This window comes from Janthinobacterium sp. 78 (genome assembly GCF_003096775.1).
GTDB lineage: Bacteria > Pseudomonadota > Gammaproteobacteria > Burkholderiales > Burkholderiaceae_D > Janthinobacterium > Janthinobacterium tructae.
This window is the reverse complement of sequence record NZ_QENT01000001.1, coordinates 5,155,852-5,213,052: the sequence shown is the minus strand read 5'-3', so window position 1 is coordinate 5,213,052 and position 57,201 is coordinate 5,155,852. Positions and strand designations below refer to the sequence as shown.

The window sequence follows — 57,201 nt, the reverse complement described above, 5'->3', positions numbered from 1 at the left end:
AACACATACACGGTCATGCCGCTGGCGTTGACCAGCATGCCGTTGGCGGGCATGACGTCGGCGGCGAAAGCCAGCGGGGCGGACAACAGGGCGGCGAGGGTGGCGATAGTGGTAAGGCGCATGATGGTCTCCTTGAGGTTTTGGGGGCTTGCAAGGGATAGACGCATGCTACTCGCCGTTTATTCCCGCACAGGCAAAATATTTTTTGCCGGCGCATGCAGGCTGGCCCACAGGTGGGCGGCCGCCATGGTGCGGTGCGGCGCATACTGGCGCAGCCACTGCTCCGTGCGCGCCATGTCCGGTTTGCTCTCTTCTCCGAGCAGCTTTTGCAAGGCGGCGCGGATGGCCACGTCGCCGTGCAGCGAGCAGTCGGCATAGCCATAGCCGCGCAGCAGCGCGTAGTTGACGGTCCACGGGCCGATGCCCTTCACGGCCAGCAGCGCCTGCGACATGGCCGCCACCTCGCCGGAGGGGGGCAGCTCCAGCGACAATGCTCCCTCGTCGATCAGGCGCGCCAGGCGCAGCACGGTATCCGCCTTGGCGCGCGAGAATTTGCGGCTGGTCAAATCCTCGACGGACAGGCGCGTCACGTCACGCGCCTCCGGGTAGCACCATAAGCCGCTGCCGTGCCGGCGTCCCGCCTGCAGAATAAACGTGCGGCGCAGGGAAATGGCGAACGGCAGGTTGATCTGCTGGCCGATGATGGCCCAGGTCAGCGCCTCGAAGGGGCTGGCCGATTGCACGATGCGCAAGCCCGGATTGAGGCGGATCAAAGGCGCCAGCAGCGGGTCGGCGGCGGCCAGTTGCGCGAATGGCTGCGGGTCGATGCGCAGGCCGAGGATGTTGAGCAAGGCGCCGTGCAGCGGCGTTTGCATTTCGGCGACGGTATTGTCATTGCCGTCGATCTCGGCGCGGCAGATGGCCGCAGCGTCCGTGAACGCCACATCCAGCACGACGGCGCTGCCACGCAGCAGGATGCCCTTGCGCAGCCCCGTCGGCGTGACTTGCTCCGCCACGGCTTCGCCGTCGCGGCTGTGGAAGGCGATGACATCGTCGCGGCGGTAGCCGGCGGGCAGGGGCAGGGTCCAGTGCAGCAGGGTCATGGTGGCCAAAAATCAGGGAAGGTAGCAGGGGCGCGCCGCTGGCGCATCTTGTTTCTTGCTTTCAGGCTTCAGCGCACGCAGAGGTCCGGGTTGGGCGGCGTCAAGGCGGCCGCGTGCTGGATCTGCAGCGCGTCGGGCACGCCATTTTTGACGGCCGTCAGTTCGGCCAGGATGGAAATGGCGATTTCGGCCGGCGTCTTGCTGCCGATGTACAGGCCGATGGGGCCGTGCAGGCGCGCCAACTGTTCGGCGCTGACGTCGAACTGCAGCAACCGCTCGCGGCGCTTGGCGTTATTCGCGCGCGAACCGATGGCGCCGACATAAAAAGCCGGGGATTTCAACGCTTCCATCAGTGCCAGGTCATCGAGCTTGGGATCGTGCGTGAGGGCGACGACGGCGCTGCGGCTGTCGAGCTTTAAATCCAGTACGAGGTCGTCGGGCATGGCGTGCAGCAGGGGCACGCCCGGCACGTTCCAGCCGCCCCGGTATTCTTCGCGCGGGTCGCAGACGATGACGTGGTAATCCATGGCCGTGGCGATTTGCGCCACGAAGCGCGACAGCTGGCTGGCGCCGATGATCAGCAGGCGCCAGCGCGGGCCGTGCTGGGTGGTGAGCACGGCGTTTTGCAGGGCCAGCACGGCGCCCGGCACGGCGGTGCGCAGGGTGACGGCGCCGCTGCGCAAGTCGAGCTGGCGTTCGACCAGTTCATGCGCTTCCAGGCGCGCCAGCAGTTCGGCCACGCGGCTGTCCGCATGCAGCGGTTCGATGGCCAGTTCGATGGTGCCGCCGCAGGGCAGGCCGAAGCGGTGTGCCTCGTCCGCGCTGATGCCGTAGCTGACGATTTCGGGCTGCGTGCGCACGATGCCGTGTGTGCGGACGGTGTCGATCAGGTCATCTTCGATACAGCCGCCGGATACGGAACCGACCACCGTGCCATCGTCGCAGATGGCCAGCGTGGCGCCCACGGGGCGGGGGCTGGAACCCCAGGTCTTGATGACGGTGACGAGTTCGCAGCGGTGGCCGGCAGCGAGCCAGGCGGCGCTGGTTTTCAGAACTTCAAGGTCGATGCTGTCCATGGGGTGCGCGAGTGATGCCGCATGTTTGCGGCAAAGTATGGAAAAGTATTCAAGATTGTGGATATACTACCTGCTCCACCACCCTGCGGAGAATTTTCATGTCCAATGAAGTCAAGACGCAAGAAGAGGGTATTCCCAAGTTCGGCAAGCTGCTCATCGTCCTGTTTCTGGCCGTGGTGTTCTGCGGTGCCCTGACCTGGATCATGGGCACCTACTTCCCGAATTTCCCCGGCGCCTGAGCAACCCCGGTTTTGTCAGGCGCCTTTGGTATTTAGGGCTTCAGCGGCTTCTTGGCAGCCTGCTTGGCGCGCACGTCGGTGACGGCGCGGTTGATGGCCGCCATGCGTGAGTTGGTACCCGGATGCAGGGCCGTGTAGCCGTTGGCGACTGTCGCCGGCACTTGCGTGGCCAGGCGCTGCCAGAAGCGGGCGGCGTTGTCGACGTTGTAGCCGGCGCGCGCCAGCAGGTAGATGGCCAGGGTATCGGCTTGTACGTCGAGTTCCTGCGGCATGGCCTTGATGCCGGCGGCGCCCGTCAGCATCGATACGTCGGGCTGCACGGCGCCCAGGCTGTCGATGATGCTGCCGGCCGTACCGGCCGTGCGCTGGCTGCGCGCGTGATCGAGGATGTTGTGCGCAATTTCGCGGGCGATCACGAAGGCGATGCCTTCGTCGTTTTGCGCCGCATTGAGCATGCCGCGCGTGAGCATGATGCGCGCGCCGTCCGAATACGCGTTGATATTGTCCGCATTGCCCAGGGCGACGCGGAAGGCGCAGGCGCGCGTGACGGGAATTTTCAGGTCCTGCGGCTGGCCGTCGCGGGCGATGGTCATGTTCAGGCTGGCGCTCTTCGAGGCCAGCGGGCCGACGATGGCGGCGAACGGGCCTTCCGCCTTGGGACCGGCCGGCAGCGGCTTGCCTTCCGCAGCCAGCAAGCCGTCGCCCTTGCGCAAGCCGGCGCGCGCGGCACCGCTGCCAGGCAGCACGCCCGAGACCTGCATCTGTTCGCCATAGCCGAGGGCTGCCTGCGCCGCATCGGCATAGATGCCAGGGTAGGAATACTTGTTCTGCGCCGTGAAGCCCAGCAGGTTGCGTGCATACGTCTTGCACAGGTCCGCATTGTTGATCAGCAGGGGGGCCGAGACTTTCGACAGGCGGTCCTGCAGCGCCACCATCTTCACCAGCTCTTCCTGCGCTGCCTTTTGCTGCGCCGTCGGCGCGGGCGCATCGGGCGCCGGCACGACGTTGAACGGGCCGCTGACAGTCGTCGTCGGCGTGGTGCAGGCAGAGAGAAGGGCAACGCAGGCCACCAGCAGTGGCGAGGCCAGATGGCGCAGCGAAGTCGGGGCTGAGATCAGATGGCGGAAACCTGGCATAAGAAATTCCTTAATGTTTTCCGGTGCTGCCGAAACCGCCAACACCGCGTTCGCTGTCGCCGAATTCCTCGACGACGTTAAAGCCCACTTGCAGCACCGGCACGATAATCAGCTGCGCCAGGCGTTCCATGGGATTGAGCGTGAAAGCGCTCTGGCCCCGGTTCCAGGTCGATACCATCAGCTGGCCCTGGTAATCGGAATCGATCAAGCCTACCAGATTCCCCAGGACGATGCCGTTTTTATGGCCCATGCCGCTGCGCGGCAAAATCATGGCCGCATACGACGGGTCGCCGATGTGGATGGCCAGGCCGGTGGGAATGAGCACCGTCTGGCCCGCTTCGATGGTGATGGCTTCGTCGATACAGGCGCGCAAATCGAGGCCGGCGCTGCCCGGGGTGGCGTAGGCCGGCAGCAGTTCTTGCATGCGGGCGTCGAGGATCTTGATGTCGATATTTTTCATTAATTTAGAACGTAAGGGGTTACTTGAGGAGCGAGTTTTTTGCCAGCCGCTTCGAGATTTCCGAAATCAGCTGGCGCGCCAGGTTCAGTTTCGAGGCGCGCGGCAGCACGGTATGGCCTTCTTCATCGAACAGGATGATGGTGTTGTCGTCCTGGCCAAACGTGTTGTGGCCGATATTGCCGACCAGCAGAGGAATACCTTTTTTTTCGCGCTTGGTCGAGCCGAATTCCACCAGGTTTTCCGATTCGGCGGCAAAGCCGACGCAGTAGGGATAGCCAGCCAGGTTGGTGCGTGCCGCCACGGTGGCGAGGATGTCGGGATTTTGCACGAACTGCAGTTCGGGCACGGAGCCGTCGGCCTGCTTTTTCATCTTCTGGTCGCTGGCGTTGGCGACTCGCCAGTCGGCCACGGCGGCCACGGCGACGAAGACATGCTGGCCGTCGACGTGGGCCAGTACCGCATCGTGCATCTGCTGCGCGCTTTGCACGTCGATGCGGCGCACGCCGAAGGGCGCGTCGAGGGCCGTGGGGCCGGAAATGAGCAGCACCTCGGCGCCCGCTTCGCGCGCCGCGCGCGCCACCGCATAGCCCATCTTGCCCGAAGACAGATTGGTGATGCCGCGTACGGGGTCGATGGCTTCAAAAGTAGGACCGGCCGTGACCAGCACGCGCCTGCCCGCCAGGACTTTCGGCTGGAAGGCGGCGATCAGCTCTATCAACAGCTGTTCCGGTTCCAGCATGCGGCCCAGGCCAACTTCACCGCATGCCTGTTCGCCGGCGGCAGGGCCGAACAGCTTGATGCCGTCGTCGCGCAGCTGCTGCACATTGCGCTGCGTGGCGGGGTTCTGCCACATTTCCACGTTCATGGCCGGCGCCACCAGCAGGGGCAGGTGGGTCGGGCGGGCCAGGCACAGGGTCGACAGCAGGTCGTCGCACACGCCGTGCGCGAGTTTACGCATGAAGTCGGCCGAACACGGCGCGATCAGGATGGCATCCGCATGGCGCGTCAAATCGATATGCGCCATGTTGTTATCGATGCGCGCATCCCACTGGCTGGTGTGCACGGGGTGGCCGGACAGGGCCTGCATCGTCACGGCCGTGATGAAGTGGCTGGCCGCATCCGTCATCACCACCTGCACCGAGGCGCCAGACTTGGTCAGGGCGCGGCACAGTTCCGCCGCCTTGTAGCAGGCGACGCCGCCCGAGAGTCCCAGGACGATTTTTTTGCCGGACAATTCCATGCCGTTCTCCTGCGTGTTTATTTGTTTACCCGGCGCAGCTCATCGATGATGAACAGGGCCGCGCCGATGCAGATGGCGCTGTCGGCGATGTTGAAGGCGGGGAAGTGGCCCCAGCTTTTCCAGTGGAAGTCGAGGAAGTCGACCACGTGGCCGTACATCAGGCGGTCGATGGCGTTGCCCAGCGCTCCGCCCAGGATCAGTGCCAGGGCCCAGCAGAACATGCGCTGGCCGGCGTGCTTTTTCAGCAAATAAATGATGTAGACGGCTGCCACGAGGGCGATGGCGGTGAAGAAATAGCGCTGCCAGCCGCCCTGGTCGGACAGGAAGCTGAACGCGGCGCCCTTGTTATACGCGAGCACCAGGTTGAAATACGAGGTGATGACCATTTCCTGCGCATAGCGGAAGGTCTTCAGGATCGTGATCTTGGTGATCTGGTCGAACAGGATGACGATGGCGGCAATGCCCAGCCAGGGAACCAGCGACGCTGAGGAGGACGATTTCGATGAAAAACGGTTTTTAGTGGCCATATTTTTCCAGGGAAGATAAAGCCGCCGCCTGGTGGCAGGCGGCGGTTGGACTCATAACATACAACGACGGGCAAAATCGTAGCGAGCGGCAGCGAGTTGTGGCCGAGACGCGCAGCTGTACTTTAGTACAGCGAGCATCGCAGGCCGCAAATCGCGACGCGCAGTAGATTTTGACGACGTTGTTTAGGCGAAGCGGCGTTTCTCGCCCGCACCAAACAGATTGCTGACGCAGCGGCCGCACAGCGTAGCATGCGCGGCGTCCGTGCCCACGTCGCTACGGTAGTGCCAGCAGCGCTCGCACTTCGGCGCCGTCGACGCGGCCACGACCACTTCCTCTGCCGCTTCGTCGGCTACTTCGGCCACGCTGGCCTGCGAGGTGATGAAGACGAATTTCAAGTCCTCGCCCAGGGTGGTTAACAGCTTGTACTTCATCGGCGCGGCCTTGATCGTCAGTTCCGCCTGCAACGACGAGCCGATGGCGCCCGAGGTGCGCAAGTCTTCCAGCTGTTTTGTGACGTCCGTGCGCACGGCGCGCAGGGCCGTGTATTTCTCCAGCAGGTCGGCCGCATCCGACACTTGCGGCAGCTGCCACCAGGTTTGCGTGAAGATGGTTTCATCGCTGGCGGCATACGCTTCCGCGCCGGCGAAGACGGCCCATGCTTCTTCGGCCGTGAACGACAGGGCCGGGGCCATCAGGCGCAGCAGGCTTTGCGTGATATGCCACAGGGCCGTTTGCGCCGAACGGCGCGCGTGCGACGTCAAACCGGAGGTGTACAAACGGTCTTTCAGGATATCCAGGTAGAAGCCGCCCAGGTCTTCCGAGCAGTACGTCTGCAGCTTCGACACCACCGGCTGGAATTCGTAGCGCGCGTAGTTGTTTTCGATCTGCTGCTGCAGCGAGGCCATGTTGGCCAGCGCATAGCGGTCGATTTCGAACATTTCCGCCACCGGCACGGCATCCGTGGCCGGATTGAAGTCCGAGGTATTGGCCAGCAGGAAGCGCAGGGTGTTGCGGATGCGGCGGTACGCTTCCGTCACGCGTTTCAGGATCTCGTCGGAGATCGACAGCTCGCCCGTGTAGTCGGTCGAGGCGATCCACAGGCGCAGGATGTCGGCGCCCAGGGTGTCCGAGATCTTTTGCGGCGCCAGGGTGTTGCCCAGCGATTTGGACATCTTCTTGCCTTCGCCGTCGACCGTGAAGCCGTGCGTCAGCAGGGCTTTATACGGCGGACGGCCGTTCAGCATCGACGACACCAGCAGCGACGAGTGGAACCAGCCGCGATGCTGGTCCGAGCCTTCCAGGTACAGGTCGGCCGGGAATTGCAGCTGCGTCGAGTGCGAGCCATGGCCTTGCGGGCCGCCCAATACCGTCTGGTGCGTGGCGCCGGAATCGAACCATACGTCGAGCGTGTCCTTGTTCTTGGCGTAGATGGCCGCTTCGTCGCCGATCAGGTCTTTCAAGTCCAGCGCCTGCCATGCCTCGATGCCGTCTTTTTCGATCAGCTTGGCCACTTGCTCCAGCAGTTCCGGCGTGCGCGGATGCAGGTCGCCCGTTTCCTTGTGCACGATGAAAGCCATCGGCACGCCCCACTGGCGCTGGCGCGACAGGGTCCAGTCAGGACGGTTGGCGATCATGCCGTGCAGGCGCGCCTGGCCCCAGTCCGGGAAGAACTCGGTCTCGGCGATGCCTTTCAAGGCCGTCTCGCGCAGGGTCGGGCCGCCGTCTTTCGGCGTCACATCCATGCCGGCGAACCACTGCGAGGTGGCGCGGTAGATGACAGGCTTTTTATGACGCCAGCAGTGCATGTAGCTGTGGTCGAACATCTTGACTTCGAACAGGGCGCCCGCTTCTTTCAGGGCGGCGCAGATCGGCTTGGACGCGTCCCAGATGCTCATGCCGCCGAACAGGGGCAAGGTCGAAACGTAATTGCCGTCGCCCATGACGGGCTTGATGATGTCGTCGTCCTTCATGCCGTGCGCCTTGCACGAGATAAAATCGTCCACGCCATACGCGGGCGCCGAGTGCACCACGCCCGTGCCGCTTTCGGCGGTCACGTAGTCGGCCAGGTACATCGGCGACAGGCGGTCGTAGAAAGCATCCGATGCGTGCAGCGGATGGCGGAAGCTGATGCCTTCCAGCGCGGCGCCGTCGCAGGTGGCGATCGTCGTGCCATCGAGCTTGTAGCGCGCCAGGCAGGATTCGACCAGGTCTTGCGCCAGGATCAGCAGCAAAGGCTGGCCGTCGCGCGAGGTTTCGACCAGCGCGTATTTCAATTCAGGATGGACGTTCAGTGCCTGGTTCGACGGGATGGTCCAAGGCGTGGTGGTCCAGATGACGACGAAGCCGTTCTCGGTCGGCAGTGTCGGCAGATTGAAGGCTTTGGCCAGCTTGTCGAATTGGGCGAACTTGAAGCCGACATCGATGGCCGGGTCGCGTTTGTTTTCGTATTCGATTTCAGCTTCCGCCAGCGCCGACTGGCAATCAAAACACCAGTTGACCGGTTTCAGGCCACGGTAGACATAGCCTTTTTCCAGCAGCTTGCCCAGCGCGCGCAACTCGTCGGCTTCATTGCCGTGGGCCATGGTCAGGTACGGGTTATCCCACTCGCCCAGCACGCCCAGGCGAATAAAATCCTTCTTCTGGCGCTCGACCTGCACGTTGGCGTAGGCGCGGGCCTTTTCCAGCACCTCGGCCGTCGGCAAGTTCTTGCCGTGCAGTTTTTCGATCTGGATCTCGATCGGCATGCCGTGGCAATCCCAGCCCGGTACATATGGCGCGTCGAAGCCTGCCAGCGAGCGCGATTTGACGACCATGTCTTTGAGGATCTTGTTGACGGCGTGGCCCAGGTGGATGTCGCCATTCGCGTACGGCGGACCGTCATGCAGGATGAATTTAGGACGGCCGGCTGCTGCCTTGCGCACGCGCTCGTAAATCTTCTTGTCTTGCCATTGCTGTACCCATTGCGGTTCGCGCTTGGCCATGTCGCCGCGCATCGGGAACGGGGTTTCCGTCATGTTGACCGGATATTTGCTTTCAGGCTTCTTGTTCTGCTTGGGCGTGGCTGGCTTGTTTTGATCGGACATAATCTTCTTTAATGGTATGGAGTCTATTTTTGTAGCGGGTTTGCGGCGGCAGGCGCCGCCAGGCGGCGGAGTTGGCCGGCGTCAAATTCGGTCGGTAGCGGTAATGGCGCCGCTGCGTTGCTCAAAATAGGCGCGTGCCTGGTTCGAGTCGCGCTCGATGGCGGCCGTCAGGGTGGGCAAGTCGTCATACTTTTCTTCGTCGCGCAGCTTTTGCAAAAACTCCACGCGTACCAGCTTGCCGTAGCAGGATTGATTGAAATTAAACAGATGCACTTCCAGCAAGACGCGGCCGCTGTCGTCGACGGTAGGGCGCACGCCCAGGCTGGCCACGGCCGGCAGCGCTTGCGACGCCAGGCCGTGCACTTGCACGATGAAGATGCCGGACAGGGCGGGGCGGTGCGCCACGCGCAGGTTCAGGGTGGGAAAACCCAGGGTGCGGCCCAGCTTCTGGCCGTGGATCACATGACCGGAAATGGCGTACGGGTGGCCCAGCAACTGCGTGGCCAGCGGGAAATCGCCGGCGGCCAGGGCCAGGCGCACGGCGGACGACGAGATGCGCGTGCTGCCATTCATGACGGTAGGCAATGTTTCTACGTGGAAACCATGTTCGCGGCCCGCTTCCTGCAGCATGGCGACGTCGCCGGCGCGCCGGGCGCCGTAGCAGAAATCGTCGCCGACCATCAGCCATTTCACGTGCAAGCCGTCGACGAGGACTTTTTGCGTGAATTCCTGCGGCGTCAAGGCGGCGAATTGCGCGCTGAAGTGCTCGACGACGACTCTGTCGATGCCGGCGTCGTCCAGCGATTGCAGCTTGTCGCGCAGGTTGGCGATGCGCTGCGGCGCCTTCGACAGGTCGCCCGCGCGCTGCGCGAAGAATTCGCGCGGGTGCGGTTCGAACGTCATCACGGCCGCTTCAATGCCGAGTTCGGTCGCCGCGCCGCGCACGCGCGCCAGCAAGGCTTGATGGCCGATGTGGACACCGTCAAAATTGCCGATGGTCAGAGCGCAAGGCGCTCGTGCCTGGGCATTGGGAAGTCCGCGGAATACCTTCATAGGAATCTGATGAAAACTGTGCCAAAAGGGGGATTATACGGACTGTTTCAGGGATGCACACCCGGCAGGGCTGGCGCAGGGCGAATTTCACTGCTGAAATAACAAAAAGCGTCGCCGGCGGGTGTGCTGGCAACGCTTTAATATGGATACACTACACTCTCAACGTCGAAGCCAGGCGTAGCGAGCGGCAGTGATTTGTGGCCGAGAAGCGCAACCGTACGCTAGTACGGTGAGCATCACAGGCCGCAAAGCGCGACGCGCAGTAGCCTGGGTTCGATGTCAATTACTTGTTCATTAAGGTCCAGTAACGGGCCAGGTCAGCCGCGCCATCCGTGCCCTTGACGGCCTTGAACGCCGTCGTGGCATTGGACTTCTTGCCGGCGTGCATGTAGGCGATGCCCAGATGCAGCTTGGCTTCTTCCGCGTACTTGGCGGTGCCCAGTTTCACGGCATCATTCATCAAGCCCAGGCCCTTGTCGGCCTGGCCATCGTAGACCAGGGCGAAGCCCAGCTTGCTCAAGCTGTCGGCGTCCTTGTTCTTGACGTATTCCGCTTCCGACTTGGCGGCGCCGGCTTTCAGGTCGGCCTGGGTTTTCAGGGCCAGGTCTTTCAGGCGCTGGTGACGCGGTGCGTCGGCGCCGGTGCCCAGCACGCCTTTTTTGTAGCCCTGCTCGATGATGCTCAATGCTTCACCTGGATTGCCTGCTTGCAAGGCCAGCTGGCTGATCTCCATGTATTCGGACGGCTTGGTGAACAGGCCGTTGGCCAGGCGCAGGCGCTGGACATCCAGGCTCAGGCGTTGCGAGAAGCCAGGTTTGCCCGAAACGCGGTTCAGCAGGTCGGCCCAGTAGCTGGTTTTCGGATAGGCCGAGGCCAGTTTTTCCAGGGTGGCTACATAGCCGGCCTTGTCGTTTTGCTTCAACTGGATGTTGGCCAGCATTTGCAGGCTCGCTTCCGAGTTGCCGCCGCGCGATTGCAGTTCTTTCGCCGCTTCGGCGTAGTTGCCGCTGACGTAGTAGGTCTGGATCAGCAGTTCGCGCATCTGTGGATCTTCGCGGTCTTTCAGCGAGCGTTTGATCCAGGTGATGGTGTTCGGCCAGTCCTTGGCGCGGTAGTACATGCCTGCCAGCGCTTGCGTGAATTTGGGGGCTTCGGCGGCGCTCAGGCGGCCGGAATTGATGACGGCTTCGAAAGCCTTGATGGCGGTGCCGTTATCGCCGGCGGCAGCAGCGGCCGAGGCGCGTACGCGCTCGATCTGGTAGCTTTCAAAGGCGGTCTTGCCGCCGACGCTGTCAGCTTCGCGCAGCTTGGCCAGCGCTTCCTTGTTTTTGCCGCTGCTAGCGAGTTTTTGCGCTTCTTGCAGTGGCTTGCCCACTTCGGCACGCACGGTGTCCGCGGCGTATGCCAGCGAGCCCAGGCCGATTACGGGAGTTGCTGCGGTAAAACCGATAGCGGCCATGACGAGGCCGAGATGAGCGAGACGAAACTTGGACATAAGAAAGTCTTTCAGTAAAAAGCGAATAGGCAGGAAGTCCTGCCTATTCGGATGTAAAGAGAACCTGATTGCTGCAGCTTACTGGAATTGCTCGTTGCCGACCAGACCGATTTTGGTCACGCCCAGACGCTGCGCCGACGCCATCACACCGGCGACGACTTTGTATTCCACCAGCTTGTTCGGACGCAGATGCACTTCCGGCTGGTCTGCTTGCGCAGCAACGTTGCTCAGCTTGGCTTCCAGCGAAGCGCGGTCAGGAACGACCTGATTGTCCCACAAGATCGTACCGTCAAAATCGACATCGATCGTGACGACCACTGGTTCGGTTGTCGGTGGCGGCGGGGTGCCGACCGGCATGTTCAAGTTCACCGAGTGGTTTTGCTTAGGAATCGTGATGATCAACATGATAATCAGCACCAGCATCACGTCGATGAGGGGCGTCATGTTCAGTTCCATCATTGGTTCCGGATCCGCGCCTGGAGCGCTTCCCGAACCGACATTCATACTCATAGTGTTTCCTTTAAGAAGTCCAACGAAGCACCGGGCGAAACTGCCGCCCGGCAAGCTTCCTTCAGCGGCGCCCCTGTGTTGCCGGGGCGCCGCTGTCAGTCGCTATCAGCTCTTGTCAGGTGGTTCGGTGATGAAGCCGACCTTCTGGATCCCGGCACGTTGGGTCGTGTAAATAACCCGGCCGATCGATTCGTAGCGTGTTTCTTGGTCGCCACGAACGTGTACTTCCGGCTGCGGTACTTTCACTGCTTCAACTTTAAGATAATCGAACAGCTCGTTCGTGTCTTTCAGTCTGGTCTGGCCCAGGTAAATCTCGCCGTCCTTGTTAACAACGATGTTAACGTTTTGCGGCTTGGTTTGCAGGGCCTGGTTCGTCTCAATCGGCAGATCGATTTTCTGCAGCTTGAGGACAACCGGACTCGTAATCAAGAAAATGATCAGCAAAACCAACATGATGTCGACAAGCGGCGTCGTGTTGATTTCTGACATTACCTGATCTTGTTCTCCGCTGTCGGAGCCGACGGACATCGACATGACTTATCCGATCTTTTTAGCGCCGGCAGCACGGCCAGCTTCGCTGGTCGACATGGCGCCGGAGATCAGTACCGAGTGAACGTCGGCGCTGAACGAGCGGATGTCTTCCATTGCGGTTTTATTACGACGCACCAGCCAGTTGTAACCCAGAACGGCAGGAACAGCGACCAGCAGACCGAAAGCGGTCATGATCAGTGCTTCACCAACTGGACCTGCCACTTTGTCGATCGATGCGTTACCGGTCATGCCGATAGCGGTCAGTGCGTTGTAAATACCCCAAACGGTACCGAACAGACCGATAAACGGTGCGGTCGAACCAACGGTTGCCAGGAACGACAGGCCATCTTGCAGACGCGATTGGACTTTGTCCGAAGCGCGCTGGATCGACATCGTCACCCAGGTCGACAGATCGATTTGTTCCAGCAGGGCGCCGTCATGGTGTGCGGTTGCCTTGGTGCCCGATTCAGCGATGAAGCGGAATGGCGAACCTTCTTCCAGGGTTGCCGAACCAGCAGCGATCGAAGGTGCTTTCCAGAATTTGGCAGCGGCTTCTTTAGCTTGCTTGAAGATCTTCATTTGATCGATCAGCTTGGTGATGATGATGTACCAGGTACCGATCGACATGATGACCATGATGATCAGGGTGGCGCGTGGCACGAAGCCGCCGTCCCACACTGCTTGCAGGCCGAACGGGTTGTGCACTTCTTCGGTTTTGGCTGGAGCTGCTGCGTCAGCGGCTGGAGCTGCTGCGTCTGCTGCTGGAGCAGCGGCATCTGCTGCAACTGGTGCTGGTGCAGCGTCTGCCGCAGGAGCCGAAGCGGCAGCCGATGCTGGCGCGTCAGCGAATGCCGGAGCTGCTACCAGAGCGGTAGTGGCGGTAACGGACAACAGAACCGCGGCAAAAAATGCGGACAAACGGGTATTCTTAAACATGCTTCCTCCAAAATTAAAAATAACAGATCGCTGAACGTAATGACAACGAAATCATGGTGTGAGACAGGGGATAACTGTCTCGGGTGTTAATCCAGCGACCAAACGTATTGCATTTGCTGCCAGCCTTGTTCCGGCTTGCCGTCAACTGTTGCCGGCTTAAATGTACAGCGGCTGATACCTTGCACTGCAGCTTTGTCCAGGTCTCTGAAGCCGCTGGACTTCACGATCTTCGAATCAGCGACCTTGCCGTCCACACCGATCAGGAACGACAGTGTCACCACACCGGTTTCCTCATTGCGCTGCGACGACTTTGGATAAGCCGGTTTTTCGCAGACACTGAAGTCAACCACGGCCGGTGTACGCACCGATTTGGCTGGTCCAGGAGTTGGCGCAGGCTGTGCAGGCGGCGCTGGCGGTGCCAATACATTCGTCGCTGGCTTCACGGCAGTCGTATTTGCAATCACGTTCTGCTGTGGTGGCGGCTGCTGCACGTTCACCTCGACTGGCGGAATGAATGGCGGCGGTGGCGCTTTCATTTCTGGCGGCGGTGGTGGCGGTGGAAGATCCTTCGGTGGAGGCGGTTTGACTTCCTCGATAATCTTGGTTTCAACCGGTTCCATCATTTTGGTGACCAACCGCTTGCCCAAGCCCGTCACGATCCCGTAAGCCGCGAGAACGTGCAGCAGGACAACGATAGTGATGCCTGTGTAGTTCTTGGGACTTTTCTCGTTCGAAAAATTCATGCCTGCTTTCTCCAAATACCATCTCTTGTCTTGCAACTGAACCCCAAAATGACGACACAAAGCTCCAGCCGTATCCGGGACGTCGCCGAATTATACATACGAATTCTTTATTTTACACAGATTTTTAACGCCTAAAACCGGTTAAATTTTTGGCGCTTTTGCGCCCTGAAAACGTACTTGCTTATGTCATCTTTGCACGCTTTCGGACATAAAAAAAGGCGGTCTTATCGGTTTTTTACAGCCGTTCTGGGCGACTACTGCTAAGTTCTCCGATGTGCCCATATGACGGAATTATATTTCGTGATAATCAATATGGAAACCGCTAAATTTGGAGAAAAATATTTCTCCTAGGAAATATTTTGCCTCTGAACCAGACCACTTCGCCATACGCGCGCACCAATCGGGTGCGAAAGGAACTTCACCCAGGTCAAAAAAGACGCTCCTGGCGGCCGTTTCGACGTCGCCAGGCCATACTGAATTCCTATGGCGGCATAGGATGCGCTTATGTTCTTGCTAAAATGGTTGCCAAGAAGGCTACTTATGGCCTTGCCGGCGCATCGTCGCGCCGGTTGCGCTTCTCGCGCCGGCAATTCAGGGTGCCCAGGACGACACCCTGCGGATCGACCGTATCGAGGTGCACATCGAAGCCCCACAGCCGTGCCACGTGTTTGAGCACTTCGACTGCCTGCTGGTTCAGCGGGCGGCGCTGGAATTGCGTGTGGCGCAGGGTCAATGCACGGTCGTCGCGCGTATTCACGGACCAGACCTGGATGTTCGGCTCGCGGTTGCCCAGGTTGTACTGCTCGGCCAGCTGCTGGCGCACGTAGCGGTAGCCGGCATCGTCGTGGATGGCGGAAATGGCCAGTTTTTCATTCTTGTCGTCGTCGAGGACGGCAAAGAAATGGAATTCGCGGATCAGCCGCGGCGACAGATACTGGGCGATGAAGCTTTCATCCTTGAAATTGCGCATGGCAAAGTCCAGGCTCTTGCGCCAGTCGCTGCCGGCAATGTCGGGGAACCAGGCGCGGTCTTCGTCCGTCGGATGCTCGCAGATGCGGCGGATGTCGCTCATCATGGCAAAACCCAGCGCATACGGGTTGATGCCGCTGTAATACGGGCTGTCGATGGGCGGCTGGTAGACCACGTTGGTATGGCTTTTCAGGAATTCCATCATGAAGCCGTCGCCCACCACGCCTTCGTCATACAGCTGGTTCAATATCGTGTAGTGCCAGAAGGTGGCCCAGCCTTCGTTCATGACCTGGGTTTGCCGCTGCGGATAGAAATACTGGGAAATCTTGCGCACGATGCGCACCATCTCGCGCTGCCACGGTTCCAGCAGCGGCGCGTACTTCTCTATAAAGTACAGCAGGTTTTCCTCGGCTTCGGGCGGGAAGCGGGGGGCGGCCTTGCGCTGCTCATCCTCGTCCTCGTCCTCCTCGCGCCGGGGCAGGGTACGCCACAGCTGGTTGATCTGCGACTGCACATACGCTTCGCGCTCTTTCTGGCGCGCATATTCCTTCTCCATCGACAGTTTCGCCGGGCGCTTGTAGCGGTCCACGCCATAGTTCTGGATGGCGTGGCACGAGTCGAGCAGCAATTCCACCGCATCGACGCCATGGCGCTGCTCGCATTCGGCGATGTAATTCTTGGCAAACACCATATAGTCGATGATGGCGTCCGCATCCGTCCAGGCGCGGAACAGATAGTTGCCCTTGAAGAAGGAGTTGTGGCCGTAGGCCGCATGCGCGATCACCAGCGACTGCATGGTCAGGCTGTTTTCCTCCATTAAATAGGCGATGCACGGGTTCGAGTTGATGACGATCTCGTAGGCCAGGCCCATCTGGCCCCGTTTGTAGCTTTTCTCGGTGGAAAGAAAATGCTTGCCGAACGACCAGTGGTTGTACGAGACAGGCATGCCGACCGAGGTGTAGGCATCCATCATCTGCTCGGCCGTGATGATTTCCAGCTGGTTCGGATAGGTGTCCAGGCCGAACTGCTTCGCCACTCTGCGGATTTCCTCGTGGATTTGCTCGATCAGTTCGAACGTCCATTCCGACTGCTCGGGCAGGGCGTTCGGGTGGCGCAGGCGCACGAACGGTTCGCCCGGAGTGTTGCTGGCGCGGTCAAAGGCTGCACTCATCATTTCACCTGTTTCTTGAACAGTTCGCGGAAGACCGGGTAGATATCGGCCGGCGTGACGATCTTTTGCATGGCGAAATGGGCGTGATGGTCGAGCACGCCCGCATATTGCTCCCACAGGTTTTGCTGCGGGCCGTCGGTGATCTCGACATAGGTGTAGTACTGCACCTTGGGCAGGATGGTGTTGATCAGCAACTGGCGGCACAGCACGGAATCGTTGTCCCAGTTATCGCCGTCGGACGCCTGCGCCACATAGCTGTTCCATTGCCCGGCGCCATAGCGTTCGTCGATGATGGTATTGAGCAAGTTCAGCGCGGACGACACCACGGTGCCGCCCGACTCGCGCGAATTGAAGAATTCATGCTCGTCCACTTCCGCCGCCGCCGTATGGTGGCGGATGAAGACCACCTCGATCTTGTCGTAGGCGCGCTTGAGGAACAGATACAAGAGGATGAAGAAGCGCTTGGCCGTGTCCTTGCGCGATTCGTCCATGGAGCCGGAGACGTCCATGATGCAAAACATGACGGCTTGCGTCATCGGTTTGGGCACCTTGATGCGATTGCTGTAGCGCAAGTCGAACGGGTCGATGAAGGGGATCGCCAGCAGGCGCGTGTGCAGGTGGTGGATCACGCGGCGCAGTTCCAGCACCAGCGCGTCGTCCTCGGCGGCGCCGTCGAGCAGCAGGGCGGCCAGGTCTTCCTCGGCCTGCGCCAGCTGCTTGCGGGCGCCGCCGCCGACGGCGATGCGCCGGCCCAGCGCACCGCGCAGGGAACGCAGCACATGGATGTTCGATGGCGTGCCCGACATATTGTAGCCGGCGCGCTGGTTCTTGAATTCGGTCGTGGCCGTCAGCTGGGTTTTCACCATGTGCGGCAATTCCAGGTCCTCGAAGAAATAGTTCATGAATTCTTCGCGCGACAATTCGAAGATGAAGTCGTCCTCCGTCGTCTCGTCGCTATTGCCCGCCTTGCCCCGCCCGCCGCCACCGCCGCCTTTCGGCCGGGCGATCTGGTCGCCTTTCAGGTATTCCTTGTTGCCGGGATTGACCACTTCCCATACGCCCCCATGCGCGTGGCCGAACGACGGTTCGCCCACGTCCTTGACGGGGATGCTGACCTTTTCGCCATTCTCGACGTCCGTGATCGAGCGCCCCTTGATGGCGCGCCCCACGGCATCCTTGATCTGGCCCTTGTAACGCCGCAGGAAACGCTCGCGGTTGACGGCGGATTTATTCTTGCTTTGCAAGCGCCTGTCGATGAGGTATGTCAAAGGGTGCCTCCTTGCCTCTCGTCTTGCGCGCCCCGCCAGTCGCCGGGCGGGAGCACGCCTCCGCTGTCCGCGCTAGGATGACTTGCGTACGCGCAAGTACCATTCGCATAACAGGCGTACCTGCTTGGCCGTATAGCCTTTTTCCACCATGCGGGCGACGAAGTCGGCGTGCTTGTTGGCATCGTCGGCGCTGGCCTTGGCATTGAAGGAAATCACGGGCAGCAATTCCTCCGTATTCGAGAACATCTTCTTTTCGATCACGGTGCGGAACTTTTCATAGCTGGTCCAGGCGGGATTCTTGCCGCCGTTCGAGGCCCGCGCGCGCAGCCCGAAGTTCACGATTTCGTTGCGGAAATCCTTCGGATTGGAAATGCCCGCCGGCTTCTCGATCTTTTCCAGTTCATTGTTCAGCGATTCGCGATCAAAACTTTCGCCCGTGTCCGGATCGCGGTATTCCTGGTCCTGTATCCAGAAATCGGCAAACGTCACGTAGCGGTCGAAAATGTTCTGGCCGTATTCCGAATAGCTTTCCAGGTACGCCGTCTGGATCTCCTTGCCGATGAATTCCACATAGCGTTGCGCCAGGTGCTCTTTAATATAGGAGAAGTAGCGCTGTTCGAGTTCCGGCGCGAACTGCTCGCGCTCGACCTGCTGTTCCAGTACATATAGTAGATGCACGGGATTGGCGGCCACTTCGGAATTGTCAAAGTTGAACACTTTCGACAGGATCTTGAAGGCAAAGCGCGTCGACAGGCCGTTCATGCCTTCGTCCACGCCCGCGTAATCGACGTATTCGTGCATGGATTTGGCTTTCGGGTCCGTATCCTTGAGGTTTTCGCCATCGTAGACGAGCATCTTCGAGAAAATGCTGGAGTTTTCCGGGTCTTTCAGGCGTGACAGGATGGCGAACTGCGCCATCATGCGCAGGGTGCCGGGCGCGCACGGGGCCTTGAAGAGCGAGGAATTGGCCACCAGCTTGTCGTAGATCTTGATTTCATCGGTCACGCGCAGGCAGTACGGCACCTTGACGATATAGATACGGTCAAGGAAGGCCTCGTTGTTGCGGTTGTTTTTAAACGTCTTCCATTCCGACTCGTTCGAGTGGGCCAGGATGATGCCGTCGAACGGAATCGCGCCAAAACCTTCCGTGCCCTTGTAATTGCCTTCCTGCGTGGCCGTCAGCAGCGGATGCAGCACCTTGATCGGTGCCTTGAACATTTCCACGAATTCCATCAAGCCCTGGTTGGCCAGGCACAGGCCGCCCGAATAGCTGTAGGCGTCCGGGTCGTCCTGCGCATAGTCTTCCAGCTTGCGGATGTCGACCTTGCCCACCAGCGAGGAAATATCCTGGTTGTTTTCATCGCCCGGCTCCGTTTTCGAGATGGCGATCTGTTTCAGCACGGAAGGATAGCGCTTGACGACGCGGAACTGGTTGATGTCGCCATTGTATTCATGCAGGCGTTTCACGGCCCACGGGCTGGGGATGTTGCGCAGGTAGCGGCGCGGGATGCCGTAATCCTCTTCCAGGATGGTGCCGTCTTCCTGCTCGTTGAACAGGCCCAGCGGCGATTCGTTGACGGGCGAGCCTTTCAGACAATAGAAGGGCACGTGTTCCATCAGCGACTTGAGTTTTTCCGCAATCGACGACTTGCCGCCGCCGACAGGCCCCAGCAGATACAGGATCTGCTTGCGTTCTTCCAGGCCTTGCGCGGCGTGGCGGAAATACGAGACGACTTGCTCGATGACTTCCTCGGTGCCGTAGAACTCGCGGAAGGCGGGATAGATCTTGATGACCTTGTTGGCGAAGATGCGCGACAATCGCGTGTCGTTGCGCGTGTCGACCAGCTGTGGCTCGCCGATGGCGGCCAGCATGCGTTCGGGCGCGCTGGCATACGTCAGCTTGTCCTTCTTGCACAGGGCCAGGTATTCGGTGAGCGACATTTCCTCTTCGCGGGTGCGCTCGTAGCGTGCTGCATAGTTATCAAAAATGGTCATGTCAATGTCCTTTAATGTAAACCTGAACTGCCAGTCACCATGGCCGCCCGCCTGGCACTCGCCTGGGCTCGCCGTCTGAACTTTTCCTGTACCGCGTACCGATTTTTATTGTTGTTTCAAGCCCGGCTGTCTTTGCGAGTCCGGATTGCCCGGACCAAAAAACTGGCGCTTGATGCCGTACGCTGACGTGGCCAGCCGGCTTTTTTTCACTGTTGATAGCGCTTGTTGCACCTACCATTACCCCATGAAATTTATTATTGCTCTAAAGGATCAGGAAGTCAAAAGATATGTCAGCATATCCTTAATACTTGTTTGTAAATTGTTGATTTAATTGGATAAATCATCAAATTTTTCATCGATTTCAATGAACCTTTTTGTCCCTTTTAAACCATCATACGACAATTCGCCAGCGCGTGCCGGTGCCGGCCATGGCGCTGCTGTCGCCGGCGCCCCGGCGGCCGCTCGCCGGTGCGGCCGGCCATCTTGCGCTAAGATGCCTGCATGTCTGATGGCCCTGCGCGCCGCGCGTGCGCGTGCGCGAGCCAGCATTGTTATCGTCACCCTATGAGGAACCCCCATGATGAACCCCCAATTGCGCGCGATCGTCCGCGGCATGCCGAAGGCCGAGTTGCATATCCATATCGAAGGCTCGCTGGAGCCAGAACTGATTTTCGCACTGGCCGAGCGCAATGGCGTGCCGCTGGGCTATGAATCGGTAGAACACTTGCGCAGCGCCTATGCTTTTACGGATTTACAGTCTTTTCTCGACATTTATTACGCTGGCGCAAGCGTCCTTCTGAAAGAGCAGGATTTCTATGACATGACGCAAGCCTATCTGCGCCGCGCCGAAGCCGATAACGTGCTGCACACGGAAATCTTCTTCGACCCGCAAACGCACACGGCGCGCGGCGTGCCGATTGCCGACGTGATCAACGGCATTCACCGCGCCTGCCAGGACAGCCCCGTCAGCGCGGCCCTGATCCTGTGTTTCCTGCGCCACCTGAGCGAGGAAGAAGCGTTCGAGACCCTGGAAGACGCGCTGCCGCACCGCGACAAATTCATCGGCATCGGCCTCGATTCCTCGGAAGTGGGCAACCCGCCCGAGAAATTTTCGCGCGTGTTTGCGCGTTGCCGCGAGCTGGGCCTGCACCTGGTGGCCCATGCGGGCGAGGAAGGTCCGCCAGCCTACATCCGCACGGCGCTCGACGACTTGAAAGTCGAACGCATCGACCATGGCGTGCGCTGCCTGGAAGACGCGGACCTGACGGCCCGCCTGGCGCGCGAACAGATCGCGCTGACCGTCTGCCCCTTGTCGAACACCAAGCTGCGCGTCTTCGACCAGATGCATGACCATAATCTGGTGCAATTGCTCGACGCCGGCCTGCTCGTGACGGTCAATTCCGACGACCCCGCGTATTTCGGCGGCTACATGAACGATAACTTCGACGCCATCTTCGACGCGCTGCCACTGGGCCTGTCCCACGCGCAGCGCCTGGCGCGCAACGGTTTTATTGCCGCCTTCCTGCCGCAGGCGCAAAAAGACGCGTTCCTCGCTACCGTCGATGCGTATTTCGCCCAGCACGCGGCCGCCCACGGCGCCGCGCAGTAAACCTGAATAAAGACCCGCCGCCCATGTTCCGCCTCTCCCTGAAAATGACCGGCCGCGACTGGCGCGCCGGGCAACTGCGTTTCCTGCTCGTCGCCCTGATCGTCGCCGTGGCGGCCCTGTCGGCCGTGGGCTTCTTCGTCGACCGTTTGCGCGCGGGCCTGAACCGCGACGCGCACCAGCTGCTGGGGGCCGACCTGGTCATCAGCGCCGACCAGCCCGTCAATGCGGCGTGGCGCGCCGAAGCGCAGAAGCGCGGATTCATCCTGGCCGATACGGTGACCTTTCCCAGCATGGCGCAGGCGGGAGAAGGTGAGCAGTCGCTGTCGCAGCTGGCGTCCATCAAGGCCGTCTCGCCCGGCTACCCGCAGCGGGGCAAGCTGAAAATCACCACCAAACTGAACGAAGCGCAGGATGCCGTGGGCCAGCCGACCAGCCAGGTACCGGCGCCGGGCACCGTGTGGGTCGACGCGGCGATTTTGTCCAGCCTGAACGCGAAACTGGGCGATACCTTGACCCTGGGCGACAAGGCATTTACCGTCACGCAACTGATCGCCAGCGAGCCGGACCGGGGCGCTTCCTTTTTGAACTTCGCTCCCCGCGTGATGTTGCCCTTGAGCGACCTGGCCGCCACGGCGCTGGTGCAGAACGGTTCGCGCGTGTCGTACCGGCTGCTGCTGTCGGCACCGCCCGCCAAGGCGGCCGAGCTTGCGCAATATCAAGCCTGGCTGGAAAGCCAGATCAAGACGCAGGCCATCAAGGGCGTGCGCATCGAATCGCTGGAATCGGGCAGTCCGCAGATGCAATCGACCCTGGACCGCGCCGACCGTTTTCTCTCGCTCGTCGGCCTGCTGTCGGCCATGCTGGCGGCCGTCGCCGTGGCCATGGCGGCGCGCCGCTTCATGCTGCGCCACCTGGATGCCTGCGCCATGCTGCGCTGCCTGGGCTTGACGCAAAACCAGGTCACGGCCATGTACGTGATCGAATTTTTACTGGTGGGCCTGGTGGGCAGCCTGATCGGCGTGATGGTGGGTTTCGGCGGCCATCTGGTGCTGCTGGAGCTGCTGGGCAAACTGGTGCAGAGCGACTTGCCGCCCGTCTCCCTGCTGCCCGCGCTGCAGGGCGTGGCCACCGGCATGCTGCTGTTGCTGGGCTTTGCCTTGCCGCCGATTTTGCAGTTGCGCAATGTTCCCCATAACCGCGTGATTCGCCGCGAGCAGGAGCCGCCGCAGGCGCTGGCTCTGGCCACCTATGGCCTGGGCATCGCCGCCTTCGTCGTGCTGCTGCTGTGGCAGGCGGGCGACGTGAAACTGGCGCTGCTGACGGCGGCCGGTTTCCTCGGCGGCTTCGCCCTGTTCGGCCTGGCCGGCTGGCTCGGCATCAAATCGCTGAAAACCCTGCGCGGCGCCTTCAATCACCAGGGCTGGCGCTTCGCCGTCACGTCCTTGCAGCGCCGTCCGGGCGCCACCGTGATCCAGGTGGTGTCGCTGGCGCTGGGCCTGATGGCCCTGCTGCTGCTGACGGTGGTGCGCGGCGACTTGATGGTGGCCTGGCGCAACGCCACGCCGCCGGACGCGCCGAACCGCTTCATGATCAATATCCTGCCGGAACAGAAAGACCCCATCGCCGCGCGCCTGGCGCAAGCCGGCGTGGCCAACGCACCTTTGTATCCGATGATACGCGGGCGCCTGGTGGCCGTGAACGGCAACGCCATCACGGAAACCACCTACGAGGATGACCGCGCCAAGGGCCTGGCCGAGCGCGAATTCAACCTGTCGACGATGGCCACGATGCAGGAAGAAAACAAGCTGGTGGCCGGCAAGTGGTTCGCCAATGCGCCCGGTGCACCAGCCGAGGCGTCGGTGGAGGAGGGCATCGCCAAGACCTTGAAATTGAAATTGGGCGACAAGCTGCGCTTCGACATCGCCGGCCAGCCCGTGGAGGCGGCGATCACGAGTTTGCGCAAGCTGGAATGGGGTTCGATGCGCGTCAACTTCTTTGTCATCATCAACCCGGCCGCCATGGCGGACACGCCGCAGACGTGGATCACGGCGTTCCACCTGCCGCCTGCGCAGGCGGACCTGGGTAACGCCTTGCTGCGCGACTATCCGAATTTGACGGTGGTCGACGTGGGTGGCGTGCTGAAGCAGATCCAGGGCGTGCTGGACCAGGTGGTCACGGCCGTCGAATTCCTCTTCGCGTTTACGCTGGCCTCGGGCTTGCTGGTGCTGTATGCGGCGCTGATGGGGTCGCAGGACGAGCGCACGCGCGAAGCGGGCCTGCTGCGCGCGCTGGGCGCCACGCGGCGCCAACTGGCGCAGGCACAGCTGATCGAATTCTCGCTCGTCGGCGCGTTGGCCGGCTTGCTGGCGGCCACGGGTGCGGCGGCCATGGGCTGGGCCCTGGCCACGTACCAGTTCAAGTTCGCCTGGAGCTTCGCACCGGGCGTGTGGGCGTTCGGCCTGCTGGCCGGCGCCCTGTGTGCCATCGCCGGCGGCTGGCTGGGCTTGCGCAATGTCTTGAAGCATCCGCCGCTGCAAACGCTACGGGAAGGCTAAGTTACCAACTACGCGCTGATGCTGTCGCCCGCGCCCGCGCGCAAAAATTGCGCATAGGACATGACTGGCTGCCCCAGTTGGTGCGCCGGCACGTCGAACAGGGCCCAGAAATACGTCACGCGGCCCAGGCAGATGGTGGGTGCGGCGCAGTAGCGGAACCAGTTTTCGCCGATGTGCGCCGCATACATGCCGTCGCTGTCGGCGTCGGAAAAGTACGGGATCACGCGCATTTCCAGCAGGGCAAGCAGCAGGGATTGCGGTGCGTCGCTGTCGCGCGCCATTTCATATTGCGTGTGCAGGCTGCGCTCGGTCTCGATGATCATCAGCCTGGCATGGCCGTCGCGCGTGAAGAACAGGATGCCGCAGGGATTGGGAAAGATGTAGAACTCGACGAAGCCATGGCGCTGGCACAGCTCGTACACGACGGCGGCCATGGCTTCGTCTTGCAGGAAAGCATAGTCGTGCAGCAATAGCAAGTCGCGCACGGTGTCCGATTGCTGCAGGAAGAATTCGCGTTGCAGGGCAACGATTTCCAGTTCCAGGATGTCGAGCGCATCGTCGTCGCTCTTCTTGATGTAGCGGTCGATCAAGCCCCGGTTGAAGGCCGTCACGGCTACTTTTTCATCGGCCGCCCCTGTAAATAAAATCTTCTTGCACGGCAAGTCGCGCACGGCCTGGCAAAATTCCAGGCCATTCATCTGCGGCATCGAATAATCGACCACCAGCACGGAGGGCACGGCAAAGCGCTGCGCCTGGCCGCTGATGCGCCAGATGCGTTCGAGGTCGAGCGCCACGTTGCGCTGGTCGGGCGGCAAGTTTTGCGTGTCGAAATTGACGTGCAGCGGTGTCTCGCCCAGTTGCGTGCTGTGGCGCAGCCAGTGCAAGGCGCTGCTGGTGTCGTGGAAAGTCTTGCGCGCCAGGCCGGGATCGAGCTGGAATGCCAGGCTTTTCAGGAAGGAATCGCTGTCGTCGATCAATACGGTCAGGGTCGGATGGGTGTAGACGGGCAGTTGCATGCGTCACCTCGCGCGGTGGATGGATGGAAAACGGGTGTGCGTGGGCACGGGCAGGGGCTGGGGAAATTCCAGCACGAAAATGGCATAGGCGCCTTCGCGCGCCACGCAGCGGATGCGCGCCTGCCAGGCTTGCATGATTTGCCGGCACAGGGCCAGGCCGATGCCGCTGCCGTTGTGCGCAGGATACGAATAGAAGCGGTCGAAGATCAGCGGCAGGCGGTTGGCCGCGATGCCGCAGCCCGTGTCGATGAACAGCAGGCGCGGCACGGGATGGGCGCCATCGATGATGATGCGCACGCGGCCCTTGCCGGCGCGGTGGATGCTTTTCAAGGCATTGCGCAGCAGGTTCAGCAGGATCACCACGCACAGTTCCGACTGGCCGGGAAACGTGAAATCGGCGCGTACCTCGACCTTGACGATCTCGCGCTGGGCCGTGCTGGTAAATGGATAGCGGCGCAGCACGGCCGCCACGCTGTCGTGCATGACCACCGCTTCGTTGGCTTCGAGCTTGCGATTGACGGCGCTGGCGCTGAGCAGGAACAAATCGATCATGTGGTGCATGTGGCGCACTTCGAACTGGATGCGCGCCAGCGCTTCCAGGCTGGCCGCGTCAGGCGGCTGGTCTTGCAGCTTGCGCTGCAGTCCGCGCACGTTCGCCTCGACGCTGACGAGGGGCGTGCGCAATTCGTGCGCCACGCTGCCCAGTCCGGCTGCCAGCCCGGCCAGTTTCTCTTGTGCGCCCACATGGCGCCCCACCTTGACCACCGACAGCACGGCAATCGTGAACCAGTGCACGGGCAATTGCTGCAAGACGTCGCCGCTGAGCAAAAAGGCGGGATCACCAAACACGGCAAACGCCAGGCAGGCCAGCAGGGTGCCGCTCAGGTAGGCCAGCACGGCGATGCGCGTATCGAAATGAAACAGCACGATCAGCGCCACCAGCAGTGAATGCATCCACAGCGCCGAGGCGTGGTTCATCAGGAACATGTACGTGAAGAAAAACGGCAGTTCGAAGGTCAGCCCCAGGAACAGGTACACGCTGAACCAGGTATTACTGAAGCGGTCGGGCCACAGCGCGGGCAGGAACAGCAGTGCCGCCACGCTGCGCAGCAGCGGCGATTCGTATTCTTGCGGAAAAAAATAATGCCACAGCGCGTAGTACAGGGGCATGCCCAGCGCGCCGATGACGGCCAGGGTGCGCACCTGCGCGCGCCGCACGGGTGTGTGTTCGATGGCGTCGTGGAAATGCAGGAAAGGCTGGAGCAGCTTGCCTTGCCACCGTTTTCCGGAAGGGGACTGCACGTGCATCATGATCAGGGGACGTGTTCGTTGAGGCGTGTCAATGCAACATGATCGGCGGGTTCCTTCCTTATCAGCAGAATATCGGCATAACTGTTGAGCTGTATCAAACTCTTGCCGGATGGCTCGCGCATGTTGGACGCGGTAGTTCCCCCCGCAACCAATCAGGAGTGCCCTATGTCACACGCCATTTTCCCCCTGTCGTCCCCTGCCATCCATGCCGAACAACAGATGCCTGCCTTCGTGCGCGCACGCATGGATGAACATTACGTCGAACGCATCGAGAAGCTGCTCGGTGGCGAACACCTGCATGAATGGCAAGCCATGCCCGCGCGTGCGGTCATGCTGGCAGGTAATGATTACCTGAACATCGCCGGCGAGACCGTGCTGCTGGCGGCCCAGGCGCGCGTCTTGCAAGGCGGCGGCGCCATGCTGATGTCGTCCGTGTTCCTGCAGGAAGGCAGCCGCCAGCACCGGCTCGAACAAAAATTTGCGGACTATCTCGGCAGCGAAGCCTGTGTGCTGGCGCAGTCGGGCTGGGCCGCCAACGTGGGTTTGCTGCAAAGCCTGGCCGGGCCCGGCATCCCCGTCTACCTGGACATGCAGGCGCACGCCTCGCTGTGGGAAGGGGTGCAATCGGCGCAAGCCGTGCCCGTGGCCTTCCTGCATAACGATGGCGCCCACCTGCAGCGCCAGCTCGACAAGCATGGCCCCGGCATCATCGTCGTCGATGCGCTGTACAGCACGAATGGCAGCGTGGCGCCGCTGCTGGAAATGGTGGAAATCGCCGAGCGCAGCGGCAGCATGCTGATCGTCGACGAGTCGCACTCGCTGGGCACGCACGGCCCGCAGGGCGCGGGCCTGGTGGCCGAGCTGGGCCTGGCCGGGCGCGTGCATTTCCGCACGGCGTCGCTGGCCAAGGCGTTTGCGGGGCGCGCGGGGCTGATCACCTGTTCGGCCCGCTTCAAGGGCTATTTCCTGTCCGCCTCGCGGCCCGCCATCTTCAGCTCCTGCCTGCTGGAACACGAGCTGGCGTGGTTCGATGCGGCGCTCGATTTCATCCGCGCCGCCGATGCCCGCCGCGCCGCCTTGCGCCGCCACAGCGTGCAGCTGCGCCAGGGTCTGGCTGAGCTTGGCTACAACGTCAGCGACGGCACCGAGCAAATCATCGCGCTGGAAGCGGGCACTGAACCCGACACCCTGATCCTGCGCAAGGCGCTGGAGCGGCACGGCATCTACGGCGCCGTGTTCTGTGCGCCGGCCACGCCGAAGAACCGCTCGCTGGTGCGCCTGACCCTGAATGCGGGCTTGCGCGAAGACGAGTGCGCCAGAGTGCTGGCCGCCTGCGCCGCCATCCGCGACGAGACGGGCATGGCGCGCTGGCCGTCGACGCGGCGTTTGCGCAAGCTGGCGCTGGTGTAAGGAGCGGGCGTCAGCCGTTGCCGGGCTGGCTGCCGGCGATGCCGGCCAGCAGCAGGGACAGCGGTGCCAGCTGCTCCGCGCTGGCGCTGCCCAGCAATTCCTGGCCCAGCGCCTGCGCCGTCGCATCGGCGTGGATCAGCAGGGCTTGCCCCGCCGCGGTGATGACGGCATAGCCGACGCGGGCATCGCGCGCATCGGCCTGGCGCGCCACCAGGCCGATTTTTTCCAGCGGCATCAGCGAGCGCGTGATGCCGGACGCCGTCAGCGCCAGGCGCTCGGCCAGGTCGATGCGGCGCAGGCGGCCACCGGGCGCACGCTGCAAGTGGTACAGCAATTGATAATCGCCAAAGCTCAGGCCGTGCAGATTGCCCAGGATGCTGTCGAAGCGGCGCACGATGAGTGCCTGGGCACGCGCCAGGCGCAGGCAAAAGTCCAGCGCACCGGCGCCGTCCAGCAGCGGGGAAGTGTGATCGGTCATGGTTTTCTTTATGTTGGCTGCGCAGTGCTTGAGTGCGCAAGTGTAAAGCAATATTGCTCAATACAGTGGCTGCCCCTGTTCCAGCCACTGTGCGCGGTGCAGCGCCAGCAGGGCATCGAGTTCGGCCTCGGCATCGAAGGCGGGATCGCCCGATGCCTTGACGCTGTCGATGATATCGAAGCGGAAGGCTGCCGCGCCATCGCGCCGCCAATCCGCCTGCAAGCGGGCGTTGCGGTGCGTGCCCAGGTTCAGCTCGAAGCGGTGGCGGTTCAGCACGCCAGGGGCGTTGCGGCTGCGTTCGAGCAGGGCGTATCCGCTGGGCAGGTGGCGCAGGGCGATGATGCCCAATGCTGGCGCTTGTTGCCGGTAGGCCGCTTTCAGGGCCGTTTGTCGTGTTTTATCCATGCTGGAACTTTCTCAAGGTGATGATACGGAAGGGCTGCCCGCGATGCGCGCAATGTCGCTCCACAGGGCAGCCGCTACGGCGGCCGCCAGCAGCAAGGCGCCGCCGGCGCAGAACAGTTCGCCCACGCTCAGGTGGCGCAGCAGCGCGCCCGTGGCCGCCGCCGAGAGGGGTGCCAGGCCCAGGAAGATGCCCATGAACACGGCCATCGCCCGGCCCAGCATGGCGGGCGCCACGCGCCGCTGTATCCACGTAAAGATGGCCACCTGCACATAGCCGCCCAGCAGCCCAGTCACGGCCAGCAAGGCCGCGCCTTGCCAGGCGGTTTCGATTTGCCCCAGCGCCATCAACAGCATGGCGACAATGGCGTCAACGGCCAGCAGGGTGGCGCCGAAACGCAGGCGCAGCCAGGCGTCACCCAGGCTGGACGCCAGCATGCCGGCCAGGGTGCCGGCGCCGTGCGCGCCCATCAGCAGTCCTAGCGCCGCGGCACCGTGCAGGCGCTCGCTGGCCAGCACGGGCAAGGCCACTTGCAGCGGGCCCATGACGAAGAAGGCCACCACCGCCCAGTAGACATAGCAGCTGCGCAAGGCAACGTCGCGCCACACCATGGCCAGGCCCGCCGCCATGTCGCGCCACATGCCCTGCGCCACCGCCACGGCCAGGGGCCGCAGCGTAACTTGCCGCAAGGTCCAGGCAGAAAACACAAATGTCAGCGCATCGATGGCAAAAGCGGCGGCCAGCGCCGCCATGGGGGTTTTCTGCGCGCCCTCGTGGGCGCCGAGCACGAGCGCCGCCAGCAGGGGGCCGGCCAGCAGGGACAACTGGCGCGTGCCCATCTGCAAGCCATTGGCGTTCTGCAGCGCTTGCGGCGGCACGGCTTGCGGCAGGATGGCCGTGCCGGCCGGGATAGCGAAGGCGGACGCGATGCCCAGCGCCAGCGCGGCCGCATACGCGAGTGCCAGGCTGGCCTGGTCCAGCATCAGCAGCCCCGCCAGCGCCAGCAGGATGACAGCGCTGGCATATTTGCTCAGCAGCAGCACGCGCCGGGGCGAGTAACGGTCGGCGACGGTGCCGCCCAGCAAGATGAGTACGGCGCGCGGGGCGCCCATCAGGGCCACGGCGATGCCCAGGCTGAGGCTATCGCCCGTCAGGCTCAGCACCAGCCACGGCAGGGCCAGCATGCTGAACTGGTCGCCCAGCATGGAAATGAGGCCGCCGCCCAGCAGCCAGCGGAAGTTGCTATTGCGTAGCAAGCGGGGTTGGGTGGTGGCTGACATGCTGTTCTTGTCCTTGGTTTAAAATTGCATGGTAGTTGATATAAGCTTGAGTAGTCAAGTATATTGCCATTTATTGTGGCAGAGAGAGCTAGTGGCGCATGGAGCGCCGATGCTTGCGCTATCATGGCGGCCATGACTGATACCACTGCCCCCACCCTGTACGAGACCATCGGCGGCGCCCCCGTGCTGCGTGAAATGGTCGACCGTTTTTATGATCTGATGGAACTTGAGCCCGAGTTTGCCGGCATCCGCGTCATGCATCCGCCCTCGACGGACGGTTCGCGCGACAAGCTGTATTTCTTCCTGACGGGCTGGATGGGCGGGCCGGATTTGTATATCGAGAAATTCGGCCACCCGCGCCTGCGCGCGCGTCACTTGCCTTACGCCATCGGCACCAGCGAGCGCGACCAGTGGCTGCGCGCCATGGCCTGGGCCATGGAAGACACGGGCATCGAAGAGTCCCTGCGCGTGCGGCTGATGGAATCGTTCTATCAGACGGCCGACTGGATGCGCAACAAACCTGACTGATCCCATGAGCCCAATCGAGTTTTACTGCCTGCTGGGCGCCGCCGCCGTCGCCATCGTCCTGTTGCTCTTGCTGTTGCTGCGCCCGCGTGGCGCGGCCGGCGATGGCGCCACCACCCTGGCCCTGGTGCAGCAGCACCAGCAGCAAAGCCTGGAACGCATCGACCGGGTCGAGCGCGAAGTGCGGCTGCAGCTACAGGCGTCGGCGCAAGCGACGCGGCAAGACCTGGCGGCCGGCCTGGCGCAATTCCAGGCGGCAACCTTGCAACAGCTCGACAGCTTGCGCACGCAGATGCAGGCGCAGGGGAAAGTCGGGCGCGAGGAGCAGGCGCAAAGCCTGGCGCGTTTTGCCGAGAGCACGAATCAGACGTTGGCCCAGCTGACCGAATCGAATGCGCAGCGCATGCTGGAAGTGCGCGCCACCCTGGAAAACAAGATCCGCGACTTGCAGGCAGATAACGGCGCGCGCCTGGAAGAGATGCGCAAGACGGTCGATGAAAAACTGCATGCCACGCTGGAAACGCGTTTGAGTGCCTCGTTCCAGCAAGTGTCGGAGCGGCTGGAAAAAGTCCACCAGGGCCTCGGTGAAATGCAGCAGCTGGCACTGGGCGTGGGCGATCTGAAGCGGGTGCTTACTAATGTGAAGACGCGCGGCACCTGGGGCGAAGTGCAGCTGGAAATGCTGCTGGAGCAGGTACTCACTGTCGACCAGTATGCGAAGAACGTGGAAACGCTGCCGGGCAGCGGCGCGCGCGTGGAATTCGCCCTGAAGTTGCCGGGCATGGTCGACGGTGGGCCGCCCGTGTGGATGCCCATCGATGCGAAGTTTCCCAAGGAACAGTACGAGCGCCTGGTCGACGCGGCCGAGCGGGCCGATGCGGACGGCGTGGCCGTGGCCGGCCGCGAGCTGGAACGCGCCGTGCGGGGAGAAGCGAAAACCATCGCCGAGAAATACCTGGCGCCGCCGCTGACCACCGACTTTGCCATCCTGTTCCTGCCCACGGAAGGGCTGTATGCGGAAGTGCTGCGCCGGCCGGGACTGGCCGACGAGTTGCAGCGCGTACACAGGGTCAGCATCGCCGGACCGTCCACCCTGACGGCCTTGCTCAACAGCTTGCAGATGGGTTTCCGCACGCTGGCGCTAGAAAAGCGCTCGTCGGAAGTGTGGCAAGTGCTGGGCGCCGTCAAGACGGAATTCGGCAAGTTCGGCGACGTGCTGTCGCAAACCCGGCTGACCCTGGAAAAGGCGGCGAAAAATATCGAAAGCGCGGAAGTGCGCAGCCGGCAGATGGCGCGCAAACTGAAATCCGTGGAAGCCTTGCCGGGCGAGGCGGCCGCCTTGCTGCTGGGCGCGGCGGACGCGGGGCTGTCCGCCGAGGCCGACGGCGAATAGCGCCCTCGGCGTTCAGGCCGCCGCTGGCCGGCGGCGCAGCGTGGCGCAGGCCAGCAGCGCCAATCCCGCCAGCAGCATGGCCCATGTTTGCGGCTCGGGCACGGCCGGCAAGACTGTCGGGCCGGTGGGTGGCAGGGTCGGCAGGATCACGGTGGGCGGCACGATGATGCTGCTGCCCTGGTCCGGCCGCAGGCTTCCACCACCACCACCACCTCCGCCGCCGCCCATGCCGGCTGGCGGCGTGATACCGCCGACGGTACGCACATAATCGAAGGGCAGGAAGGGCGTGCTCGCCACGGCCGGCGGCGCGCCGGCGCCCGTGAATGAACCGCCGCGCAAGGCGTCGGGATTATCGATCACGGGCACGCCTGCTGCTTCCGGTGCGGCGGGCGCGGCGGCAACGGGCACGGTGCCACCGGGAGCGGCTCCGGCGGCTGGCGCCGCTGACGCTGGCACCCGCGTGATGCGGCTGACATTGCGGCACACGGTGGGCACGAGGATGCAAACGCCCTGCACGCAGTACACGAGTCCCCTTTCCTGCATCTGCTCGCTCCAGCCTGAGCGCGTGACATTGCGGCAGACGCGGCCCGGCCCGAAATGCATGTCGCTGATGCGCGCATTGTAATTGCCTTTGCCGCGGATGGCGTCGCGGCTGATGACGACGATTTCATCGTACTGGCGCGCGCGCATGCGCGCCTTCAATTCTTCGCGCACCTGCGGCGCGATGTCCGGGTACCTGTCCACTGCGGCCACCACATCTCCCATGAACGGGTCGGCTCCCGGGCGGTTCCAGCTGCAATGCTCCAGCACGTCCGCCCGTGGTGCCCCTTTGGCATAGGCGGGCAGCGGCGCCAGGGACAACATGCCAAGCAGGCAAGCCACTCCCAGCATGCCGGCGCCCGCGATCCATGAATGGTGTCTCATTATTAGTTTCCTCGTGAAAACAATATCAAAATTGAATTTTTATGTGAGGTTGGATGTTATCACCGAAGAAACTGTAGTATCAACAAATAAATAAAATAATTACAATTAGTGTTGTGTTTATTTATATGTTCTTTTGGGAAATAATTAATATTTTAATCTCGATAGGCGAACGCTTGCCGCGCAGGTCAATTGATTGCGAAGGGGCAATGAGAGCGGCCCGCGCTGGGCGGGCCGGTTGAGAGGGAGTGGGTTTTGAAGGATGCGCCGCCGGCAGGCGGCGGTAAGGTCAGGAACGCGAGTTAGATGCTGCCCGGACAGGCTTGCGTATCGAAGGCGGGATAGCCGATGGCGGGCAGCTTGTGCAGCCACGTGCGCATCAAGGTGCGCGCGCTTTGCGTATCGTACTGTTCGTACTGCCGTCCCTGCTGCAAGTCGGCGGCGAGCGTGGCCAGCTCTGCACAGATGGATTGTTTGCCAGCCTGGGCCGCCAGCAGGGAGGCCAGCAATTCCGGCAGTACGTCCGCCGCTGGCGCCGCCTTGCGCGTGGCGCGATAGTGCTGCCAGTAGCGCTCGGCGGCATCGCCACCAAAGCTGGGGATGAAACCGAAGGTGGCGTCATCGTGGTGCAAGCGGTACACGGTGGGAAAGTAATGCGGACCCGTCAGTTCGCCAGGGAAGCGGTCGCGCCGCAGGACGTCGATGGCCAGCGATCCGTCGCGCCCCACGCGCACGGCACTCGGTGAATCGAACTGGTCCACGCTCACCATGCTGGGCGAGTTGCCTTGCATGAAGATGATCTTGTGCGTGTAATGGCGACCGCCCAGGTGGCCGCACAGGGCCACATAGCTGTCGTTGAGGACGGTGATGGCCGCAATGGCGCCGCAGCCCGGCTGCAAGGGCGTGTTTTCCTGCCACGCGAGACCTTGATCGGCGGCGCGCACGATGCTGATGCGGCCCACGGTGGCGCCATGCAAGTCGCCCGGCGCCGTTTCGATGCGCTCGTCGAAGCGCACCGTGTAGCCATTGCTGTGGACTTCGCCAGCGTACGCCGCCATGCCCTGCAGCAGGGTCAGCGCCAGAAGTAGATGTTTCATCAGGTCAATCCATGGAACAGCACGATATCGACCAGGTCGCCCGTGGCCACGTTGCCTTGCGCTTCATGCAGCACGATCATGCAATTGGCTTGCGTCATCGAGCGCAAGATGCCGGAGCCCTGCGCCCCCGTCACGCGCACGTGCTGGCGGCCGTTCGCGTCCCGCTCGACGATGCCGCGCTGGTATTCCGTGCGGCCCCGCTTCTTGCGGATCGGTGCCTGCGCCGCCACTTGCAGCAGCGGCAGGGTGGCCGTGTCCGCATCGGCGCCCATCAGGCGCAGCAGGGTGGGGCGGGCGAGGAAGTAAAACGCCGCCATCACGGCCACGGGGTTGCCGGGCAGGCCCAGCAGCAAGGCCGTGTCGCCCTCGCTGGCAATCCGGCCAAAGGCCATGGGGCGGCCCGGGCGCATGTTAATTTGCCAGAAGGCCACCTCACCGAGGCGTGCCAGGATCTCGCGCGTAAAATCGGCCGCGCCGCTGGACACGCCACCCGAGGTGATGATGACGTCGGCCGAGGCGCAGGCGCCGCGCAGCGCCGCTTCCAGCGCTTGCGGATCATCCTTGACGATGCCCATGTCGAGCACTTCGCAGCCCAAACGGCTCAGCATGCCCAGCAGGGTATAGCGGTTGCTGTCGTAGATGCAGCCCGGCTCTAGTGGCTCGCCGATCGAGCGCAATTCGTCGCCCGTGGAAAAGAAGGCCACGCGCAGGCGCCGGCGCACGGGCACCGTGGCGATGCCCAGCGAGGCGAGCAGCCCCAGTTCGGCCGGACCCAGGTGCTTGCCCTGCAGCAGGGCCGGTTGGCCCTGCATCAAGTCTTCCCCCTTGAAACGGCGGTTGTCGCCGGGGCGGATGCAATCCGGCGCCAGCGTGATGCTGCTTGCGCTGGCCTGCTGCAGCAGTTCCTGTGGTACCACGCTGTCGCAGCCGTCCGGCATGACGGCGCCCGTCATGATGCGCGCGCATTGCCCGCGCTCAACGTTGACCGTGCCGGGGCGGCCGGCCAGGATGGTGTCGACCACGGCCAGGGTCACAGCAGTGTCGCCACCGAGGTCAGCCCCATGCAGCGCATAGCCATCCATGGCGGAATTGTCGTGCGCGGGCACGCTGATGGGCGAGATGATGTCGGCCGCCAGGATGCGCTCGAACGCTTGTGGCAACGGCAGTTGTTCCACGTCGGCGACGGGCGCGACGCTGTCGGCCAGGATGGCTTGCGCCATCGGCACGGACAGGCCCTGCGCCTGCAGGGCGGCCAGCTCGTCCGGGGTATTCATGTTGCCGAACGCGCCGCCATCCTCGAACACTACCTCGGCCAGTTTCAGGGGGCCATGCCAGGTGCGCATGCGGCGCTCGCCGGCGCGCAGATACGAGTCCAGCTGGGGCAGGGTGGAAGTTTTGACGAGGCAGAAAACGGGATGCGGGCGGCGTACCGTCGATCCCGTCGCCGGGTCGATCTCTTCGGTGACGGCGATGGCCAGGTCGGCATTGTTGTCGACCAGGCCGGTGGCCAGGCGCGCCGCCAGGTCGGGCGGCAGCAGGGGCGAGTCGCACGGCACCGTCAGCAGGTAGGGCGTGCCGGCGTGTTGCATGCCGCTATGCAAGCCGGCCAGCGGGCCCAGCTGGCCCGGCAGTACGTCCGGCCAGACGGGCAGGCCGAAGCGCGCGTAATCTCCGGCATCGGCGTGGACGCTGATGGCCAGCTGGCCCACTTGTGGCGCCAGGCGCTGCAGCACGTGGCGCGCCAGAGGCTGGCCATGCAGGGGCAGCATGCCCTTGTCGCGCTGGCCCATGCGCGTGCCGAGGCCGCCGGCCAGGATCAGGCCGGTAATGTCGTGTGTGTTGATCATGTCAGGTAGGAAGTGGGTGCATGCGCCATGGTAGCAGCGGCGGGCGCGCGCCGCGCCCGATTCAGCCGCCGATGTACGACATTTCCACTTTCTTTTTACCGTGCTCAAGCGTGGTGCCCGTCAAATCTGTCTGGCTGGTGCGCAATTGCGAATAGCGGTCGGCGCGGCCGCGCCACAGCTGCGCCACGGCCGAGGAAATTTCCGCGTCGCTGCGGCCGCCGCGCAGCAGGCTGCGCAAGTCGTGGCCGCTGCTGGCGAACAGGCACGTGTACAGCTTGCCCTCGGTCGAGAGGCGGGCACGGCTGCAATCGGCGCAGAACGCTTGCGTGACGCTGGAAATGAGGCCGATTTCGCCGCTGCCATCGGCATAGCGCCAGCGCGCCGCTGTCTCGCCCGTGTAGTTGGGGTTGATGGGCAGCAAGGGCATGTGTGCACCGATGCGGCGCACCACTTCTGCGGACGGGATGACTTCCTGCAAGTTCCAGCCGTTCGAGGCGCCCACGTCCATGTATTCGATGAAGCGCAAGATGTAGGGCGTGCCCTTGAAGTGGCGCGCCATGGGCACGATTTCCTGCTCGTTCATGCCAGCCTTGACGACCATGTTGATCTTGATGGGGCCCAGGCCCACGGCGTGCGCGGCGTCGATGCCGTGCAGCACGTCGGCGACGGCGAAATCGACGTCGTTCATGCGCTTGAAGGTGGCGTCGTCGAGCGAATCGAGCGAGACGGTGACCCTGTTCAGGCCCGCATCCTTCAAGGCTTGGGCCTTTCTGGCGAGCAAGGAGCCGTTGGTCGTCAGGGTCAGGTCCAGCGGCTGGCCCGACGGCGTGCGCAGCGCGGCCAGCATGGCGATGAGTTTTTCGATATTCTTGCGCAGCAGCGGTTCGCCGCCCGTCAGGCGGATCTTTTCCACGCCGTGCGCGACGAACAGGCGCGCCACGCGCGTGATTTCCTCGAACGACAGCAAATCCGTGTGCGGCAGGTACACGTGATTCTTGTCGAACACGTCTTTCGGCATGCAATACACGCAACGGAAATTGCAGCGGTCGGTAATCGAGATGCGCAAGTCGTGCAGGGGCCGGCCCAGGCTGTCGGCCACGTTACCGCTGGGACTTTCCAGCCGCGCGGGGATCACCAAGGCCCCATTGCGGGCCTCGGCGAGGTAGATAATCTTGTCAGCCATGAAAGGTGATACCACTTACGTTAAATCGGTCAAGGCAGATACGATAGCACGAGGCCGAAGATGGCACAGGCGAGCAGCAATTTGATGGTGCCCACTTGAAACCTGAGCAGCGCCACGCCGGCCGCCAGCGCGATGAACATCGCCAGCCAATCCCAGTGCGGCAACGGGTTTGCTTGCCAGAAGACATGGCGGCCAAAGAACAGGGCCAGGCTGGCGATGACGCCCACCACGGCCGCCGAAATAGCCGTCAGGGGCGCGCTCAGGCGCAAATTGCCGCGCGACGCTTCCACCAGCGGCGCACCGGCCAGGATGAAGATGAACGAGGGCAGGAAAGTAAACCAGCTGGCGACGAGCGCCCCGCAGACGCCCGCCAGCCACAGGTGTTCACCTGCCACGGCATGGCTCCAGCCGCCGACAAAACCGATGAAGGCGACGATCATGATCAAGGGGCCGGGCGTCGTTTCGCCCAGCGCCAGGCCATCCATCATTTGCGCGCTGGTGATCCAGTGGTAATGGTCGGCGGCGCCCTGCACCAGGTAGGGCAGCACGGCATACGCGCCGCCGAACGTCAGCAGGGCCGCCTTGCTGAAAAACACGCCCATCTGCGCCAGAGGCTGGTCCGCACCGCCCGCCAGCGCCAGGCCCAGCCAGGCGAAGAAGGCCAGCGCCAGGCCCAGTGCGCAAGTGGCCAGCAGGCGCGGCCACTTGAGCTGCGCGTGCTCCGGCGTGGGCGTGTCGTCATCGATCAGGGCGGCGCCGTAGCGGGCCGCGCCGCCATGGTGCGTGCCGCCAATATGAAAATGGCTCGGCAGCCAGCGCCCGCCCGCCATGCCCAGCAGGGCGGCGGCGAGCACGATCAGCGGAAATGGCAGCTGTAGCGCGGCGATGGCGACAAATGCTGCCGCTGCGATGGTGATCAGGCCGGGGCTGCGCAAGGTGCGCCGGCCCAGGCGCCAGGCGGCCGCCAGCACGATGGCGACGACGGCCGGCTTGATGCCGTACAGGATGCCGGCGATGGCGGCCACGTGGCCGTAGGCCATGTAGAGCCAGGACAGGACGATCAGCACCCCCAGCGAGGGCAGCAGGAACAGCAGGCCCGCCATCAGGGCGCCGCGCGTGCGGTGCATCAGCCAGCCGATGTAGATGGCCAGCTGGGTCGCTTCGGGTCCTGGCAGCAGCATGCAGTAGTTCAGGGCGTGCAGGAAGCGTTGTTCGGAAATCCAGCGCCGCTTTTCCACCAGTTCCGCATGCATCATGGCGATTTGCCCGGCCGGGCCGCCAAAGCTGACGCAGCCCAGCTTGAGCCAGTACCAGAAGGCGCTGCGCAGGCTGACGGTAGAAGGAGTGGCGTGCTCGTGCATGGCGGCTGGCTGGCAAAAAAGTGGACATAAAAAAGGGGAAGCCTGAGCTCCCCCTTTCATCATTGGCGGCTGGGCGAACCCGGCGCGCTTATGGACGTTGCGTGTTGACCTGGATCAACGGCTCATCCGATTGCGGCGGCAATGGCTTGCGTTCGCGCGGCTTGCGTACCGGGGCGACTGCCTTGGCGGCCGCTTCCTGCGCCAGGCGCAGTTTTTCCGGATCGGTGGCAGCCAGGGTCAGGCCGGCGGAACCGAGCACGGCGCTCAAGTCCAGCGGCGCAGGCACCGGCGCTGCAGCGACGACAGGTGCTGGCGCTGGAGCAGGAGCTGGAGCAGGAGCAGGAGCAACTTCGGCAACCACCGGGGCGGCTTCCACCACGGCAGGTGCTGCTTCAGCCACTGGCGCTTCCTCGATCACGGCGACGGCTTCGACCAAAGGCGCAGCTTCCACCACTGGCACGGCTTCGACGATGATTTCAGCAGGTGTAGGTGCAGGTGCAACTTCCGCTTTCTCGGCAAAGCTGTACTTGGCAACGGGTGCCGGTTCGGCAGCGGCTGGTTCAGCTTGCGCTGCAGCCGTTTCCACAGGGGCTTGCGGCACGATCACTTCAGCAGCTGGTGCGGCTTCTGCGGCAGGAGCGGCTTCTTCGACCTTGGCGATTTCCACCACGTCGACCACTTCGACCACGTCGACCACTTCCACGACGGCAGCTTCCACTGGCGCAGCGACGGCGACGACAGCGGCGGCAGCCACGACGGCGACCGGCGCCGCATCAGATGCGGCTTCCGGCGCCGGAGCGACCGTGAAGCTGATCGCTGGTGCGTCCTGGCCTTCGTTCTCGCCGTTTGCCGATTCGATCAGCTCGCCCGTTTCGCGGTCGCGGCGGTTGCGGTTGCGGCCACCACGACGACGACGGCGGCGCGGTTCTTCGCCTTCCACGTCGTTTTCCGTTTCTTCGCCTTCAGGACCAGCATTGACCGGCGCTTTCAGCAAGCTCATTGGTGCTGCATCAGCGTCCGGACCGCTTGACGCCACGACCACATTGATCGCGCTGGCGCTGGCGCCAACCAATGCCAGCTCGTCAGCTTTCACTTCAGCAACAATAGCCTTGTCGGCGCGTGGTTCGCGGCCTTCGCGTGGCTGGCGTGGCGGACGTTCGGCGCGTTCCGGGCGCTCTGCGCGCTCAGGACGTTCCGCGCGTTCCGGGCGCTCACCGCGTTCGCGTGGTGCTGCCGTTGCCTCGCCCGCTTCACGCGGTTCGCGTGGCGGACGCGGTGGGCGTGGCGGACGGGCCGCCTTTTCCAGTGCTTCCGCTTCTTTCGCTGCATCGTCCAGGGCAGGACGGGCCTGGCCTGGTTCGCGTTCTTCGCGGCCAGGCTTGCCGTTGCGGCCACGGCCACGTGGGCCACGGCTGTTGCGGTCGCCGCGGTCGGCGCCGGCCGGCTTGGCTGGTGCGACAGGGGCGGGCGCTGGCGCCACCGGTGCCGGGGCGCCGGTGAAGAAGCTGATGATCTTGGCGATCAGGCCCTGTGGTGCGGCAGGCGCGGCCACCGGTGCTGGTTTCGCTTCGACAGGCTTGCGCTCGACCAGCGGTGCCGGCTGGTCAGGGGTGATCGTCTTGACGACGGCTTCCTGGCGCGGCTTGGCTTCTTCCTTCTGGCGCTTGCTGTAAGCCATGTCGGTTTCTGCGCTTTCGGCCAGGTTGTAGCTGGCCTGGCTGTCTTCCAGACGCGGATCGTCGTGCTTGATGCGTTCCAGCTTGTAGTGCGGCGTTTCCAGATGCTTGTTCGGGATCAGGATCACGGCGATGCGGTGGCGGTTTTCGATCTTCAGTACTTCGCCGCGCTTTTCGTTCAGCAGGAAGGCGCCCACGTCCACGGGCACTTGCACGTGGATGGTGGCCGAGTTTTCCTTCATCGCCTCTTCCTGGATGATGCGCAGCACCTGCAGGGCGGACGATTCCGTGTCGCGGATGTGGCCGGTGCCGGAGCAGCGCGGGCACGTCACGTGCGAGCCTTCGGACAGCGAAGGGCGCAGGCGCTGACGCGACAGTTCCATCAGGCCGAAGCGGGAAATCTTGCCCATTTGTACACGGGCACGGTCATGGTGCAGCGCATCTTTCAAACGCTGTTCCACTTCGCGTTGATTTTTTGCCACTTCCATGTCGATGAAGTCGATGACGATCAAGCCACCCAAATCGCGCAGACGCAGCTGGCGGGCCACTTCTTCGGCCGCTTCGCAGTTGGTGTTGAAGGCGGTCGTCTCGATGTCCGAACCGCGCGTGGCGCGGGCCGAGTTGACGTCGACGGAGACCAGCGCTTCGGTGTGGTCGATAACAATAGCGCCGCCCGATGGCAGCGGCACGGTGCGGCTGTACGCCGTTTCAATCTGGTGTTCGATCTGGAAGCGCGAGAACAGCGGCACGTCGTCGCTGTAGCGTTTTACGCGGTGCACCATGTCGGGCATCACGTGGCTCATGAACTGGTGCGCCTGGTCGTAGATCTCGTCGGTGTCGATCAGGATCTCGCCGATGTCGGGCTGGAAGTAGTCGCGGATGGCGCGGATGACGAGCGACGATTCCTGGTAGATCAGGAAAGCGCCGTTGGCCGACTTGCCGGCGCCTTCGATGGCGCGCCACAGTTGCATCAGGTAATTCAAGTCCCACTGCAGTTCATCGACGTTGCGGCCGATGCCGGCGGTGCGGGCAATGACGGACATGCCAGCTGGCAAGTCCAGTTTATCCATGGTTTCGCGCAATTCCTGGCGCTCTTCACCTTCCACGCGGCGCGATACGCCACCGCCACGCGGGTTGTTCGGCATCAAAACCAGGTAACGGCCGGCCAGCGAAACGAACGAGGTCAGGGCAGCGCCCTTGTTGCCGCGCTCTTCCTTTTCGACCTGGACCATGATTTCCTGGCCTTCGCGCAGCGCTTCCTTGACGGAAGCGTTACGCACATCGACGCCTTCGCGGAAATATGTGCGGGCAACTTCCTTGAAAGGCAGGAAGCCGTGGCGGTCTTCGCCATAGCTGACGAAGCACGCTTCGAGCGATGGCTCGATGCGCGTGATGACGCCCTTGTAGATGTTGGATTTGCGCTGTTCGCGCCCGGCTGTCTCGATATCGATGTCGATCAGTTTCTGTCCGTCGACAATCGCTACGCGCAGTTCTTCTTGCTGCGTGGCATTAAACAACATGCGTTTCATTTTTATAACTCCGCGACCCGTAGGCCATCTCAAAGCCGCTTCCGGGGAAGCGGCGAAAGTACAGGGATATATGCGAGAACGGGAGTGTTGGCGGGGGAAATGCCCAGGCGTGCGGAGCAACAACGCGTACGAGATATGCGTTACGGCCGCAACAGGCGCGGTGAGGTCAATCGTCATGCCGAGTGCACAGGACACTTGCAACTCATCTGAAACAGCCCGGATGAGAATGAACTGCATCGGGGGCAGAGAATGCAAGTGGTCAGCAAATTCAGAGCCAAAATCGTTAGCCGGCTCATTACAGGGATCGCGATGGCGAGGCTTGGCCTCAGCCTATCATCGACAACCCTCAGTATTTGGCCACATACGGGGTTTGGCGAAAACGGCAAGCGTTATCAACTTCATCAACCCGCGAGCCCGACTCGATAAGTCGCGCTAACGGGTACTTATCCTTATAATCCCACACTCACTTCAGCATCTCCACGCGTTATCCGATTACAACTACGGTGCAACCTTGATTCGCGCAGGGATGGTGCATATACATTTTTTTCCACCGAATTTGCAATTTGGCGAGGCCGGTGGAGACGCCCCTGTGTAAAATGTGCTTTTATTCTTACACTCGCAGCAGCCAGGGCCGCAGCAAAAACAATTATATATTCAAAATGAAGGACTTAGAGAGATTTCTGGGAAGACATAGTAAATGAAGAGTCAAAAAGATGTTGTTCCCCCTTCAACACCCCCGGTTCAGCCGCAAGCCCAATTCGTAACGATCGCCGAGGAAGAAGCAGGCCAGCGCATCGACAACTACTTATTAAGAGTGTGCAAGGGAGTGCCTAAAAGCCACATCTACCGGATCTTGCGATCGGGAGAAGTGCGGGTTAATAAAGGCCGTATCGATCAGCTGTACCGTCTCGTCGCCGGCGACGTGGTGCGCATTCCACCCGTGCGCGTGGCCGAAAAGGCGCCCACGGGCGCACCGGCCGCCGAATTTTCGATCATTTTCGAAGATGCGCAGCTGCTCGTCATCGACAAGCCGGCCGGCGTGGCCGTGCATGGCGGCTCGGGCGTCTCGTTCGGCGTGATCGAGCAATTGCGCGCCTCGCGCCCCGACGCCAAGTTCCTGGAACTGGTGCACCGCCTGGACCGCGACACGTCCGGCTTGCTGTTGCTGGCAAAGAAGCGCACGGCGTTGACGAATTTGCACGAGCAGATGCGCGACGGCCTCACGGACAAGCGCTACCTGGTACTGGTGGCCGGTGACTGGAAGAATGCGCGCCAGCATATCAAGCTGCCGCTGCATAAATATACGACGGCCGAAGGCGAGCGCCGCGTGGCCGTGCAGGCCGATGGCCTGGCGTCGCACACGGTGTTTTCACTGTTGCATAAATATCACAACTTCGCCTTGCTGGAAGCGGAATTGAAGACGGGACGCACGCACCAGATCCGCGTGCATCTGTCTTCGTCCGGTTTCCCCATCGCGGGCGACGATAAATATGGCGACTTTGCCCTCAACCGTGCCCTGTTGAAAGCCGACAGCACGCGCGGCGCCCTGAAGCGCATGTTCCTGCACGCGCATCAGATCACGTTTACGCATCCGGAGACGGGCAAGACGGTGACCCTGAATGCGCCACTGGCTGCCGAATGCGAGCGTTTCTTGGTAAGCTTGGGCAAACCATTGGCCGTTGCCGCACGATAGCTCTCCATCGCGTGCGGGGACACTACTCACAAGGTAGTCAGTCGCCATCATTCATTCTCAAGGAGCCGGCGGCTTTGCCGTCGGGAAACATGGCAAGAAAGCAATTTGATCTGATCGTCTTCGATTGGGACGGTACCCTGATAGACAGTACCTCGACCATCGTCAAGTGCATCCAGGCGTCGGCGAAAGACCTGGGCTTGCCAATTCCCACCGAGTTGCTGGCCTCGCATGTGATCGGCCTGGGCTTGCAGGAAGCGATGCAGCTGGTGATGCCTGATGTCGAGCCGAAATACCATGCGCGCATGGCGGAACGCTATCGCTATCACTATCTGTCGCGCGACCATGAGCTGACCCTGTTTCCCGGCGTGCAAGAAATGCTGCTGGAATTGTCGCAGCAAGCGTACTTTCTGGCCGTCGCCACGGGCAAGAGCCGTGTCGGCCTGAACCGTTCGCTGAATGCCGTCAAGCTGCTGTCGCTGTTCGATGCGACGCGCTGCGCCGATGAAACGTTTTCCAAGCCCCATCCGGCCATGCTGCAAGAGCTGACGCGCGAACTGGGGCAGGATATGCGCCGCACCGTGATGATCGGCGACACCAGTCATGATTTGTTGATGGCAAGCAATGCAGGCGCGGCCGGTATTGCCGTAGAGTATGGGGCGCATCCGGTGGCCCAGTTGCAGGCTTGTAAGCCCCTGTATTCGGCCGCCACGGTGGCCGATCTGCACCAATGGCTGAGCGAGCACGCATGATGAGCGATGGTGTGGAAGTGTTGATTTGTGCCGCCGATGCGGTGGCCGATGGCGGCAAGGGCGTGCGCTTTCCCGTCTCGGCCGGTGGTGAAGCGACCACCGGCTTTGTCGTGCGCCACGGCGGCAAAGCGTATGGTTATCTGAACCGCTGCGCCCACGTGCCGATCGAACTGGACTGGGCTGAAGGCGAGTTTTTCGAGTCCAGCGGCTTGTACCTGATGTGTTCGACGCATGGCGCCATCTATGTGCCGGAGAGCGGCCTGTGCGCGGGCGGTCCCTGCAAGGGCGGCCGCTTGCGCCCGATTCCCGTGAGCGAGCGCGATGGCCAGCTGTACTGGCAACCCGATGAGTATGTCCAGCCGCTGCCGGCCTGAAGACTGGCACAGGCATTATTGTAATTTAAACAAAGTGAACCATGAGCGATAACACGAATGACAAGCTGGACAGCAGCGCGCCAGCCGCCGGTCACGGCGCCCCTGCGGGGAACTGGGAGCGCGCCGTGCTGGAAAAGCTGGTATTTGCCACCTTGCAAGAGCAGCGCGCGCACCGCCGCTGGAGCATCTTTTTCAAGATCTTCGGCTTGCTGATCGTGCTGTTCGCCCTGTGGGTGTTTTATGACTACAACACGGCTGACGACAGCGAGACTCTGGGCCGCCACACGGCCCTGATCGACATCAGCGGCAGCATCGAGTCCGAAGGCAGCGGCTCGGCCGCCGTCGTCATCCCCGCGCTGGACAAGGCGTTTTCCGATGCCGGTTCCGTGGCCGTGGTGCTGCACATTAATAGTCCGGGCGGCAGTCCCGTGCAGGCCGGCATGATCGTCGACGAGATGCAGCGCCTGCGCAAGGGCTATCCGGACAAGCCCTTGTATGTGGTGGTCGATGAAATGTGCGCCTCGGGCGGCTATTACATCGCCGCCGCCGCCGACCGCATCTACGTCAACAAGGCCAGCGTGGTCGGCTCCATCGGCGTGCTGATGGATGGCTTCGGCTTTACGGGCGTGATGGACAAGGTGGGCGTCGAGCGCCGGCTGCTGACGGCGGGCGAGAACAAGGGCTTCATGGACCCGTTCAGTCCCCTGACGGACAAGCACAAGGCGTATGCGCAAGGCATGCTCAATGAAATCCACCAGCAATTCATCGACGTGGTGCGCACGGGACGGGGCAAGCGCCTGAAGGAAACAGCCGATACCTTCTCGGGCCTGTACTGGACGGGCGCGAAAGCCGTGGAAATGGGGCTGGCAGACGATTTCGGCACGGTCGACAGCGTGGCGCGCGACGTCGTCAAGGCGGAAGACATCGTCGACTACACGCAGCATGAAGGCTTGCCGGAGCGGGTGCTGAAGAAATTTGGCGCCGCCATGGGCGCAGGCGCCATGAAGGCGGCCGTGCAGCAGTCACAACCGGCGTTGCGTTGAAAGCATCACTCTTGGCTGGCAGGCAAGCCAGTCGAGAATGATTTTCAATAAGATGGTAATTTGGCTTGAAAAAGGGGCTGTTTGGGCTATAGTGAAAGCGTAGTTCTTTTCAAGGAGGGGCGATATATCAACTATGTTGTCAGTACTAACTTGATTGGCAGGTCTTGGAACTACTCGCCGCATCGCAGATGTGGTTTTGAGTGAATTTACATTCCTCACTAAAGTCCCGATGGGGCTTGGGAACGGCGGCGCAATGCCGCCGTTTCCTTTTGTGCGTCGTCCGTGCCGGGTGGGCTGGCATCGTGCAATGCGTGATCTGGTCTGGCTGGCAAGACAGGCATGCGGGGGCAGGGCATGGCGGGTCCGATGGCGGCGCGCTCAGGCGGCGCAGCCGTTACAGTGCGCGGGCAGCGGGGGCCGGCGCCGCTGCTGTGTTGCTGCCGGAGTTGGCGCTGCTGGCGCTGATGTCGGGCGGCGTATCGGCCATGGCGGGTGCGCTCACGTTGTCGACTACCGCATCCGCGTGCGCGAAACCGCCCAGTTCCAGCCAGCACATGAACTGGCATTGCGCCTCGGCATGCCAGTGCGTCTGGCTCGCTGGCGATGGTGGCGCGTCCGCATCCTGCGGCGCAGGGGTGTTGCGCCAGCGCGCCACGCCGAGTCTGACCTTGTGCATGGCCGCCTGTTCCGCAGCGATGCGCTGGCGCATGTCGGCGATGCTGCCTTGTAAGGCGATGGTATCGGTATGCTTCATACGATGTCCTTATGAGGGGTGGCGACTGCCACAATTCCTAAAGTACATTAGGCGGATTCCTAACGAAGTTTCAGTCTATCAATGCGATATTCCGAGCGCTTGATATATCTCAAAGGATTAGGCCATTTATATCGAAATCTCACCTTGTGCATCGCCGTATCTGTGCCTGCGCAAGGCTGGTGCACGGTCCGCCGACTGGCGCAGGCGGTGTGCGCCGCCGCTTCACGCTGTCAGCCGCTTCTGGTAAAGTCACGCCCATGAGTAAATTATCCCTAGACCGCATCCTGCAATCGCAGGGTTTTGGCACCCGTAAATATTGTCGTTCCCTCATCGAAGATGGCGATGTCGTCATCGATGGCGTCACCCAGACCAATTACCGTACCACCGTCGAGACCGAAGGCCTGGTGCTGCACGTGTTTGAAGAAGAGTGGGTATACCGCGCGCACCTGTACCTGGCGCTGAACAAGCCCGCCAACTTCGAATGCTCGCGCAAGCCCAGTCATCACCCTGGCGTGCTGACCTTGCTGCCGGAACAGTTCACCTGGCGCGAAGTCCAGCCCGTCGGCCGGCTCGACCACGATACGACCGGCATGCTGCTGATGTCCGACGATGGTCCATTTATCCATGCACAATCGTCGCCGAAGCGTCACGTTCCCAAGATTTACCAGGCTACCACGCAAGAGCCCGTGACCGATGAACTGGTGGCGCAGCTCTTGGCCGGTGTGCAATTACACGACGAACCGGCCCCGCTGGCGGCCCTCGTCTGCGTCCAGCGCGGAGAATTCCAGCTGGAAATCGTGCTTGAACAAGGCAAATACCACCAGGTCAAGCGCATGCTGGCCGCCGCCGGCAACCATTGCAGCGCGCTGCACCGTTCCGCCATCGGCAGCCTGACGCTGGAATCGCTGGGCATTGCCGAAGGCGAGTGGTGCTATCTCACGCCCGAGCAGATCGCGCTGCTGGCGTAAATCCCTCCTGACCGTCAAAGCCGGGGATGTCCCGGCTTTTTGGCGTCTTTAGCCTCCACTGCCTGCATTTGACGAAGTTTCCCGTACATGAAATTAGCAACTTTGAAAGACGGCACGCGCGACGGCCAGCTGGCTGTCGTCTCGCGCGACCTGAAAACGGCCCACCTGGCCGATGGCATCGCCTCGACCTTGCAAAAGGCGCTCGACGACTGGAGCTTCATCGCGCCCCAGCTCGATTTGCTGTACCAGACCATCAATAGCGGCCGTGGTCACCGCGCCTTCGACTTCGACCCTGCCAACTGCATGGCACCCTTGCCGCGCAGCAGCTTGCGCGTGGCTGGCGCCTCGTACCTGCAGCAGATCGAGCGCGCCTGCAAGGCGGCGGGCGTAGACGCGCCCGCCAATCTGCGCGAGGCGCCACGGATGTACCAGGGCGCCAGCGACGATTTCCTCGGTGCCCACGACGACATCACTCTGGCGCACGAGCAGTGGGGCATCGATTACGAGGCCGGTATCGCCGCCATCACGGACGACGTGGCCATGGGCTCGACGCCGGACCAGGCGCACCTGAACATCAAGCTGTTGATGCTGGTCAACGACATCACCTTGCGCAACCTGGCGCCCGAGGAGCAGGCCAGCGGCTACGGCTACCTGCAAGCGAAGCCGGCCATGGCCTGCTCACCGGTGGCCATCACGCCCGACGAGCTGGGCGACGCCTGGCGCGGCGGCAAGGTGCATTACGCCTTGCGCTGCAGCCTGAACGGAAAATTGACGGGCCAGCCCCACGCGGGTGCCGACATGGCGTTCAATTACCCGCAATTGCTCGCCCATCTGTGCCGGACGCGCAACGCGCGTGCCGGCAGCGTGGTGAGTGCGGGCGGCGTCGCCAACAAGGAAGTCAAGAAGGGTTTTTCCAGTATCGTTGAGCGACGTAACCAGGAGATGATCGCCGATGGCGTCGCCAGTACGCCCTATTTGCTGTTCGGTGATGTTGTTCGACTGGAAATGCTGGGTGACGATGGCAAGTCGCTGTTTGGCGCCATCGAGCAGACAGTGAAGCAGGCGGAAGCCAGGAAGTCCCGCTAAGGTTTCTGAGGAGCAAAGGAAATACAGGGGATTTGTCCTCCTGTTCCGCCGATGGCAACTAGGCACTTGACTCGATAATGCTCCATGCCCAGTCCGTATTGCGCCTAACCAGGCTGCAGGACTTCACCGGAGTTGATTGATGTCGGAAGACAGCGACGCAGAAAAGACCGAAGCCGCGTCACCGAAGCGCCTCGAGCAGGCGCGTGAGGAAGGCGACGTTCCGCGATCGCGTGAAGTGGCCACGTTTACGGTGCTGATGGCGTCTGGCTGCTGCCTGTGGTTTGCCGGCGACGCCATCGTGCGCCGGCTGACGGCGGTCATGGTGTCCGGCCTGACCCTGGACCGGGAGCAAATCCTCAATCCCGACGCGATGATGTTGCGCATCGGCTACGACGTGGGCTCCGTCTTGCTGACTTGCCTGCCGTACGCCGCGGCCATCATGCTCGTCGCCCTGGCCTCGCCCGTGCTGGTGGGTGGCTGGCTGTTCAGTTCCAAGGCGTTCACCCCCAATTTTGGCAAGCTCAACCCGATTCGCGGCCTGGGCAATATGTTTTCGAAGAATGCGCTGGTGGAATTGCTCAAGGCCATCGCCAAGACGCTCGTCGTCGGCGTCGTCGCCTGGATGGTGATGCAGCACCAGAAAGACGCCGTGCTGGGCCTGTCGGTCGAATCCTTGCGCGCCGGTTCGGCCCATCTGATCAGTCTGCTGATCACGGCCTTTTTGCTGATCGTCGGCGCGCTGGGCCTGATCGCCGCCATCGACGGCCCGTACCAGATGTGGCATTACGCTAACAAGATGAAAATGTCCTTGCAGGAAGTCAAGCAAGAGGCGAAGGAGTCGGACGGCAATCCGCAGATCAAGGCGAAGATACGCCAGATGCAGCATGAAATGTCGCGTCGCCGCATGATGGCCGACGTGCCGACGGCCGACGTGGTGGTGACCAATCCTACCCACTACGCGGTGGCTTTGAAGTATGGCGAGAATTCGCGCGGCGCGCCGCAGGTGGTGGCCAAGGGCATCGACGAGGTGGCGGCGAAGATCCGCGAACTGGCCGGCGAACACAAGGTCGCCATCCTGGAAGCGCCGGCCCTGGCGCGTGCGCTGTACCAGCACACGGACATCGGCGACGAGATCCCCGAGGCGCTGTATGGCGCCGTGGCCGAAGTGCTGGCCTACGTGTTCCAGCTGCGCAGCTACGGCAGCGGCCATGGCCAGCGTCCCGACAAGCCGAAGAAACTCGACGTGCCGCCCGAGCTCGATCCGCTCGACCCCGCATCGCAGATCAAAGCCGCAGCAGACGCGGCAGACAAGAATAAAGGAAGTACACCATGAACGGCCTGAGATTGCCAGCCTGGCTCAGCGGTATGAGCAGCAACGCCAGCAAGGGCATCGCCGCGCCGGTCATCATCATCATGCTGCTGGCGATGATGGTGCTGCCGCTGCCGGCCTTCATCCTCGACATCTTTTTCAGTTTCAATATCGCGCTGTCCATCATCGTGCTGCTGACGGCGCTGTACACGGTCAAGCCGCTCGACTTCATGGCCTTCCCGACCATTTTGCTCGTGTCGACCATGCTGCGCCTGTCGCTGAACGTGGCGTCCACGCGCGTGGTGCTGACGGAAGGTCATACGGGCGCCGACGCGGCCGGTAAAGTGATCGAGGCGTTCGGCCACTTCCTGATCGGCGGCAACTACACGGTCGGTATCGTGGTGTTTATCATCTTGACCATCATCAACTTTACCGTCGTGACCAAGGGTGCGGGCCGTATCGCCGAGGTGGGTGCCCGCTTCGCGCTGGACGCCATGCCTGGTAAACAGATGGCCATCGATGCCGACCTGAACGCCGGCCTGATCGGCGAAGACGAAGCGCGCCGCCGCCGCACGGAAGTGGCGCAGGAAGCGGAATTCTATGGCGCCATGGACGGTGCCAGCAAATACGTGCGCGGCGACGCCATCGCCGGCATCATGGTTACCGTCATCAATATCGTCGGCGGCTTGCTGGTGGGCTTGTTGCAGCATGACATGGGCTTTGCCGATGCACTCAAGAACTACACCCTGCTGGCCATCGGTGACGGCCTGGTGGCGCAGATTCCTTCGCTGATCATTTCCACGGCGGCCGGTATCGTCGTCTCGCGCGTGGCCAGCGATCAGGACATCGGCACCCAGCTGGTCGGTCAATTGTTTGCGAAACCGCAAGTACTGTATATCACCGCCGGCATCATCGGCGGCATGGGTCTGATTCCGGGCATGCCGAACATGGTCTTCCTGCTGCTGGCCTCCGCGCTGGCCGGCTCCGCATATCTGATCAGCAAGAAGCGCACGCAGGAAAAAGAGGCGGCCGAGAAACCGGCCGACGTGCCGCCAGCGACCGTGGCGCCCGAGCAGGAAGAAGCCAGCTGGCAAGACATCATGCCCGTCGATACCCTGGGCCTGGAAGTGGGCTACCGCCTGATCCCCCTGGTCGACAAGACGCAGGGCGGCGAATTGCTCAAACGCATCAAGGGCATCCGCAAGAAATTTGCCCAGGAAGTGGGTTTCCTGGCGCCGCCCGTGCATATCCGCGACAACCTGGAGCTCAAACCGTCCGCCTACCGCATCACCCTCAAGGGCGTGGAAGTGGGCGTGGGCGAAGCGTTCAACGGGCAGTTCCTGGCGATTAATCCCGGCATGGCCAGCGGCGCCTTGCCGGGCGTGGCCACCAGCGATCCCGCGTTCGGCTTGCCCGCCACCTGGATCGACGCCAGCTTGCGCGACCAGGCGCAATCGATGGGCTACACGGTGGTCGATGCGGGCACCGTGGTGGCCACGCACTTGAACCACCTGATCACCTCGCACGCTTCCGAACTGCTGGGCCGCGCGGAAGTGCAGTCGCTGCTCGATCACCTGGGCAAGGATGCGCCGCGCCTGGTGGAAGACCTGGTGCCGAAGATGCTGTCACTGTCGACCTTGCAAAAAGTGCTGCAGAACCTGCTGGCCGAGGGCGTGCACATCCGCGACATGCGCAGCATCATCGAAACCCTGGCCGAGCATACGGTCAATACGCAAGACCCGAACGAGCTGACGGCGCTGGTGCGCGTATCCCTGGGCCGCGCCATCGTGCAGCAACTGTTCCCCGGTGCCGCCGAATTGTCCGTGATGACCCTGGACAGCCGCCTGGAGCGCCTGCTGATGCAAGCCATGGGCAACGGCGGCGACGGCGCCGGCATCGAGCCGGGTCTGGCCGATACCATCGCGCACCAGGCGGGGCTGGCCGCGCAGCAGCAGGAGGCGCTGGGCCTGACGCCGGTACTGCTGGTGCCGGCGCCGCTGCGCGCCTTGCTGTCGCGCTTCCTGCGCCGCGCCTTGCCGCAGCTGAAGGTGCTGTCGCATGCGGAAGTGCCGGAAACCAAGACCATCCGCGTCACCAGCCTGGTGGGCGCGCAGTAGTTGGTATTGTTAAGACCGCAAACCCTAAGCGAAGGGCCGGGGTCGAACCCGATGGGGGAGTGCGTCCCAATGGGGCGCACTCCGATCGCGAAGCGACGGGTTGCCACCTCTTTTGCTTATTTTTTCATCAATTTCCTGCTGGCAAATTGAATAACGGGTACTTTCCCGTCCTGTTCCTTCGATCATTTCCTCCAAGCATCGCTAATAATGGAGACTGTCCGGGTGATCTGTGTCCATGTGGAAGACAGCACCCAAGCAACAGGAGTCGACGATGGTCACACAGTTCAGCCTATATTGCGCCCCCCCCGCCTTGGGAGGCCGGTCATGAATGTGAAGAAATTTACGGGTGCCTCGTCGCGCGATGCGCTGCGCAAGGTGCGCGAAGCGCTGGGCCCCGATGCCGTGATCCTGTCGAACCGCCAGGCCGATGGCGTGGTGGAAATCCTCGCGCTGGCCAATGACGATGCCGCTTCGCTGGCGTCGCCGCCGGCCGCGTCCGAAATGTCCCAGCCCCGTCCCCAGTTGCAGACCCAGTTCGCCACGCCGCAGCGTCCGGCCGCCCCGGCCCAGCGCCCGGCTGCGCCACGTCCTGCCGCACTGCGCCAGGCAGCCGGTGAGCCAGTGGACATGGCCCGCATGCAGCAGATGATGGCCAGCGCGCTGGCGCACGTCAAAGAGAACGCCGCCGCCGAGATGAGCGGCATGATGAATGAAATCCGCGCCATGCGCGGCATGATGGAAACCCAGCTGGCGGAAATCTCGTGGGGCTCGACGCAGCAGCGCGAGCCGCAAAAAGCCGTGGTGCTGCGCGAAATGCTGGCCGCCGGTTTCTCGGCCAGCCTGGCGCGCTACCTGATCGACAAGCTGCCCGCCGGCCTCGATGGCGCGCAAAGCATGCGCTGGATCAAGACCGTTCTCAGCCGTAACCTGAATACCGTCGCCAATGAAGACGCCATGCTGGAGCAGGGCGGCGTGTTTGCGCTGGTCGGCCCGACCGGTGTCGGCAAGACCACCAGCACGGCCAAGCTGGCGGCCCGCTGCGTGATGCGCCATGGCCCGGAAAAGCTGGCCCTGATTACCACGGACGCCTATCGTATCGGCGCGCACGAACAGTTGCGCATCTACGGCAAGATCCTCGGCGTGATGGTGCATTCGGTGAAGGATGAAGCGGACTTGCGCATCGCCCTGAAAGAATTGAAGAACAAGCACACGGTGCTGATCGATACGGTGGGCGTGAGCCAGCGCGACCAGATGGTGACGGAGCAGGTGGCCATGCTGTCGGGCGCGGGCGCCGACGTGAAACGTTTGCTGTGCCTGAACTCCACGGCGACGCAGGAAACCTTGAACGAAGTGGTGCGCGCCTACCAGGGCAGCGGCCTGGCCGGCTGCATCATGACCAAGCTCGATGAAGCGGCCTCGATCGGCAATGTGCTCGACGTGGTGATCCGCCAGAAACTCAATCTGTTTTATGTGTCGAATGGCCAGCGCGTGCCGGAAGACCTGTACCTGGCCGACCGCGGCTACCTGATCGACCGCGCCTTCAAGCTCAAGCGCGATGCGGCGGCGACGCAGTTTTCCGATGCCGAACTGCCGCTCCTGATGGCGCAAGCGGCCGCCCGCAACAATGAAGCGCGCGGGGTGCGCCTTGGCTAATTTCGATTTCGACCAGGCCGAAGGCTTGCGCCGCATGCTGGCTGGTCCGCAGCCGCGCGTGATGACATTTTTATCGGCCACGCCGCAGGACGACAAGGGCGCCATGCTGGTCAACCTGGGCGCTTCGCTGGTCTACGGCGGCAATGACGTGCTGCTGCTCGACGCCAGCGGCGGCAGCGACGGCGTCGCCGCGCGCCTGGGACTGGCGCACGGCGCCAGCCTGCGCGACGTGGCGCGCCAGCAGTGCGCCCTGAACCAGGTCATCCACCAGGTGCCGCAAGGCTTCGGCGTGGCCAGCCTGGGTGCGCGCAACCACCTGATGGACAGCATGGACTATGCGGGTGCGGAAGAACTGCGCCGCCTGGGCAAGACCTTCGAGGTGCTGGCGCGCCAGAGCGGCATCGTGCTGGTCGACGGCATCATGGCCGACGAGGGCGATTGCTTCCCCGTGCCGCTGATGGCCTCGTCCGACATCGTCGTGCAAGTGTCGACCAGCGCCACCTCGATCAAGGCCGCGTACTGCCTGATCAAGCGCCTGAGCCAGGAGCTGGGACGCCGTCCGTTCGGCATTCTCGTCACCGGCGCTTCCGAATCCGAGGCAAAAGTGGTATACGATAATATGGCGCAGGCGGCGAGCCGCTATCTGGCCGTGAAACTGACCTCGATGGGATCGGTGCCTGCCGATGAGTATCTGCACCGCGCGGCGCGTCTGGGCCGCAGCGTGGTCGATGCCTTTCCGCTGGCGGGAGCCTCGGTGGCGTTTCGCGGACTGGCCGAGCGGCTGGCCCGTTCGGCGGCGCCGGTGCTCGGTGGCACCTTGTACCAGACGGGGAGCCCGCACCAGTTCAGCGTCTGAATCCATCATCAGCACACGATAGCAGTTAAAACAATAAGCAGCCTATGTACACGGTCAAAGGGAAATCGAACAAGGACTATTTGCTGACGGAGCACATTCCGCTGGTGAAGCGTCTGGCGCACCATATGAAGGCGAAATTGCCGCCTTCGGTCGAGGTCGATGACCTGATCCAGGCCGGCATGATCGGCCTGCTCGACGCCATCAGTCGCTATGAAGAGACGCATGGCGCGCAGTTCGAGACGTATGCCGTGCTGCGTATCCGCGGCGCCATGCTCGACGAATTGCGCACCAGCGACTGGCTGCCGCGCAGCATGCGCCAGAACATGCGCAAGATCGAAGAGGCGATGAGCATCTTGCAGCAGCGCCTGGGACACCCGCCGACGGAGTCGGAAGTGGCGAAATTGCTGAAAATGTCGCTCGTCGATTACCAGGAAATGCTGGGCGACGGCGGCGGCCACCAGTTGCTGTACTACGAAGACTTTCATGACCCGGACGGCAATGACAGCTTTCTCGACCGCCATTGCGTGGACGAGGACAGCGACCCCTTGCGGTCCCTGCTCGATACCGATTTCCGGCAATCCGTGATCGATGCCATCGACGCGCTGCCGCCACGCGAGAAAATGCTCATGGGCCTGTACTACGAAGAAGAGCTGAACCTGAAGGAGATCGGCGCGGTGATGGGCGTATCCGAATCGCGCGTCTCGCAGCTGCATACCCAGGCCGTCGCGCGCCTGCGCGCAACCTTGAGGGAGCTGGCGTGGACTGGTCCAGCGTAATCGGGCTGGCGCTGGCGCTGGCCGGCCTCTTGGTCGGCCAGGCACTGGAAGGCGGCAAGATGGCCTCCCTGCTGCAGCCGGCCGCCTTTGCCATCGTGGTCATTGGTACCTTCGGCGCCGTGCTGCTGCAAACGCGGCTGCGCACCTTCGTGCGCGGCCTGGAAATGCTGCGCTGGGTCTTCCTGCCGCCGGCCGACACGCGTGCCGCGCTGGCGCGCGACATCGGGCAATGGAGCTTGACGGCGCGCCGCGACGGCCCGCTGGCGCTCGAACGCCTGATGGAAAACACGGCCGACCGCTTCAATGCCAAGGGCTTGCGCATGATCGTCGATGGCATCGCGCCCGACAAGCTGCGCCAGCTGCTCGACGTGGAAATCTCCGCCTATGAAATGGCCGAACGCCAGGCCGTCAAGGTGTGGGAATCGGCGGCCGGCTATTCGCCCACCATCGGCATCCTGGGCGCCGTGCTGGGCCTGATCCACGTGATGGAAAACCTCACCGACCCGAGCAAATTGGGTAGCGGCATTGCCGTGGCGTTTGTCTCGACCATTTATGGCGTCGGCCTGGCCAATCTGCTGTTCCTGCCGGTGGCGAACAAGCTCAAGGCCATCGTCTCGCGCCGCGTGCTGCAGTATGAAATCACGGCCGCCGTGCTGTACGACATCGCCACGGGCGACCACACGCGCATCATCGAAGAGCGCGTGGCCAGCCTGCTGCACGAGCACTGAGCATGATGCGGCGCGCGCGCAGGAAGTATGACGAGGAACCGGATAACCAGGACCGCTGGCTGATCTCGTACGCCGACTTCATCACCTTGCTGTTCGCCTTTTTCGTCGTCATGTATGCGATTTCGCAAGTCAACGAAGGCAAATACCGCGTCTTCCAGAATGCCATCGGCCAGGCCTTCAGCCTGGAAAAGGGCGCGCCGCCCATCATCATGGAAGCGCCGCAAGCCATTGCGCTGCCGAACCCCGCCCTGAAACGCCGCACGGAAGCCATCCGCCGCGAGCGCGAACACATGACGCGCCTGGCGCAGGACCTGACGTCCACCCTGGCGCCGCTGGTCAAGGAGGGCAAGGTGCGGGTGACACAGACGAGCCGCGGCGTGAGCGTGGAAATCAATGCCAGCGTGCTGTTCGACCCGGGCGCCGCAGGGCTGACGATGGAGTCGGACCAGGCGCTGCGCGCCGTGGCCGTGCTGCTCAAGGACGACCCCCACGCGGTGCAGGTGGAAGGGCATACGGACGTGCAGCCGATCAGCAATTCGACCTTTGCCTCGAACTGGGAATTGTCGGCCGCGCGCGCCAGCGCCGTGGTGCGCCTGTTCATCGCCAGCGGCGTGCAAGCGTCGCGCCTGACGGCCGTGGGCCACGCCGACAACATCCCCGTGGCGCCGAACGAAACGCCGGAAGGGCGCGCGCGCAACCGCAGGGTCGCCGTGACGATTTTGTCGGGCATCCCCGAGACGGTGACGGAAGTGCCGACGCCGCCCGTCGCACCTGCTCCGGCTCCCGCCAACTGAACCCCGGCGCTTGGTACAATCGCACCTTCTCCCTTTTTATCTCTCCATCATGAAAAGCAGTTCCCTAGGCGGTCTCGTGTATTCCACCGAAACGGGCCGCATGTGTCCCGCCTGCCGCCAGCCGCTGGCGCAATGCGCGTGCAAGGCACAAGCCAAGGCGGCGCCGGCTGGCGATGGCGTGGTACGCGTGTCGCGCCAGACCAAGGGTCGCGGCGGCAAGAGCGTCAGCGTGGTAAAAGGCCTGGCGCTGGACGCCATCGCGCTGGCCCTGCTGGGCAAGCAGCTGCGCACGCAGTGCGGCTCGGGCGGTACCGTCAAGGATGGCGTGATCGAGGTGCAGGGCGACCACGTGGACACCATCGTGGCCGCGCTAGCCAAGCTGGGGCACCAGGCGAAAAAAGCCGGCGGTTGAGCGTGCGGAGGCGTGCGGCCCGCTGCCGTGCGCCTGTGGTAACGTGCGCTTCCCATCCACGCGCATCCTCACCATGAACGTCAAATTCACCAGTATCGCCATCGCCGCTGCCATTGCGGCAGCACTGGCGCTGGCGTACTGGCCCGCACCCGACGGCGGCGCGCCGCAATCTGTGGCGATCGCTGCCGCCAGTGCACCAGCGGGGCGCAGCCTGGAATCGTATTTGCATATCGATGCTTCCGTCCCTGCGGCTGAAGCGCCCGTTGTCGTTTCCCTGGCGCAGCGGCTCGAACGCCTGGCCGCCAGCGGCAGGGCGGAAGATGCGTATGCGGCCTACAACCTGCTCGACGACTGCATCGTCTTCCAGCGCGAGAGCCGCTTGCCGGGGCTGGAATTCGAGCTGGGACGCGAGATGACGGCGGCAGAAAAAGCCGCCCAGCAGCAGCTGTGCGCGGGCCTGACGCAGCGCCAGCGCGAGGACCGCCTCGGCTACCTTGCCACTGCCGCCAAGGCGGGCGTACCGGGCGCGGCCACCCTGTTCCTGTCGGAAGGGCCGTTCGGCGACCGCAGCGCGCTGCGCAACCGTCCCGACGATCCGCTGGTGCAGGCATGGAAGCGGCAAGCCATCGCCCAGCTGACGGCGCAGGCGGATGAAGCGGAACTCTCCAGCGTGGCTACCCTGATGATGGCCTACCTGCGCGATGGCGAGGTGGTGCAGAAAGATGCGCCGCAAGCGTATGGCTACCTGCTGGCCCTGCA

General features: G+C 62.7%; 50 protein-coding genes (2 of these 50 cut by a window edge). 21 read left to right on the top strand and 29 right to left on the bottom strand.

Translation table 11 applies throughout. From position 1 onward, the window contains the following. The 3 genes from C8C92_RS22960 to C8C92_RS22950 form a co-directional block, all read right to left on the bottom strand. Positions 1–122: the 5' end (the start) of a hypothetical protein gene (locus C8C92_RS22960; protein ID WP_116745326.1), read on the bottom strand. 244 nt of this gene lie to the left of the window's left edge; only the first 122 of its 366 coding nucleotides appear in the window; its start codon is at positions 120–122; its stop codon lies off the left edge, out of view. Between the two features lie 57 nt (positions 123–179). Next, on the bottom strand, positions 180–1,103 hold the full coding sequence (locus tag C8C92_RS22955; protein WP_116746095.1) for a DNA-3-methyladenine glycosylase 2: 924 nt from the start codon (positions 1,101–1,103) through the stop codon (positions 180–182). Positions 1,104–1,171: 68 nt separating this feature from the next. Continuing rightward, entirely contained in the window at positions 1,172–2,179 is a 1,008-nt protein-coding gene (locus C8C92_RS22950) for an XdhC family protein (RefSeq protein ID WP_116745325.1), read from the bottom strand. Between the two features lie 98 nt (positions 2,180–2,277). Here C8C92_RS22950 and C8C92_RS27600 point away from each other — a divergent pair, with 98 nt between their 5' ends. Continuing rightward, on the top strand, positions 2,278–2,418 hold the full coding sequence (locus C8C92_RS27600) for a hypothetical protein (protein ID WP_162835767.1): 141 nt from the start codon (positions 2,278–2,280) through the stop codon (positions 2,416–2,418). 32 nt (positions 2,419–2,450) lie between these two features. Here the strand turns inward: C8C92_RS27600 and C8C92_RS22945 are convergent, their stop codons facing one another. The 14 genes from C8C92_RS22945 to C8C92_RS22880 all read right to left on the bottom strand — a co-directional run bounded on the left by C8C92_RS22945 (position 2,451) and on the right by C8C92_RS22880 (position 19,536). Beyond that, positions 2,451–3,554 carry a M48 family metallopeptidase gene (locus C8C92_RS22945; protein WP_116745324.1) on the bottom strand — a complete coding sequence of 368 codons (1,104 nt, stop codon included), beginning with the start codon at positions 3,552–3,554 and terminating at the stop codon, positions 2,451–2,453. A 10-nt stretch (positions 3,555–3,564) separates the two neighbouring features. Beyond that, positions 3,565–4,014: a dUTP diphosphatase gene (dut, locus tag C8C92_RS22940; RefSeq protein WP_099762451.1), complete on the bottom strand. Its 450-nt coding sequence runs from the start codon at positions 4,012–4,014 to the stop codon at positions 3,565–3,567. Between the two features lie 19 nt (positions 4,015–4,033). Beyond that, the gene (gene coaBC, locus C8C92_RS22935) at positions 4,034–5,254 is read right to left on the bottom strand and encodes a bifunctional phosphopantothenoylcysteine decarboxylase/phosphopantothenate--cysteine ligase CoaBC (protein WP_116745323.1); all 1,221 of its coding nucleotides are present in this window, start codon (positions 5,252–5,254) and stop codon (positions 4,034–4,036) included. A 17-nt stretch (positions 5,255–5,271) separates the two neighbouring features. After that, positions 5,272–5,781, bottom strand: coding sequence for a signal peptidase II (lspA, locus tag C8C92_RS22930; RefSeq protein ID WP_099762453.1), 510 nt, complete (start codon positions 5,779–5,781; stop codon positions 5,272–5,274). Between the two features lie 183 nt (positions 5,782–5,964). Beyond that, positions 5,965–8,865 carry an isoleucine--tRNA ligase gene (gene ileS / locus C8C92_RS22925; RefSeq protein ID WP_116745322.1) on the bottom strand — a complete coding sequence of 967 codons (2,901 nt, stop codon included), beginning with the start codon at positions 8,863–8,865 and terminating at the stop codon, positions 5,965–5,967. Positions 8,866–8,946: 81 nt separating this feature from the next. Further along, complete coding sequence (locus C8C92_RS22920; protein ID WP_116745321.1) at positions 8,947–9,918, bottom strand: bifunctional riboflavin kinase/FAD synthetase; 972 nt, start codon at positions 9,916–9,918, stop codon at positions 8,947–8,949. Positions 9,919–10,201: 283 nt separating this feature from the next. Next, positions 10,202–11,413 (bottom strand): hypothetical protein, encoded by a 1,212-nt coding sequence (locus C8C92_RS22915; protein ID WP_099762456.1) that lies wholly within the window; start codon positions 11,411–11,413, stop codon positions 10,202–10,204. Positions 11,414–11,491: 78 nt separating this feature from the next. Then, the gene (locus tag C8C92_RS22910; RefSeq protein ID WP_176741207.1) at positions 11,492–11,923 is read right to left on the bottom strand and encodes a biopolymer transporter ExbD; all 432 of its coding nucleotides are present in this window, start codon (positions 11,921–11,923) and stop codon (positions 11,492–11,494) included. Between the two features lie 105 nt (positions 11,924–12,028). Next, entirely contained in the window at positions 12,029–12,457 is a 429-nt protein-coding gene (locus C8C92_RS22905; RefSeq protein WP_035821469.1) for a biopolymer transporter ExbD, read from the bottom strand. Between the two features lie 3 nt (positions 12,458–12,460). After that, positions 12,461–13,390: a MotA/TolQ/ExbB proton channel family protein gene (locus tag C8C92_RS22900; protein WP_165829526.1), complete on the bottom strand. Its 930-nt coding sequence runs from the start codon at positions 13,388–13,390 to the stop codon at positions 12,461–12,463. 86 nt (positions 13,391–13,476) lie between these two features. Next, positions 13,477–14,133, bottom strand: a complete 657-nt coding sequence (locus tag C8C92_RS22895) for an energy transducer TonB (RefSeq protein WP_034754161.1) — start codon at positions 14,131–14,133, stop codon at positions 13,477–13,479. A gap of 538 nt (positions 14,134–14,671) precedes the next feature. Then, complete coding sequence (locus C8C92_RS22890; RefSeq protein WP_099764441.1) at positions 14,672–16,273, bottom strand: SpoVR family protein; 1,602 nt, start codon at positions 16,271–16,273, stop codon at positions 14,672–14,674. After that, positions 16,273–17,541, bottom strand: coding sequence for a YeaH/YhbH family protein (locus C8C92_RS22885; RefSeq protein WP_116745320.1), 1,269 nt, complete (start codon positions 17,539–17,541; stop codon positions 16,273–16,275). Before C8C92_RS22885 ends, C8C92_RS22890 begins: the two co-directional genes overlap by 1 nt. Before the next feature lie 72 nt (positions 17,542–17,613). Further along, positions 17,614–19,536, bottom strand: coding sequence for a PrkA family serine protein kinase (locus tag C8C92_RS22880; protein WP_099762459.1), 1,923 nt, complete (start codon positions 19,534–19,536; stop codon positions 17,614–17,616). A 577-nt stretch (positions 19,537–20,113) separates the two neighbouring features. Here C8C92_RS22880 and C8C92_RS22875 point away from each other — a divergent pair. Continuing rightward, on the top strand, positions 20,114–21,145 hold the full coding sequence (locus C8C92_RS22875; RefSeq protein ID WP_116745319.1) for an adenosine deaminase: 1,032 nt from the start codon (positions 20,114–20,116) through the stop codon (positions 21,143–21,145). A 23-nt stretch (positions 21,146–21,168) separates the two neighbouring features. After that, complete coding sequence (locus tag C8C92_RS22870) at positions 21,169–23,700, top strand: FtsX-like permease family protein (RefSeq protein WP_116745318.1); 2,532 nt, start codon at positions 21,169–21,171, stop codon at positions 23,698–23,700. An 8-nt stretch (positions 23,701–23,708) separates the two neighbouring features. On the opposite strand, the gene C8C92_RS22865 is transcribed toward C8C92_RS22870, so the two are convergent. Further along, positions 23,709–24,716 (bottom strand): response regulator, encoded by a 1,008-nt coding sequence (locus tag C8C92_RS22865; protein WP_116745317.1) that lies wholly within the window; start codon positions 24,714–24,716, stop codon positions 23,709–23,711. 3 nt (positions 24,717–24,719) lie between these two features. Then, on the bottom strand, positions 24,720–26,018 hold the full coding sequence (locus C8C92_RS22860; RefSeq protein ID WP_243420330.1) for a HAMP domain-containing sensor histidine kinase: 1,299 nt from the start codon (positions 26,016–26,018) through the stop codon (positions 24,720–24,722). Positions 26,019–26,192: 174 nt separating this feature from the next. Here C8C92_RS22860 and cqsA point away from each other — a divergent pair, with 174 nt between their 5' ends. Next, complete coding sequence (gene cqsA, locus C8C92_RS22855; protein ID WP_116745315.1) at positions 26,193–27,437, top strand: alpha-hydroxyketone-type quorum-sensing autoinducer synthase; 1,245 nt, start codon at positions 26,193–26,195, stop codon at positions 27,435–27,437. 10 nt (positions 27,438–27,447) lie between these two features. On the opposite strand, the gene C8C92_RS22850 is transcribed toward cqsA, so the two are convergent. From C8C92_RS22850 to C8C92_RS22840, 3 genes are read right to left on the bottom strand one after another with little or no spacing between them, the layout of a single operon-like run. Continuing rightward, positions 27,448–27,915: a MarR family winged helix-turn-helix transcriptional regulator gene (locus C8C92_RS22850; protein WP_099762471.1), complete on the bottom strand. Its 468-nt coding sequence runs from the start codon at positions 27,913–27,915 to the stop codon at positions 27,448–27,450. 57 nt (positions 27,916–27,972) lie between these two features. After that, positions 27,973–28,320, bottom strand: coding sequence for a GIY-YIG nuclease family protein (locus tag C8C92_RS22845; protein WP_116745314.1), 348 nt, complete (start codon positions 28,318–28,320; stop codon positions 27,973–27,975). Positions 28,321–28,332: 12 nt separating this feature from the next. Further along, the gene (locus C8C92_RS22840; protein ID WP_116745313.1) at positions 28,333–29,598 is read right to left on the bottom strand and encodes an MFS transporter; all 1,266 of its coding nucleotides are present in this window, start codon (positions 29,596–29,598) and stop codon (positions 28,333–28,335) included. A gap of 132 nt (positions 29,599–29,730) precedes the next feature. Here C8C92_RS22840 and C8C92_RS22835 point away from each other — a divergent pair, with 132 nt between their 5' ends. Beyond that, positions 29,731–30,126, top strand: a complete 396-nt coding sequence (locus C8C92_RS22835) for a group II truncated hemoglobin (RefSeq protein WP_034754244.1) — start codon at positions 29,731–29,733, stop codon at positions 30,124–30,126. A gap of 4 nt (positions 30,127–30,130) precedes the next feature. Further along, positions 30,131–31,516 (top strand): DNA recombination protein RmuC, encoded by a 1,386-nt coding sequence (gene rmuC / locus C8C92_RS22830; RefSeq protein ID WP_116745312.1) that lies wholly within the window; start codon positions 30,131–30,133, stop codon positions 31,514–31,516. Between the two features lie 12 nt (positions 31,517–31,528). On the opposite strand, the gene C8C92_RS22825 is transcribed toward rmuC, so the two are convergent. From C8C92_RS22825 to C8C92_RS22800, 6 genes are all read right to left on the bottom strand, one after another. After that, positions 31,529–32,440 (bottom strand): MHFG family PEP-CTERM protein, encoded by a 912-nt coding sequence (locus tag C8C92_RS22825; RefSeq protein WP_116745311.1) that lies wholly within the window; start codon positions 32,438–32,440, stop codon positions 31,529–31,531. Between the two features lie 299 nt (positions 32,441–32,739). Next, positions 32,740–33,534, bottom strand: coding sequence for a hypothetical protein (locus tag C8C92_RS22820; protein ID WP_099762484.1), 795 nt, complete (start codon positions 33,532–33,534; stop codon positions 32,740–32,742). Continuing rightward, the gene (gene glp / locus C8C92_RS22815) at positions 33,534–35,381 is read right to left on the bottom strand and encodes a gephyrin-like molybdotransferase Glp (protein WP_116745310.1); all 1,848 of its coding nucleotides are present in this window, start codon (positions 35,379–35,381) and stop codon (positions 33,534–33,536) included. The genes C8C92_RS22820 and glp overlap by 1 nt, the downstream gene beginning before the upstream one ends. Positions 35,382–35,442: 61 nt before the next feature. Beyond that, complete coding sequence (moaA, locus tag C8C92_RS22810; protein WP_116745309.1) at positions 35,443–36,564, bottom strand: GTP 3',8-cyclase MoaA; 1,122 nt, start codon at positions 36,562–36,564, stop codon at positions 35,443–35,445. 29 nt (positions 36,565–36,593) lie between these two features. After that, entirely contained in the window at positions 36,594–37,925 is a 1,332-nt protein-coding gene (chrA, locus tag C8C92_RS22805; protein WP_116745308.1) for a chromate efflux transporter, read from the bottom strand. Between the two features lie 88 nt (positions 37,926–38,013). Beyond that, complete coding sequence (locus tag C8C92_RS22800) at positions 38,014–41,130, bottom strand: Rne/Rng family ribonuclease (protein ID WP_116745307.1); 3,117 nt, start codon at positions 41,128–41,130, stop codon at positions 38,014–38,016. 697 nt (positions 41,131–41,827) lie between these two features. Here C8C92_RS22800 and C8C92_RS22795 point away from each other — a divergent pair. From C8C92_RS22795 to C8C92_RS22780, 4 genes are all read left to right on the top strand, one after another. Then, on the top strand, positions 41,828–42,823 hold the full coding sequence (locus C8C92_RS22795; RefSeq protein WP_099762496.1) for an RluA family pseudouridine synthase: 996 nt from the start codon (positions 41,828–41,830) through the stop codon (positions 42,821–42,823). Positions 42,824–42,912: 89 nt separating this feature from the next. Then, positions 42,913–43,572 (top strand): HAD-IA family hydrolase, encoded by a 660-nt coding sequence (locus C8C92_RS22790; RefSeq protein ID WP_071075831.1) that lies wholly within the window; start codon positions 42,913–42,915, stop codon positions 43,570–43,572. After that, the gene (locus tag C8C92_RS22785) at positions 43,569–43,946 is read left to right on the top strand and encodes a Rieske 2Fe-2S domain-containing protein (protein ID WP_207781036.1); all 378 of its coding nucleotides are present in this window, start codon (positions 43,569–43,571) and stop codon (positions 43,944–43,946) included. Before C8C92_RS22790 ends, C8C92_RS22785 begins: the two co-directional genes overlap by 4 nt. 41 nt (positions 43,947–43,987) lie before the next feature. Further along, on the top strand, positions 43,988–44,989 hold the full coding sequence (locus tag C8C92_RS22780) for a S49 family peptidase (RefSeq protein WP_116745305.1): 1,002 nt from the start codon (positions 43,988–43,990) through the stop codon (positions 44,987–44,989). Between the two features lie 394 nt (positions 44,990–45,383). On the opposite strand, the gene C8C92_RS22775 is transcribed toward C8C92_RS22780, so the two are convergent. After that, positions 45,384–45,743, bottom strand: coding sequence for a hypothetical protein (locus C8C92_RS22775; RefSeq protein ID WP_116745304.1), 360 nt, complete (start codon positions 45,741–45,743; stop codon positions 45,384–45,386). A gap of 257 nt (positions 45,744–46,000) precedes the next feature. On the opposite strand from C8C92_RS22775, the gene C8C92_RS22770 reads away from it, so the two are divergent. The 11 genes from C8C92_RS22770 to C8C92_RS22720 form a co-directional block, all read left to right on the top strand. Next, complete coding sequence (locus tag C8C92_RS22770; protein WP_116746094.1) at positions 46,001–46,711, top strand: 16S rRNA pseudouridine(516) synthase; 711 nt, start codon at positions 46,001–46,003, stop codon at positions 46,709–46,711. Between the two features lie 87 nt (positions 46,712–46,798). Then, on the top strand, positions 46,799–47,797 hold the full coding sequence (locus tag C8C92_RS22765) for a fumarylacetoacetate hydrolase family protein (RefSeq protein ID WP_116745303.1): 999 nt from the start codon (positions 46,799–46,801) through the stop codon (positions 47,795–47,797). Positions 47,798–47,936: 139 nt separating this feature from the next. Then, positions 47,937–49,130: a flagellar biosynthesis protein FlhB gene (gene flhB / locus C8C92_RS22760; RefSeq protein WP_099762511.1), complete on the top strand. Its 1,194-nt coding sequence runs from the start codon at positions 47,937–47,939 to the stop codon at positions 49,128–49,130. Further along, complete coding sequence (flhA, locus tag C8C92_RS22755; protein WP_116745302.1) at positions 49,127–51,223, top strand: flagellar biosynthesis protein FlhA; 2,097 nt, start codon at positions 49,127–49,129, stop codon at positions 51,221–51,223. The genes flhB and flhA overlap by 4 nt, the downstream gene beginning before the upstream one ends. A 324-nt stretch (positions 51,224–51,547) precedes the next feature. After that, positions 51,548–52,876 (top strand): flagellar biosynthesis protein FlhF, encoded by a 1,329-nt coding sequence (gene flhF / locus C8C92_RS22750; RefSeq protein ID WP_116745301.1) that lies wholly within the window; start codon positions 51,548–51,550, stop codon positions 52,874–52,876. Next, positions 52,869–53,732 (top strand): antiactivator of flagellar biosynthesis FleN protein, encoded by an 864-nt coding sequence (locus tag C8C92_RS22745; protein WP_116746093.1) that lies wholly within the window; start codon positions 52,869–52,871, stop codon positions 53,730–53,732. Before flhF ends, C8C92_RS22745 begins: the two co-directional genes overlap by 8 nt. A gap of 44 nt (positions 53,733–53,776) precedes the next feature. Next, the gene (locus C8C92_RS22740) at positions 53,777–54,508 is read left to right on the top strand and encodes an RNA polymerase sigma factor FliA (protein ID WP_071075839.1); all 732 of its coding nucleotides are present in this window, start codon (positions 53,777–53,779) and stop codon (positions 54,506–54,508) included. Beyond that, positions 54,490–55,236: a flagellar motor protein gene (locus C8C92_RS22735; RefSeq protein ID WP_071075840.1), complete on the top strand. Its 747-nt coding sequence runs from the start codon at positions 54,490–54,492 to the stop codon at positions 55,234–55,236. The genes C8C92_RS22740 and C8C92_RS22735 overlap by 19 nt, the downstream gene beginning before the upstream one ends. Before the next feature lie 5 nt (positions 55,237–55,241). Beyond that, positions 55,242–56,030 carry a flagellar motor protein MotD gene (gene motD, locus C8C92_RS22730; RefSeq protein ID WP_099764444.1) on the top strand — a complete coding sequence of 263 codons (789 nt, stop codon included), beginning with the start codon at positions 55,242–55,244 and terminating at the stop codon, positions 56,028–56,030. Between the two features lie 49 nt (positions 56,031–56,079). Beyond that, complete coding sequence (locus C8C92_RS22725) at positions 56,080–56,442, top strand: translation initiation factor Sui1 (protein ID WP_099762520.1); 363 nt, start codon at positions 56,080–56,082, stop codon at positions 56,440–56,442. Positions 56,443–56,485: 43 nt separating this feature from the next. Next, on the top strand, positions 56,486–57,201 hold the 5' portion of the coding sequence (locus C8C92_RS22720) for a hypothetical protein (RefSeq protein ID WP_116745300.1). The gene runs 172 nt beyond the window's last position; the window shows 716 of its 888 coding nt (coding positions 1–716); it begins with the start codon at positions 56,486–56,488; its stop codon lies beyond the right edge, outside the window.

What these genes read in the sequence shown, in the direction of transcription:
- C8C92_RS22955 (WP_116746095.1), bottom strand. Translation starts at nt 1,103, where the DNA reads ATGACCCTGCTGCACTGGACCCTGCCCCTGCCCGCCGGCTACCGCCGC.
- C8C92_RS22950 (WP_116745325.1), bottom strand. Translation starts at nt 2,179, where the DNA reads ATGGACAGCATCGACCTTGAAGTTCTGAAAACCAGCGCCGCCTGGCTC.
- C8C92_RS27600 (WP_162835767.1), top strand. Translation starts at nt 2,278, where the DNA reads ATGTCCAATGAAGTCAAGACGCAAGAAGAGGGTATTCCCAAGTTCGGC.
- C8C92_RS22945 (WP_116745324.1), bottom strand. Translation starts at nt 3,554, where the DNA reads ATGCCAGGTTTCCGCCATCTGATCTCAGCCCCGACTTCGCTGCGCCAT.
- dut (WP_099762451.1), bottom strand. Translation starts at nt 4,014, where the DNA reads ATGAAAAATATCGACATCAAGATCCTCGACGCCCGCATGCAAGAACTG.
- coaBC (WP_116745323.1), bottom strand. Translation starts at nt 5,254, where the DNA reads ATGGAATTGTCCGGCAAAAAAATCGTCCTGGGACTCTCGGGCGGCGTC.
- lspA (WP_099762453.1), bottom strand. Translation starts at nt 5,781, where the DNA reads ATGGCCACTAAAAACCGTTTTTCATCGAAATCGTCCTCCTCAGCGTCG.
- ileS (WP_116745322.1), bottom strand. Translation starts at nt 8,865, where the DNA reads ATGTCCGATCAAAACAAGCCAGCCACGCCCAAGCAGAACAAGAAGCCT.
- C8C92_RS22920 (WP_116745321.1), bottom strand. Translation starts at nt 9,918, where the DNA reads ATGAAGGTATTCCGCGGACTTCCCAATGCCCAGGCACGAGCGCCTTGC.
- C8C92_RS22915 (WP_099762456.1), bottom strand. Translation starts at nt 11,413, where the DNA reads ATGTCCAAGTTTCGTCTCGCTCATCTCGGCCTCGTCATGGCCGCTATC.
- C8C92_RS22910 (WP_176741207.1), bottom strand. Translation starts at nt 11,923, where the DNA reads ATGAGTATGAATGTCGGTTCGGGAAGCGCTCCAGGCGCGGATCCGGAA.
- C8C92_RS22905 (WP_035821469.1), bottom strand. Translation starts at nt 12,457, where the DNA reads ATGTCGATGTCCGTCGGCTCCGACAGCGGAGAACAAGATCAGGTAATG.
- C8C92_RS22900 (WP_165829526.1), bottom strand. Translation starts at nt 13,390, where the DNA reads ATGTTTAAGAATACCCGTTTGTCCGCATTTTTTGCCGCGGTTCTGTTG.
- C8C92_RS22895 (WP_034754161.1), bottom strand. Translation starts at nt 14,133, where the DNA reads ATGAATTTTTCGAACGAGAAAAGTCCCAAGAACTACACAGGCATCACT.
- C8C92_RS22890 (WP_099764441.1), bottom strand. Translation starts at nt 16,273, where the DNA reads ATGAGTGCAGCCTTTGACCGCGCCAGCAACACTCCGGGCGAACCGTTC.
- C8C92_RS22880 (WP_099762459.1), bottom strand. Translation starts at nt 19,536, where the DNA reads ATGACCATTTTTGATAACTATGCAGCACGCTACGAGCGCACCCGCGAA.
- C8C92_RS22875 (WP_116745319.1), top strand. Translation starts at nt 20,114, where the DNA reads ATGATGAACCCCCAATTGCGCGCGATCGTCCGCGGCATGCCGAAGGCC.
- C8C92_RS22870 (WP_116745318.1), top strand. Translation starts at nt 21,169, where the DNA reads ATGTTCCGCCTCTCCCTGAAAATGACCGGCCGCGACTGGCGCGCCGGG.
- C8C92_RS22865 (WP_116745317.1), bottom strand. Translation starts at nt 24,716, where the DNA reads ATGCAACTGCCCGTCTACACCCATCCGACCCTGACCGTATTGATCGAC.
- cqsA (WP_116745315.1), top strand. Translation starts at nt 26,193, where the DNA reads ATGTCACACGCCATTTTCCCCCTGTCGTCCCCTGCCATCCATGCCGAA.
- C8C92_RS22850 (WP_099762471.1), bottom strand. Translation starts at nt 27,915, where the DNA reads ATGACCGATCACACTTCCCCGCTGCTGGACGGCGCCGGTGCGCTGGAC.
- C8C92_RS22845 (WP_116745314.1), bottom strand. Translation starts at nt 28,320, where the DNA reads ATGGATAAAACACGACAAACGGCCCTGAAAGCGGCCTACCGGCAACAA.
- C8C92_RS22840 (WP_116745313.1), bottom strand. Translation starts at nt 29,598, where the DNA reads ATGTCAGCCACCACCCAACCCCGCTTGCTACGCAATAGCAACTTCCGC.
- C8C92_RS22835 (WP_034754244.1), top strand. Translation starts at nt 29,731, where the DNA reads ATGACTGATACCACTGCCCCCACCCTGTACGAGACCATCGGCGGCGCC.
- rmuC (WP_116745312.1), top strand. Translation starts at nt 30,131, where the DNA reads ATGAGCCCAATCGAGTTTTACTGCCTGCTGGGCGCCGCCGCCGTCGCC.
- C8C92_RS22825 (WP_116745311.1), bottom strand. Translation starts at nt 32,440, where the DNA reads ATGAGACACCATTCATGGATCGCGGGCGCCGGCATGCTGGGAGTGGCT.
- C8C92_RS22820 (WP_099762484.1), bottom strand. Translation starts at nt 33,534, where the DNA reads ATGAAACATCTACTTCTGGCGCTGACCCTGCTGCAGGGCATGGCGGCG.
- glp (WP_116745310.1), bottom strand. Translation starts at nt 35,381, where the DNA reads ATGATCAACACACACGACATTACCGGCCTGATCCTGGCCGGCGGCCTC.
- moaA (WP_116745309.1), bottom strand. Translation starts at nt 36,564, where the DNA reads ATGGCTGACAAGATTATCTACCTCGCCGAGGCCCGCAATGGGGCCTTG.
- chrA (WP_116745308.1), bottom strand. Translation starts at nt 37,925, where the DNA reads ATGCACGAGCACGCCACTCCTTCTACCGTCAGCCTGCGCAGCGCCTTC.
- C8C92_RS22800 (WP_116745307.1), bottom strand. Translation starts at nt 41,130, where the DNA reads ATGAAACGCATGTTGTTTAATGCCACGCAGCAAGAAGAACTGCGCGTA.
- C8C92_RS22795 (WP_099762496.1), top strand. Translation starts at nt 41,828, where the DNA reads ATGAAGAGTCAAAAAGATGTTGTTCCCCCTTCAACACCCCCGGTTCAG.
- C8C92_RS22790 (WP_071075831.1), top strand. Translation starts at nt 42,913, where the DNA reads ATGGCAAGAAAGCAATTTGATCTGATCGTCTTCGATTGGGACGGTACC.
- C8C92_RS22785 (WP_207781036.1), top strand. Translation starts at nt 43,569, where the DNA reads ATGATGAGCGATGGTGTGGAAGTGTTGATTTGTGCCGCCGATGCGGTG.
- C8C92_RS22780 (WP_116745305.1), top strand. Translation starts at nt 43,988, where the DNA reads ATGAGCGATAACACGAATGACAAGCTGGACAGCAGCGCGCCAGCCGCC.
- C8C92_RS22775 (WP_116745304.1), bottom strand. Translation starts at nt 45,743, where the DNA reads ATGAAGCATACCGATACCATCGCCTTACAAGGCAGCATCGCCGACATG.
- C8C92_RS22770 (WP_116746094.1), top strand. Translation starts at nt 46,001, where the DNA reads ATGAGTAAATTATCCCTAGACCGCATCCTGCAATCGCAGGGTTTTGGC.
- C8C92_RS22765 (WP_116745303.1), top strand. Translation starts at nt 46,799, where the DNA reads ATGAAATTAGCAACTTTGAAAGACGGCACGCGCGACGGCCAGCTGGCT.
- flhB (WP_099762511.1), top strand. Translation starts at nt 47,937, where the DNA reads ATGTCGGAAGACAGCGACGCAGAAAAGACCGAAGCCGCGTCACCGAAG.
- flhA (WP_116745302.1), top strand. Translation starts at nt 49,127, where the DNA reads ATGAACGGCCTGAGATTGCCAGCCTGGCTCAGCGGTATGAGCAGCAAC.
- flhF (WP_116745301.1), top strand. Translation starts at nt 51,548, where the DNA reads ATGAATGTGAAGAAATTTACGGGTGCCTCGTCGCGCGATGCGCTGCGC.
- C8C92_RS22740 (WP_071075839.1), top strand. Translation starts at nt 53,777, where the DNA reads ATGTACACGGTCAAAGGGAAATCGAACAAGGACTATTTGCTGACGGAG.
- motD (WP_099764444.1), top strand. Translation starts at nt 55,242, where the DNA reads ATGCGGCGCGCGCGCAGGAAGTATGACGAGGAACCGGATAACCAGGAC.
- C8C92_RS22725 (WP_099762520.1), top strand. Translation starts at nt 56,080, where the DNA reads ATGAAAAGCAGTTCCCTAGGCGGTCTCGTGTATTCCACCGAAACGGGC.